The organism is Microbulbifer sediminum, from assembly GCF_021729035.1.
Taxonomy (GTDB): domain Bacteria; phylum Pseudomonadota; class Gammaproteobacteria; order Pseudomonadales; family Cellvibrionaceae; genus Microbulbifer; species Microbulbifer sediminum.
The window spans coordinates 1-57,671 of sequence record NZ_JAJSAP010000003.1 but is presented as its reverse complement, the minus strand read 5'-3'; the positions used below and the strand labels follow the sequence as shown (position 1 = coordinate 57,671).

46 protein-coding genes (1 of these 46 running past the window's edge) are annotated in these 57,671 nt (G+C 62.4%); 31 read left to right on the top strand and 15 right to left on the bottom strand.

The features are described 5' to 3' along the window. Positions 1-679: the end of an alpha-amylase family glycosyl hydrolase gene (locus LVD11_RS05405; protein ID WP_237057136.1), read on the top strand. 995 nt of this gene lie to the left of the window's left edge; only the last 679 of its 1,674 coding nucleotides appear in the window; the start codon falls outside the window, past its left edge; it ends in the stop codon at positions 677-679. Between the two features lie 69 nt (positions 680-748). On the opposite strand, the gene LVD11_RS05400 is transcribed toward LVD11_RS05405, so the two are convergent. Then, complete coding sequence (locus LVD11_RS05400; protein ID WP_237057135.1) at positions 749-1,636, bottom strand: universal stress protein; 888 nt, start codon at positions 1,634-1,636, stop codon at positions 749-751. A 355-nt stretch (positions 1,637-1,991) separates the two neighbouring features. Here LVD11_RS05400 and LVD11_RS05395 point away from each other — a divergent pair, with 355 nt between their 5' ends. From LVD11_RS05395 to LVD11_RS05355, 9 genes are read left to right on the top strand one after another with little or no spacing between them, the layout of a single operon-like run. Next, positions 1,992-4,160 carry a thermostable hemolysin gene (locus LVD11_RS05395; RefSeq protein WP_237057134.1) on the top strand — a complete coding sequence of 723 codons (2,169 nt, stop codon included), beginning with the start codon at positions 1,992-1,994 and terminating at the stop codon, positions 4,158-4,160. Next, complete coding sequence (locus LVD11_RS05390) at positions 4,157-4,834, top strand: iron-containing redox enzyme family protein (protein WP_237057133.1); 678 nt, start codon at positions 4,157-4,159, stop codon at positions 4,832-4,834. Before LVD11_RS05395 ends, LVD11_RS05390 begins: the two co-directional genes overlap by 4 nt. A gap of 1 nt (position 4,835) precedes the next feature. Beyond that, positions 4,836-5,660, top strand: coding sequence for an SDR family oxidoreductase (locus tag LVD11_RS05385; protein ID WP_237057132.1), 825 nt, complete (start codon positions 4,836-4,838; stop codon positions 5,658-5,660). Then, a complete protein-coding gene (locus LVD11_RS05380) occupies positions 5,657-6,310 on the top strand; it encodes a tetratricopeptide repeat protein (RefSeq protein WP_237057131.1) in 654 nt (217 codons plus the stop codon). Before LVD11_RS05385 ends, LVD11_RS05380 begins: the two co-directional genes overlap by 4 nt. Then, a complete protein-coding gene (locus LVD11_RS05375) occupies positions 6,310-6,972 on the top strand; it encodes a response regulator (RefSeq protein WP_237057130.1) in 663 nt (220 codons plus the stop codon). The genes LVD11_RS05380 and LVD11_RS05375 overlap by 1 nt, the downstream gene beginning before the upstream one ends. Continuing rightward, positions 6,969-8,321: an ATP-binding protein gene (locus LVD11_RS05370; RefSeq protein ID WP_237057129.1), complete on the top strand. Its 1,353-nt coding sequence runs from the start codon at positions 6,969-6,971 to the stop codon at positions 8,319-8,321. Before LVD11_RS05375 ends, LVD11_RS05370 begins: the two co-directional genes overlap by 4 nt. A 40-nt stretch (positions 8,322-8,361) precedes the next feature. Next, the gene (locus tag LVD11_RS05365; RefSeq protein ID WP_237057525.1) at positions 8,362-8,661 is read left to right on the top strand and encodes a cupredoxin domain-containing protein; all 300 of its coding nucleotides are present in this window, start codon (positions 8,362-8,364) and stop codon (positions 8,659-8,661) included. A gap of 18 nt (positions 8,662-8,679) precedes the next feature. Then, positions 8,680-9,501 (top strand): FTR1 family iron permease, encoded by an 822-nt coding sequence (locus LVD11_RS05360; RefSeq protein ID WP_237057128.1) that lies wholly within the window; start codon positions 8,680-8,682, stop codon positions 9,499-9,501. A gap of 19 nt (positions 9,502-9,520) precedes the next feature. Beyond that, entirely contained in the window at positions 9,521-10,219 is a 699-nt protein-coding gene (locus LVD11_RS05355; RefSeq protein ID WP_237057127.1) for a hypothetical protein, read from the top strand. A 43-nt stretch (positions 10,220-10,262) separates the two neighbouring features. On the opposite strand, the gene LVD11_RS05350 is transcribed toward LVD11_RS05355, so the two are convergent. From LVD11_RS05350 to LVD11_RS05340, 3 genes are all read right to left on the bottom strand, one after another. After that, complete coding sequence (locus LVD11_RS05350) at positions 10,263-12,143, bottom strand: alpha-amylase family glycosyl hydrolase (protein WP_237057126.1); 1,881 nt, start codon at positions 12,141-12,143, stop codon at positions 10,263-10,265. A gap of 104 nt (positions 12,144-12,247) precedes the next feature. Continuing rightward, positions 12,248-14,680: a glycoside hydrolase family 31 protein gene (locus LVD11_RS05345; RefSeq protein WP_237057125.1), complete on the bottom strand. Its 2,433-nt coding sequence runs from the start codon at positions 14,678-14,680 to the stop codon at positions 12,248-12,250. Positions 14,681-14,730: 50 nt separating this feature from the next. Continuing rightward, a complete protein-coding gene (locus tag LVD11_RS05340; RefSeq protein WP_237057124.1) occupies positions 14,731-16,590 on the bottom strand; it encodes a glycoside hydrolase family 13 protein in 1,860 nt (619 codons plus the stop codon). A gap of 428 nt (positions 16,591-17,018) precedes the next feature. Between LVD11_RS05340 and LVD11_RS05335 the strand changes: the two genes are divergently transcribed. After that, a complete protein-coding gene (locus tag LVD11_RS05335) occupies positions 17,019-18,503 on the top strand; it encodes an MFS transporter (RefSeq protein ID WP_439651272.1) in 1,485 nt (494 codons plus the stop codon). A gap of 145 nt (positions 18,504-18,648) precedes the next feature. Continuing rightward, positions 18,649-20,058, top strand: a complete 1,410-nt coding sequence (locus LVD11_RS05330) for an alanine/glycine:cation symporter family protein (RefSeq protein ID WP_237057122.1) — start codon at positions 18,649-18,651, stop codon at positions 20,056-20,058. A gap of 85 nt (positions 20,059-20,143) precedes the next feature. Here LVD11_RS05330 and LVD11_RS05325 read toward each other — a convergent pair whose 3' ends face one another. Further along, complete coding sequence (locus tag LVD11_RS05325) at positions 20,144-20,737, bottom strand: L,D-transpeptidase family protein (protein ID WP_237057121.1); 594 nt, start codon at positions 20,735-20,737, stop codon at positions 20,144-20,146. Positions 20,738-21,084: 347 nt separating this feature from the next. Between LVD11_RS05325 and LVD11_RS16885 the strand changes: the two genes are divergently transcribed. Both LVD11_RS16885 and LVD11_RS05320 read left to right on the top strand, forming a co-directional pair. Further along, positions 21,085-21,207, top strand: coding sequence for a hypothetical protein (locus tag LVD11_RS16885; RefSeq protein WP_255775385.1), 123 nt, complete (start codon positions 21,085-21,087; stop codon positions 21,205-21,207). Positions 21,208-21,390: 183 nt separating this feature from the next. Continuing rightward, positions 21,391-21,645 (top strand): hypothetical protein, encoded by a 255-nt coding sequence (locus tag LVD11_RS05320; RefSeq protein WP_237057120.1) that lies wholly within the window; start codon positions 21,391-21,393, stop codon positions 21,643-21,645. A gap of 239 nt (positions 21,646-21,884) precedes the next feature. Here the strand turns inward: LVD11_RS05320 and LVD11_RS05315 are convergent, their stop codons facing one another. Then, positions 21,885-23,537 carry an alpha-glucosidase gene (locus LVD11_RS05315; RefSeq protein WP_237057119.1) on the bottom strand — a complete coding sequence of 551 codons (1,653 nt, stop codon included), beginning with the start codon at positions 23,535-23,537 and terminating at the stop codon, positions 21,885-21,887. A gap of 100 nt (positions 23,538-23,637) precedes the next feature. Then, on the bottom strand, positions 23,638-26,370 hold the full coding sequence (gene malT / locus LVD11_RS05310) for an HTH-type transcriptional regulator MalT (RefSeq protein ID WP_237057118.1): 2,733 nt from the start codon (positions 26,368-26,370) through the stop codon (positions 23,638-23,640). A gap of 324 nt (positions 26,371-26,694) precedes the next feature. Between malT and LVD11_RS05305 the strand changes: the two genes are divergently transcribed. From LVD11_RS05305 to LVD11_RS05270, 8 genes are all read left to right on the top strand, one after another. Beyond that, positions 26,695-27,582 carry a hypothetical protein gene (locus LVD11_RS05305; protein ID WP_237057117.1) on the top strand — a complete coding sequence of 296 codons (888 nt, stop codon included), beginning with the start codon at positions 26,695-26,697 and terminating at the stop codon, positions 27,580-27,582. 79 nt (positions 27,583-27,661) lie between these two features. Continuing rightward, positions 27,662-28,312, top strand: coding sequence for an MBL fold metallo-hydrolase (locus LVD11_RS05300; RefSeq protein WP_305080661.1), 651 nt, complete (start codon positions 27,662-27,664; stop codon positions 28,310-28,312). 74 nt (positions 28,313-28,386) lie between these two features. After that, positions 28,387-28,959 (top strand): DUF2799 domain-containing protein, encoded by a 573-nt coding sequence (locus LVD11_RS05295; protein ID WP_237057116.1) that lies wholly within the window; start codon positions 28,387-28,389, stop codon positions 28,957-28,959. A gap of 10 nt (positions 28,960-28,969) precedes the next feature. Next, positions 28,970-29,401 carry a hotdog fold thioesterase gene (locus LVD11_RS05290; protein ID WP_237057115.1) on the top strand — a complete coding sequence of 144 codons (432 nt, stop codon included), beginning with the start codon at positions 28,970-28,972 and terminating at the stop codon, positions 29,399-29,401. Beyond that, complete coding sequence (locus LVD11_RS05285) at positions 29,398-30,105, top strand: M48 family metallopeptidase (RefSeq protein ID WP_237057114.1); 708 nt, start codon at positions 29,398-29,400, stop codon at positions 30,103-30,105. The genes LVD11_RS05290 and LVD11_RS05285 overlap by 4 nt, the downstream gene beginning before the upstream one ends. Before the next feature lie 98 nt (positions 30,106-30,203). Beyond that, positions 30,204-30,572, top strand: coding sequence for a DUF2750 domain-containing protein (locus LVD11_RS05280; protein WP_237057113.1), 369 nt, complete (start codon positions 30,204-30,206; stop codon positions 30,570-30,572). Positions 30,573-30,662: 90 nt separating this feature from the next. Further along, positions 30,663-31,058, top strand: a complete 396-nt coding sequence (locus tag LVD11_RS05275; protein ID WP_237057112.1) for a VOC family protein — start codon at positions 30,663-30,665, stop codon at positions 31,056-31,058. A 20-nt stretch (positions 31,059-31,078) separates the two neighbouring features. Continuing rightward, entirely contained in the window at positions 31,079-32,008 is a 930-nt protein-coding gene (locus LVD11_RS05270; RefSeq protein WP_237057111.1) for an SDR family oxidoreductase, read from the top strand. Positions 32,009-32,043: 35 nt separating this feature from the next. Here LVD11_RS05270 and mnmH read toward each other — a convergent pair whose 3' ends face one another. Next, the gene (mnmH, locus tag LVD11_RS05265) at positions 32,044-33,123 is read right to left on the bottom strand and encodes a tRNA 2-selenouridine(34) synthase MnmH (RefSeq protein WP_237057110.1); all 1,080 of its coding nucleotides are present in this window, start codon (positions 33,121-33,123) and stop codon (positions 32,044-32,046) included. Positions 33,124-33,206: 83 nt separating this feature from the next. Between mnmH and LVD11_RS05260 the strand changes: the two genes are divergently transcribed. Beyond that, entirely contained in the window at positions 33,207-35,075 is a 1,869-nt protein-coding gene (locus LVD11_RS05260) for an SLC13 family permease (protein WP_237057109.1), read from the top strand. 19 nt (positions 35,076-35,094) lie between these two features. Here LVD11_RS05260 and LVD11_RS05255 read toward each other — a convergent pair whose 3' ends face one another. Beyond that, positions 35,095-35,541: a CBS domain-containing protein gene (locus tag LVD11_RS05255; protein WP_237057108.1), complete on the bottom strand. Its 447-nt coding sequence runs from the start codon at positions 35,539-35,541 to the stop codon at positions 35,095-35,097. 606 nt (positions 35,542-36,147) lie between these two features. Here LVD11_RS05255 and LVD11_RS05250 point away from each other — a divergent pair. Then, on the top strand, positions 36,148-36,621 hold the full coding sequence (locus LVD11_RS05250) for a hypothetical protein (RefSeq protein WP_237057107.1): 474 nt from the start codon (positions 36,148-36,150) through the stop codon (positions 36,619-36,621). 119 nt (positions 36,622-36,740) lie between these two features. Here the strand turns inward: LVD11_RS05250 and LVD11_RS05245 are convergent, their stop codons facing one another. From LVD11_RS05245 to selD, 4 genes are all read right to left on the bottom strand, one after another. Beyond that, positions 36,741-38,801 carry a hypothetical protein gene (locus tag LVD11_RS05245; RefSeq protein WP_237057106.1) on the bottom strand — a complete coding sequence of 687 codons (2,061 nt, stop codon included), beginning with the start codon at positions 38,799-38,801 and terminating at the stop codon, positions 36,741-36,743. Positions 38,802-39,066: 265 nt separating this feature from the next. Further along, positions 39,067-39,780 carry a Sir2 family NAD+-dependent deacetylase gene (gene cobB, locus LVD11_RS05240; RefSeq protein ID WP_237057105.1) on the bottom strand — a complete coding sequence of 238 codons (714 nt, stop codon included), beginning with the start codon at positions 39,778-39,780 and terminating at the stop codon, positions 39,067-39,069. Between the two features lie 93 nt (positions 39,781-39,873). Then, positions 39,874-41,181 (bottom strand): NAD(P)/FAD-dependent oxidoreductase, encoded by a 1,308-nt coding sequence (locus tag LVD11_RS05235; protein WP_237057104.1) that lies wholly within the window; start codon positions 41,179-41,181, stop codon positions 39,874-39,876. A 136-nt stretch (positions 41,182-41,317) separates the two neighbouring features. Next, a complete protein-coding gene (selD, locus tag LVD11_RS05230; protein ID WP_237057103.1) occupies positions 41,318-43,621 on the bottom strand; it encodes a selenide, water dikinase SelD in 2,304 nt (767 codons plus the stop codon). 207 nt (positions 43,622-43,828) lie between these two features. Between selD and LVD11_RS05225 the strand changes: the two genes are divergently transcribed. The 3 genes from LVD11_RS05225 (at position 43,829) to LVD11_RS05215 (ending at position 51,754) form a co-directional block, all read left to right on the top strand. Further along, on the top strand, positions 43,829-49,075 hold the full coding sequence (locus LVD11_RS05225; protein ID WP_237057102.1) for a DUF748 domain-containing protein: 5,247 nt from the start codon (positions 43,829-43,831) through the stop codon (positions 49,073-49,075). Positions 49,076-49,295: 220 nt separating this feature from the next. Next, positions 49,296-51,242: an aconitate hydratase gene (locus tag LVD11_RS05220; protein ID WP_237057101.1), complete on the top strand. Its 1,947-nt coding sequence runs from the start codon at positions 49,296-49,298 to the stop codon at positions 51,240-51,242. Between the two features lie 26 nt (positions 51,243-51,268). Beyond that, positions 51,269-51,754: an MgtC/SapB family protein gene (locus LVD11_RS05215; RefSeq protein WP_237057100.1), complete on the top strand. Its 486-nt coding sequence runs from the start codon at positions 51,269-51,271 to the stop codon at positions 51,752-51,754. Here the strand turns inward: LVD11_RS05215 and LVD11_RS05210 are convergent. Then, on the bottom strand, positions 51,751-52,554 hold the full coding sequence (locus LVD11_RS05210) for an ABC transporter permease (protein ID WP_237057099.1): 804 nt from the start codon (positions 52,552-52,554) through the stop codon (positions 51,751-51,753). The genes LVD11_RS05215 and LVD11_RS05210 overlap by 4 nt on opposite strands. After that, positions 52,555-53,154 (bottom strand): ABC transporter ATP-binding protein, encoded by a 600-nt coding sequence (locus LVD11_RS05205; protein ID WP_237057098.1) that lies wholly within the window; start codon positions 53,152-53,154, stop codon positions 52,555-52,557. It lies immediately after the preceding gene. Positions 53,155-53,318: 164 nt separating this feature from the next. On the opposite strand from LVD11_RS05205, the gene LVD11_RS05200 reads away from it, so the two are divergent. The 4 genes from LVD11_RS05200 to LVD11_RS05185 all read left to right on the top strand — a co-directional run bounded on the left by LVD11_RS05200 (position 53,319) and on the right by LVD11_RS05185 (position 57,538). Further along, positions 53,319-53,930: a hypothetical protein gene (locus LVD11_RS05200; RefSeq protein WP_237057097.1), complete on the top strand. Its 612-nt coding sequence runs from the start codon at positions 53,319-53,321 to the stop codon at positions 53,928-53,930. Between the two features lie 156 nt (positions 53,931-54,086). Then, positions 54,087-56,333: a DNA topoisomerase IV subunit A gene (gene parC / locus LVD11_RS05195; RefSeq protein WP_237057096.1), complete on the top strand. Its 2,247-nt coding sequence runs from the start codon at positions 54,087-54,089 to the stop codon at positions 56,331-56,333. 152 nt (positions 56,334-56,485) lie between these two features. Further along, the gene (locus tag LVD11_RS05190; RefSeq protein ID WP_237057095.1) at positions 56,486-56,926 is read left to right on the top strand and encodes a hypothetical protein; all 441 of its coding nucleotides are present in this window, start codon (positions 56,486-56,488) and stop codon (positions 56,924-56,926) included. 147 nt (positions 56,927-57,073) lie between these two features. After that, the gene (locus tag LVD11_RS05185; RefSeq protein WP_237057094.1) at positions 57,074-57,538 is read left to right on the top strand and encodes a hypothetical protein; all 465 of its coding nucleotides are present in this window, start codon (positions 57,074-57,076) and stop codon (positions 57,536-57,538) included. Positions 57,539-57,671 lie beyond the last annotated feature (133 nt).

The following is a 57,671-nucleotide window of genomic DNA, read 5'->3' as shown; positions in this document are numbered from 1 at the left end:
CGATTTCGGCGATCGCCAGGTGGACTTTTTCAACTACGGTTTTGACAGCCTGATTAATTTCGACTTTTCCCAGCGCGCCGATGAGGACTGGGAGACCCTGTTTTCCACCTATTCAGGAAACCTGCATGGTGGCCCGCTCGACGGTGTAGGCGTGCTCAACTACCTGACTTCCCACGACGACATGAACTCCTTTGATCGCGGACGCCAGCGTACCCGGGAAGCGGCGACCAAACTGATGCTGGCACCGGGGGCGGTGCAGATCTATTACGGTGACGAGCTGGCGCGACCGCTGAATGCCTCGCAGGCCAATGGCGACGCCCAGTTGCGCAGTGCCATGAACTGGGAGGACCTGGAGCAGCAGGAGACCCGCGAGCTGCTCGCGCACTGGCAGAAGCTTGGGCAGTTTCGCCAGGCGTACCCGGCGGTGGGGGCAGGGAAGCACCACAAGCTGGCTGACCAGCCCTACACTTTTGCCCGTACCCTCGACGGGCAAGCGCCGGTAGTTGTTGCCCTGGACCTGGAGGCTGGCGAGAAACAGGTTTCGGTGGGTGATGTCTTTGCCGATGGCACTGCGCTGAAGGATTTCTACTCGGGCCAGGAAGTGACAGTGGAAAACGGCGCTGTCACTGTGGATAGCGATTTCGATATCCTGCTCCTGGGGCCAGCCCGGAAAGGATGAGATAAGTGCGGGCCCCTCCCCGGGCCCGCGCGCCGCAACCGCCGTCCCGGCGATAGCGGTCAAACCGGTTCAGCTGTCGGCTTCCGCAGGTTCTTCGCTGGGTGCGACCGCTCCTTCGCTGTCTGTCGTAGTGAACTCATTACACACCATCACATCGACATCCAGTGCGCCGATAACCCGCTCGGCAGTATTGCCGCGCAGCAGCGTACCCGTGGCGCCGTACTGGTTGAGGGTGCCCATTACCACCACGTCCGCATCAATTTCTTCAGCCACGCCGGCCACCACATCACTGGTATAGCCCCGGCGCACGTGGATACGGTTGGCAGGCACACCGGTTTTGGCGGCGAGCTTCGCCAGCGCCCCGCGGTCGGGGTAGAGCATGGAGTCGAGATAGGCGTTCACCAGGTGCAGTTCCGCCTCGTAGCAACCGGCAATATAGCGGGCCCGTTCGCTGACCTGGCGATTCAGCTGGCGCTGCCTGGCAGTCTTGGCCTGGTAATTGACCGTGGCCAGGACCACCTTGCGCCGGTCTTTGGCTCCGGGGCGGATCAGTACCACCGGACAGTGGGCCCCCTTTAGCACCTGCCACTTGGATTCGGCAAAGGTAAAGCGGCGGCTGGTCTTCGCGTGCACCGGCAGGTAGACCATTTCGGCATTGCAGCGCCTGGATTCCTGGATAATGGCCCCCTGCCAGTCACTGGACCAGCACACCTGTATCTCACACTCCAGTCCGGCGGTGGCTACCGGTTCACGGATGGTCTCGCGGAACCAGTGCTCGTCGCGGAACAGGTGGTCGTTGATCGCGCGTGTATCCACTGCCTGGCCATCCACCGCCACGAAAATCAGCAGGCGTGGTTGCGGGTTGCGCAACCCGGCGATGGTCAGGGCGCGTTCGAGCGCTACGTGGCGCTCGTCATTGGGGTCGACAACGACGAAGACTGTGGGTTGCGGTAGCATATTTCCTCCTGGTGACAACGGCTGTAGGTGTGAAGCAGGCAATTGTCCCGGTCGCGAACGAACAATTGCCCGGGCGAACAGGGTGCACGGCGACCATGACAAACAATGGGAAGATTGTTGCACCGGAAAAAGAAACAGCCTTGATGGAAATCAATCCTGCCTGATTACGCATCGAGGCGTTTGGGGTGGCGCGGTTTTATCCGTCTCTCCCCGGCCGGTGGCCGGCAGGATGCGGGGATGCAGGCCCCTTTATGTGTCTTTCCGTGCCGGTTTGCACGCCGGTGCCGGAATCTTAAGTTTGCCTTAATTTCCCCCCCGTAGACTGCCAGTACTTCCTTCCAGACGAGGTCGAGCCATGTCACTGGAATCCTGTCAGTACGCAGGGACGGTTCCCCGGGCTGCGCCAGCGGGGCCAATACTGGCTACCCCATCATTTGATTTGCTGGCACCGGCAGATACCGGTCGCTGCGAAGTCGAGGAGTATATCGCCGGCAAATTTGCACAGGTATACGGAGCCCGGATCCGGCACTTCCTGCCCGCCCTGCTCGCGCTGCGCGGGGCCAATGGAGTGCAGGCGGCCCTGGGCCTGCGCCGTGCCGACCAGGGGACCCTGTTCCTGGAGCAGTACCTGGACGAACCGATCGAGCATCAACTTGCCGGCGCTGCCCGGCAGCCGGTCGGACGTACGGGGGTGGTGGAAATCGGCAACCTGGTTGCCACCACCCGGGGCAGTAGCCTGTGCCTGTTCCTGATGCTGGCTGAGTTGTTCCATGCCGCCGGCCTGACCTGGGCAATATTCACCGCCACTCCCGAGGTACAACGCCTCCTGCGCAAGCTTACGCACAGGCCTCTGGTGCTTTGTGAGGCGGACGGGCGACGACTGGGCGCGTCGCAGGAGGACTGGGGAACTTACTACGACACCCGGCCGGTGGTGACCGCCATCGATGTCGCCACCGAAAGGGCGCGGCTGTTGCAGCTGCCGGCTGTGAAGCCTCTTCTCGAATCCTGCACGGCGGAGGCCCGGCTGCTGGCCGGGAGAACTGCCATGCAACTGACCCCGGTGATGCAACAACTGCGGGGCCAGCCCGAACACGAACTGGCACTGGAAGGCAGTGAGGTCGCGCTGACCTACGGCCAGTTGTGCCAGCGAGTAGGCGGCCTGGCGACACGGCTGCGGGCGCTGCAGTTGGCGGTTATCGGCCTGCATGCAGACAATGGCCCGCAGTGGTTGGTGGCGGATCTGGCCTGCCAGCAGGCGGGGGTTGTGCTGGTGCCCCTGCCGGGCTTTTTCTCCCCCGGCCAGGTCGCGCACACCATCGTCGCCAGTGGCATGCAGGCAATCCTCACCGATGACTGCGAACGTTTTACGCCCCTGCCGGAAACCGGCCAGGCTGTTGCCAGTATCGGCGGCCTGGCGCTGGTGGAAATTTCGCGGCCCCGTGTCGTGGCCTACCCGCCGCCGGTCACCAAGGTGACGTTCACCTCCGGTTCGACCGGAACCCCGCGCGGCGTCTGTCTCTCCAGTGAAACCCAGTGCGCCACCGCCGCAGCGCTGGCGCGGGCACTGCACTCCCTGGGCTGCCGGCGGCACCTGTGTGTGCTGCCGCTCGCCACATTACTGGAAAATGTCGCAGGCGCTTATACCAGCTGGCTGCTCGGGGGCACGGTGATTGTGCCCGGGCTGGAAAAGCTCGGCCTGGCCGGCAGCTCGCAGCTGGATGTAGGCCGGCTGTGTGCCTGTATCGAGGACAGTTGTCCCGAGAGCCTGATTCTGCTGCCACAGATGCTCAGGCTGCTCATTGCCGCCGTGGATAGCGGCTGGGTGCCGCCACCATCGCTGAAGTTTATTGCCGTGGGCGGCGGCAAGGTTGCCCCCGGCCTGTTACGCCAGGCACGCAATCACGGCCTGCCGGTGTTCGAGGGCTACGGACTCTCGGAGTGCGGCTCGGTGGTTGCCCTGAACCTGCCGGGTGCCGACCGTCCCGGTGCCGCTGGCCGGCCATTGCCGCACTGCGAAATCAAGGTGCAGGACGGCGAGGTGCTGGTGGGGGGGCCCCGGTACCTGGGCTACCTGGGGGAGCCCGCGGAAACCGGCGAGTGGCTTGCCACCGGCGACCTGGGCACTTTTGACACCGATGGCTTCCTGCATATTACCGGGCGCCGCAAGAATATCCTGATCAGTTCCTTCGGCCGCAATATCTCCCCCGAGTGGATTGAGAGCGAGTTGTTGCTGTCACCGCTGGTCGCCCAGTGTGTGGTGGTCGGCGATGACCGCCCCTACTGCGGTGCATTGATTTTCCCCCGACCCGGCACGGACGATGCCGAAATAGATCGCTGGCTGGCGCGCGTCAACGGCAACCTGCCCGATTATGCGCGGCTGCCAGAGTGGCGGCGACTCACCCGGCCGCTGGATTTCCAGTCGGGATTGCTGACCGCCAATGGTCGTCCACGCCGGCCCGAAATTGCCCGGGCCTATGCCAGCCTGATCGATTCCATGTATGAACCAGTGAGAGTGTCACCATGAAGTTTTTTGACCTGTTACAGGAACAGACCGCCGCCGCTCGCCAGCAGTTGTTGGATGTCCCCCTGATCAAGCGCGGTGCCCGCGGTGCCCTGACCCTGGACGAATACACCGCTTTCCTCAGCCAGGCCTACCACCATGTAAAGCACACGGTGCCGCTGATGATGGCCTGTGGCAGTCGCCTGGACGAAAGTAAGGAATGGCTGAGGGTGGCGCTTGCCGAGTATATCGAGGAGGAAACCGGTCACCAGGAATGGATCCTGAACGATATCACAGCCTGTGGTGGCGACGCCGAAACCGTGCGCCGAAGCCGCCCCCTGCTCTCCACCGAGCTGATGGTCGCCTATGCCTACGACACGATCGCGCGGGGCAACCCGCTGGGCTTCTTCGGGATGGTGCATGTGCTGGAGGGCACCAGTATCCAGTTGGCCGACAGCGCGGCCGGGGCGATTGCCGAGTCGCTGCAGCTGCCGGAAAGTGCGTTCAGCTACCTGCGTTCCCACGGCGCCCTGGACATTGACCATGTCGAGTTCTTCGAGGGACTGATGAACCGCATCGACGATCCCGGCGACCAGCAGGCCATCATTCACAGCGCCCGGGTCATCTACCGGCTTTACGGTGACATCTTCCGCGAGGTCGACAGCCAGGTGGCGCCGGCACAGGCAGAGGTGGCCTGAAATGCGTGCGCAGAAATTACCGAGGACCGTTTTGCTGACCGGTGCCAATGGCGGCATCGGTAGTGCCATTGCCCGGCAACTGGCGGAGCGGGGTGACAGGTTGTTGCTGCAGGGGCGCGATGCCGACCGACTGGAACAGTTGCGTCTCTCGCTCCCCAATCCGGACCGGCACCGGGTGCTGGTGGCAGACCTGCTCGACAGCGCCGGGCGACAGCGATTGTTGCAGTGGTGTGGGGAGGAGGAGCGGCTCGATGTGCTGGTCAATAACGCCGGGGTTTCGCGCTTCGCGCTGCTCGGCGATATGGGTGACGAGGAGCTGCTCCGGGTACTGCACACGAACCTGCTGGTGCCCATGGCCCTGGCCCGCGACCTGCTGCCGTTATTGCAGCGCAGTGCGATGCCGGCGGTGATCAATATCGGTTCCGCTTTCGGGCATATCGGGCACCCGGGTTTCACCGCCTACGGCGCCAGCAAGGCCGGGTTGTTCGGTTTTACCGAGGCGCTGCGACGCGAGTGTGCCGACAGTGGTGTCCGGGTTCACTACCTTGCCCCGAGGGCGGTGGACACGGAGTTGAACACTCCTGCGGTGCGCGCCCTGAACCGGGCGTTGCGCAATAAATCCGATTCGCCGGCATCGGTTGCGCAGCGTTGTGTCGAATTGCTCGGCGAGCGTGTCGGCCAGCGACGTTTTATCGGCTGGCCGGAGCGGCTGTTCATTAAAGTCAATGCACTGTTTCCCCGCGTGGTGGACAGCGCACTGTCGAAGAAAATGCCTGTCATTCGCCGTTATGCCAGGCAACCCGAACCAACTGGAGATGCCCTGTGAAAAATACCATTCCCGGCCGCCTGGCTGCCGCCATGCTGGCCCTGGCCCTGTCTCCCATGCTCTGGGCGGCGGATTCACCGCAAACCGTGCAGGAATTGCAGCGCGCCTGGGCACAGATCAAGTACCGCACACCGGCGAAGGAGCAGGCCGACCGGTTCCAGGAGCTGGCGCAGCAGGCGCGTGCCGCTACCCGCGAGTACAGCGACAGCGCGCCGGTCTGGGTATGGAGCGGTATCATCCGGGCATCCTATGCCGGGGCAAAAGGCGGCCTCGGTGCCCTGTCTGCCGTGAAGGAGGCGAAGGCTGACCTGGAGCACGCCATTGCCATCGATGGCAGCGTGCTCGATGGCGCCGCCTATACCAGCCTGGGTTCACTGTATTACCAGGTGCCCGGTTGGCCAATCGGCTTTGGGGATGATAAAAAAGCGGAGACGTACTTACAGAAAGGCCTGTCGTTTGGTGAAGACGATATCGATGCCAATTACTTCTACGCCGACTATCTTTTCCAGAACAGGGATTACGCGCGTGCCCTGCAATATATCAAGCGTGCCGAAATGGCACCGCGTGATGCCGGGCGACCACTGGCCAGCGAGGGCAGGCTGGGCGAGATCAAGGACCTGAAAGCAAGAATCGAAGGAAAGCTCCATTAGTGCGGATACTGCTGATCGAGGATGATGAATCGCTGGCTGACGGCATCACCACCGCGCTGCGCCACCAGGGGCACGCGGTGGATCATGCCGGCACCGGCCGTGAGGGGATTGCGCTGGCGCTGGCCGCCCGCCCGGACCTCATCATCCTCGATCTCGGTCTCCCGGACCAGGATGGCATCGAGACCCTCGGGGTCCTGCGCCACCGGGGTGTCGACAGCACGGTAATGATCCTTACCGCGCGGGACCAGCTGTCCGCCAAAGTCCAGGGGCTGGATGCCGGCGCCGATGACTACCTGACCAAGCCTTTTGCGGTGGATGAGCTGCTGGCCCGCTTGCGGGCCCTGGAGCGTCGCAGTGGTGCCAGCCGCAGCGCGGAAATCCAGGTCGGCAATGTAGTGATCAATACCGCCAGCCACGAAGTCCTGCTCAACGGCGAGGCGGTCAAACTTTCGCGGCGGGAGTTCTCGCTCCTGCGCGCCCTGGCCGAGCGTCCCGGGCACATCCTCAGCCGGGAGCAACTCGAAGACAAGCTCTACAGCTGGGGCGAGGAAGTGGCCAGTAACACTGTCGATGTGCACATCCACAACCTGCGCAAGAAAATTTACCCGGAATTTATCCAGACGATACGCGGTGTTGGCTATAAGCTGGGGCCGGGCCGGTGAGGTCGATACGCGTTTTCCTGCTGGTGGCCCTGCTGTCCACCATCACCCTGATCAATTTCCTGGCCGCGCTGCACGGCTATCGGGAAAGTATGGCGGCGGCACAAGAGTTATTTGACCGCCAGCTTGCAGCGACTGCCCAACTGGTAGGCAAGTTGCCCCTGGAGCGTGCCCGGGGAGAGCTGGCGGACCGCGGCGACATCGCGTTGCAGATCTGGGCCGAAGATGGGCGCAGCCTGCTGAGATCTGCCAATACGCCGGAGGAGCCCCTAGCCCGGCTCGAAGCCGGATACCGGGAGGTCAATTTCGGTGGCTACCGGTGGCGCGTGTACACATATTTTTCCCCGCCAGTGGGGCGCTGGATCCAGGTGGCAGAGCGAAGCGACTTGCGTTACCGACTGGCGGAAAAAGTGGTGCTGGAATCGGTACTGCCGACACTGATCGCGCTACCCGTGGCGGCGCTGCTAATCTGGCTGGTAGTGGGGCGCGGCCTCTCCAGCCTGCGCGACCTGGCGGAAGCCCTGCGATCCAAGCGCGCCGAGGACCTGGAGCCGCTGGAGTTGACCGGGCCCCCGGAAGAATTGCTGCCAGTCGTCCAGTCTACCAATGCGCTGCTGGCCAGGTTGCGTGCGTCCTTTGAGCGCGAGCGGCGTTTTTCCGCCGATGCCGCGCATGAACTGCGCACACCGATCAGTTCAATACAGGTGCACCTCTACAACCTGGAGCAGGAGCTGGAAGGGGCAGGCTGGAAGGACGGGAATGGGGCGCTGGCCAGGTTACGCGGCAGCATTCGCCGCATGGCCCATCTGGTGGAGCAGATGCTGGTCCTGTTCCGCACCAACCCGGAACATTATCCGGCGCGCTTCGAGCAGCTGGACTTGCACCAGGTGGCGCGGGAGGTGATTGCCGAGTGCTACCAGGACATTTCCGCAAAACAACAGAGCATCGAACTGCAGGGTGAGCGCGCAATGGTCGAGGGCGATCATTTTGCCGTGACCCTGTTAATGAATAACCTGCTCAACAACGCCAGCAAGTATACGCCGGAGGGCGGGGCAATTGTCATGACAACCGGCGTTTCGGAGGCCGGGCCATTTATCCAGGTGGAGGATTCCGGCCCAGGTATTGCCCCGGCGGAGCGGGAAAAAATTTTCGCACGATTTTACCGGGTCGGGGGCGACCGGCACCAGCACCGGGTTGAGGGCAGCGGGCTCGGCCTGTCGATTGTCGAACATATCGCCCAGCTTCACCGGGCGAGCCTGGAATTGGGCGAGTCGCGGTTTGCAAGCGGGCTGAAAGTCGGGGTGGTTTTTCCAAAGGGACATGGGGAAAGCCAGGGAGGAGTTCGTGATTGAAAAAATAAGGAAAAACTACCTGTCGTTTCTCCTGTGTTGCATGTCGATAGTCCCAGCAGCGGCTATCGCCGCAGGCGGGCCTGTTGTGGAGCTGGAAATCATCAATCACCTGTTTCATCCATCGGAGCTGATCGTGCCGGCGAATACCAAGGTCAAGCTGATCGTCTACAACCGGGACCAGACACCGGAGGAATTCGAGAGTTACGAGCTTAACCGTGAGAAAGTTATCATGGGCGGGCAGCGGGCCATCATCTTCATCGGGCCGCTGGCTCCCGGGGAATATCCTTTTTTTGGTGAGTTCAATCCCCGCACGGCCCAGGGCAAAGTTATCGCCCAGTGACGGGCCCCGGTAAAAAGCATGTTACTCAATACTGTCATTATCATATTGCGTGAGGTCCTCGAGGCGGCACTGCTGATCAGCATCCTGCTGGCGATGAGCCGCCTGCTCCGGCTCACTCCGCACTGGGTATCGGTATCTGTCATTGTGGGCGCCGCAGGGGCGGTTTTCGTGGGCACTCAGCTGGGTGATATTTCACAGTTGCTCGACGGCGTGGGCCAGGAAGTATTCGATGCATCGCTGCAGCTGCTGATCTGTACACTCATGCTCTGGATCGCGGTGTTGTTGACCCGGAGCTTTTACCTCGGGGCCGGCTCGGGCAGGGGCCTGCCCCAGTTGATGGCAGTTACTGTGGCGCTGGCGATTATTCGTGAGGGCTCGGAAATCTACCTCTACCTTTCCGCGTTTGTGGTCCAGGCCGATCTCCTCCCGGGGGTCCTTACAGGTACCCTGCTCGGTGCAGGTATCGGTTTCAGTGTCGGGGCCCTGTTCTATTACCTCCTGCTGGGGTTGCCGTGCCGCTATACCCTGGGGGTGGCCTGTGGCCTCCTGGCCCTGGTCGCGGCAGGCATGAGTCTCCAGGCGACCCAGCTGTTGATCCAGGCCGATTGGCTGCCCGCGCAGGCTCCGCTCTGGAACAGTGGCGATGTGCTTCCCGAGGCGTCCGTGGCCGGCCAGCTGCTGTACGCATTACTCGGCTACGAGGCAAGCCCTTCCCCTGTGGAAGTCACGGTTTACCTGTTGTCGGTGCTGCTGATGCTGGGGGTATTGTTCCTGGCACGGCAGCGTGCGCGCTCACGTGAGGTCGGGGAAAGGCAGACCGATGCTGCACCCATGGTTTAAATATGGATCGCAATCGGGGTTGCCCCTGGCGGCAATCCTGTTTCTCCCAGCGCTTGTCCTCGCCGATGGCGTCGTGGTCGATCGGGTTTATGACCCGTACGTTCAACCCTTGGAGAAGGAGCTCGAATGGCGCTCGCTGGTGGTCGGGGATGCGGAGGACCCGGCGCTCGACCGTTTGCAGGTGCATCGCCTGGGTGTCGGTTATGGTTTCAGCGATCGATGGTCTGGCGAGATTTACCTGATCGGTGCCGATGGCGGGGACAGCGAACTCGAGGTTGAGGCCGCTGAGCTGGAGGCAAAGTGGCAGCTGACTGAACAGGGGGAGTATGCCGCTGACTGGGGCCTGTTGTTCGAGCTGGAAAAGGAATTCGGCGAGAACCAGTGGGAGGGGGCAACTACCTTACTGGCGCTGCGGGAATGGGGGCGTTGGGTGGGCACCGCCAACCTGGCACTGGGCTATGAATGGGGTAGGGAGATTGAAAGTGAGTGGGAGACTGAACTGCGTCTCCAGGGCCGCTATCGCCTGCAGGAGTCATTTGAGCCGGCACTGGAATTCTATGTCGGCGAGGATTATCGCGGGGCCGGCCCGGTCATCCGCGGGAGCCACCGGTTCACCGGGGCCCGAAGCCTGACATGGGAGTTTGGGGTGATCCTTGGCCTGGATGGTGTGAGCCCGGAGCAGAGCTGGCGCCTGCTGGTGGAGTATGAGTTTTTCTGACAGGCTCCGGGGTGCGTTCCCGCACCCCGGAAAGGGGAGTGGATCAGCGCTGTAGCTGCAGGATATGCGCGGCAAACGGAGGCAGGGTAAGTTCTACCTCGCCATCGCCGTCACTGACGACCAGCTCTGCTTCTGCTGACTGTTCCAGCTGGTCTACCAGGGGATAGCTGCCGTCAGCCAGGTCCCATGCCTTCACCAGTTCTGCCGGTAGCCCCAGCGTCAGCTGCTTCTCTTTCCCGGAAAAATTCACAACGACTACCAGGCTCTCGTCACCTGACCAGCGTGCGAATGCATACTGCTGCTGGCCGTAGCCCTTGCCGTATTTACGGTTAAATTCGTGCAGGTCAGTAAAGCTACCTCGCAGCGCTTCACTGTTGGTGGAGAAATTCAGCAGGCGGCGATAGAAGGCCTGCAGTTCTTTTTCATAGCCCGCAAGGCGGCCCCCATCGAAGCTGCCGCCATCTACCCAGCGGCGCACGCTCGGTACCGACCAGTAATCGAAGATGGTGGTGCGGCTGGCCTTGCCGAAGCCGGCATCCTCGCTGGCGGGCTCGCCGAACTCCTGGCCGAAGTAGTGCAGGGTGGGTGCCGCGGAGACCGTGGCGGAGACCACCATGGCCGGCTTGCCCATGCGGGCGTCGCCGGCAAACTCGGTGCTGGCGATACGCTGCTCATCGTGGTTTTCCATAAAATGCAGCATATGCGGGGCGATATCCTGCAGTTCCGCCTGGACCTCGGCAATCCGGTCGGTGCTGCCTTCACCTTCCATTACCGCCCGGATTGCATCGTAGGTGCCCACCTTGTCGTACAGGTAATCCATCTTGCCCAGGTGAATATAGTCGCGGTAACGCTCCGGGGTGTAGATCTCGGCCAGCAGCAGGGTCTCCGGGGCCTTCACCTTGATCGATGAATTCAGGTAGCTCCAGAACTCCACGGGTACCATGCCGGCCATATCGTAACGAAAACCGTCCACGCCGAAGTCCAGCCAGTAGTGGGTGATATCCCGGAACTTCTCCCAGGAATCCGGTACGTCCTTGTCCGCCCAGTATTCCGCGTGGGCCCGGTAATCCTTTTCCGCGTAGTCTGCCGGTAATTCGGGGAAGTCCTTGCTGCCGTCCGGGCGTACACCGAAATTGATCTTGACGGTTTCGTACCAGTCATTGATATCCGGCTGTGCCGCGCTGGCACCGTTCCCGGTCCACTTGGCCGGACTTTCTGTAAATTCGCCATCTGCCAGGGGATGGGCCTCGCCGTTCAGTGGCTGGTAGTCATCGGACTGCGGGACTTCGAAATCCTCGCCGATGACATAGTAAAAATTGTTGTCGCGGGCGTAGGTCACCGAAGTGTCGTCTTCGCTGCCGAAATCCCTCACCCCTTCCGGCTTGTCGAGGGATTCATAAGCACGCGCTACGTGGTTGGGCACGATATCGATAATCACCTTGAGGCCGGCGTCGTGACTGCGTTCGACCAGCTGGTGGAATTCCTGCAGGCGCCGGGCCGGGTCCTCTGCCAGGTCCGGGTTCACACTGTAGTAGTCCTTGATGGCATAGGGTGAGCCTGCACGTCCCTTGACCACGTCCGGATCGTCGTTGCTGATCCCGTATTCACTATGGTCGCCTACCAGGGCATGGTGCAGGGAGCCGGTGTACCAGATATGGGTGGCGCCCAGCTCGCGGATTTTGTCCAGGGCCTTGGGGGTGAAGTCGTTAAACTTGCCGACCCCGTTTTCCGCGATGGTGCCCCAGGGCTTGTTGGTCTCGGTGGTGTTGCCGAACAGGCGCGGCAGTGTCTGGTAAATCACCGCCTTCTGTGGGTGGCCGGTCCCCGCCGCGGACTCTTCGGCTGGCGCAGCCTGTTTCTCGCCGGCACAGCCGGCGGTGGCAGCGAGCAGCGCGGTGGCGATCAGTCTGTTGAGTGTTTTCATTGAATCCCGTCTTCCCTAATTGTCGCCGTGATTCCCGGTCTTCGGTGAAACCAGGATTTTTGGGGCCTGCAGGGCAGGCTCCTGTGGATGCCTGTGGTATTTGTTCAGTGCTCGACGGTGAGTCGCAGGGGCTCCCGGCCCCAGTTGAATTTCACCCGCAGCACGCTGGCGCGCTGGTCCAGCCACGCCCCTTCGTCGGCCTGCTCGAGGTCGCGCTCACTGTCCAGTACGGGGATCGCCGTTCCGGCTGCACGCAGTTGTGACGGCTGCAGGTCCCAGTTATGGATGTTGAGGCTCACACTGCGGTGCTGTGGTTCCCCCCGGTAACCGCCACCGTCCCGGCGGAAACCAAAACGAATGCCGTCGGCACTGCGCTCGGCGTGGAAATGCAGCCTGGCGTAGCGATCGCGCGCAAAGGCGTCGACAGTGTTGCCATCATCCTCGTAGATGTAGCCGCTGGACTCCAGGGATGTCGGGTGGGCGTAGTAGTCCAGTGTCAGGTTTTCACTGGAATAGTCCCGGGTGGTGTCCATGTCTTCTACAGTGGGTATAAACGCACCGGCGCGTACCAGCACCGGGATGGTCTCCAGGTCAACCTCGACAGTGGCTCTTTCACCACTGTACTGCGCGTCAGTCCAGTAATCGAACCAGACGCCACCGGGCAGGCGCAGCTCCACCTCGTCGACACCGGCTTCGGTTACCGGGGCCACCAGGAAGTCATTGCCCCACAGGTAGGCATCCTTGTAATCCATCAGGGCCGGGTCGCTGTCGTCGGTGAAGAACAGTGGCCGCATCAGAGGCATGCCGCTCTGGCTGTTCTCGAATGCCAGGGTGTAGTTGTACGGCAACAGGCGGTAGCGCAGCTTGATATATTCGCGGGTGATATCGCGGGTGGTGCGGTCGTGGAATACCGGCTCCGAGGCGATATGCTCCTGCGCATGGGGCCGGTAGACCGGCTGGAACACGCCGTACTGCAGCCAGCGAATATAGAGCTCGCGGTCAAATTCCTCGCCGCCGGCAAATCCGCCCAGGTCGGAGTGGGTGTAGCCGAAGCCCAGCAGGCTCATGGACAGGGCCAGCTCCACCTGCGGCTTGAGACCGCCCCATTCGCGGGCCACGTCGCCGGTCCAGGGAATCATGCCGTAGCGCTGCGACCCGGGGAAACCGGCGCGCATCATGATAAACGGACGGCGTTCCGGGTATGCGGCGGTCTGCTTTTCAAACAGGGTCTGCGCCCAGCGGTGGCCGTAGGCGTTGTGCACCTCGTCTGCCATGCCGATGGCATGGACGGTATCGGACGGGTGCACTTCCGGTTCGCCCAGGTCGCCCCACCAGCCACTGACCCCCTGTTGCAGCAGGCGATCGTAGATATTCCAGAACCAGTCGCGCCCGCTCTCGTCGAACACGTCGATGAGCCCGGTGTTGCCGAAGTAGAAATCGAAGCGCCTGGGTTCCCCGGCGAGGTTCTTCGCCAGTGCGTCTGCGGCCACCGCCTGGTCCCAGCGCTCGGAGCTGGTGAGCACAAACGGCTCGGTGACCAGGATGGTCTCGATACCGCGCTCGCTGAAGTCAGCCATCATTTTTTCCGGCTGCGGGAAAGCTTCGCGATCCCAGGCCAGGTTGCCCATATGCCCCTTGATGTCGGGACCAAACCAGAACAGGTCCAGTACCACGGCATCCAGCGGGAAGTCCTCCTCGGCGAATCTATGCACGATCGCGCGGACTTCTTCCTCGGTGTGGTAGCCGAAGCGGGAGGCAAAGTTGCCCAGCGCCCAGCGCGGCGGCAGCGGCTGGCGACCGGTGACATCGACATAGTTCCCGATCAGTTCCGGATAGCTGTCACCGCTGGCGACGACATAGGCGGTACGGCCACCGACCGCCTCGAACTGCAGTACATCCTCTTCACTGGCGCCCAGGTCCAGGGTGCCGGTGGCGGAATTGTCGAACATCAGGATGTACTTGTTGCTGGACATCACTGCCGGCAGGCTGAAGTACATCTGCTCGGACTCGGTGGTGTAGCCGTAGTGCGCGCGGTTGTAGAGCGGCAGGCGCTTGCCGCGCCTGTCCATACCCAGTACACGTTCTCCGCCGCCGAGCAGCTTCTCCCCGTCTTCCAGCGCAAAGCGGAAGCCGCGCATGGTCTCGGTGGCAAAGAACCCGGTTTCCTCGCTTAGCAGTGTTTGCCCGTTGCGCTGGTAGCTGATGGCGAATGGCGATTTGCTGATTACCGCGTGCAGGTCACCGAGGTCGTAGGTCAGCTGGTCTTCACGTTCCTCGAGACGGGCTTCCACCGCCGGGCGTTGCGTGTCGGCGAGTGCGAAGGAAGGTAATTGTTTCACTCCCTCGCGCCGGTAATGCACGGCAATCGCATCGTCATTGATCGGCGTCAGAGTGACCTCACCATCGCTGGTCTCGATGGTGAGTGCGCCCCCGTCCAGGTGGTGGTCCACATACTGGCGTGACTCCAGTGCAGCGGCGCTGTGACTGGCGATGGCGCCGGCGAGGGCGCACAGTTGCAGGGTCTGTCTAAACTTCATCATCATCTCTGTCTGGGCCCGGGGCCGTTGGGCCGCCGTATTGCCGATCGTTATTGTATTTCCATCACCAGGACGTCGCGGGGCGGGATTTCCAGGCCGTCCAGCGGGTACTGGCGGCCGCTGACGACGTCCACTGCACGCCTGCGATCGCCGAGTACCTCTGCGAAGCGCGCCCGGTTGAAGGGTACTGCGTCCTCCCCCTTGTTGATTGCCACCATCACGATGTCATCGGTGTCGTGGCGAAAGTAAACATAGGTCCCGTCGATCGGGGCGAAGTGGGTGAGTTTGCCGCGATGAATTACCGGCTGGTTGCGGCGCCAGCGAAACAGCGCCCGCACGTAGGTCTGGGCCGCGCTCTGCTGTGCGGTCAGGCCCGTACCGTTGAAGCCATTGGCTTTATCGCCGGCCCAGCCGCCGGGGAAGTCGCTGCGCACGATGCCGTCGGCGCGGTGCCGGGGGCTGGTCATCAGCAGTTCGTCGCCATAGAAAAACTGCGGGATACCGCGCATGGTGGCGAGGTAGGCCACCGCCATGCGAAACCGGGCCGGGTCGTCGTTCAGCTGGCTGAACAGCCGGCTGGTGTCATGGTTGCCACCAAAGATCACCAGTCGCTCCGGGTTCGGGTACTGGAAATCGTTGGCCAGTCCCTCGTAGAGCTGGATCAGTCCGCTGCTCCAGCTCTCTTCCGCGGTCAGGGCTTCCCGCAGTGAATAATGCAGGGGGAAGTCCATCATACTTTTCAGGCGTCCGCCGGTGGCTGGCTCACTTTCGCCGCGCTGCCAGTGGGCCACCAGCGCTGCGTTGCGGGTCCACTCCTCGCCGACAATATTGAAGTCCGGGTACTCCCGGCGGATGCGCTCGGCCCACTGCTCCAGGAAGCGCGGGTCAGAGTAGGAGTAGGTGTCGGCACGGATGCCGCTCAGGCCGGCGTACTCGATCCACCACAGGGTATTCTGGATCAGGTAGTTGGCCAGCAGTGGATGGCGCTGGTTCATGTCCGGCATGGAATCCACAAACCAGCCCTCGAGGAACTGGCGCCGGTCGGCGTCACTCGCGTGGGGGTCGACGGGGGTGAACCGACTGTGGTTGGTGATCGCAAACTCGCCCTTGCGAGTGCCGGCGCCGTTCAGCCAGTCGCTGTCGGGCAGGTCGTCCAGCCACCAGTGGCCGTCGCCAATATGGTTCAGCACCACATCCTGGATAACGCCGATACCCCGTTCGCCAGCGGCGGCGACAAAAGCGCGGAACTCATCATTGCTGCCAAAGCGCGGGTCGATGCGATAGTGGTCGGTGGCGGAGTAGCCATGGTAGGAGTAACCGGGCTGGTCGTTCTCCAGCAGTGGGTTGGGCCAGATCGCGGTGAAGCCGAGCCCGTCGATATAGTCCAGCGCCGCCCGCATGCCGGCGATATCCCCACCGTGGCGCCCTCCGGGCGCGTCGCGGTCCGGGCCCTCCTGCACATCCGGTGCAGTATCGTTGCCCGGCTTGCCATTGGCAAAGCGGTCCGGGGTGATCAGGTAAATGGCGTCGCTGCTGTCGAAGCCGCGCCTGCCGCGGGGGGGCGCGGTGCGGGGAAGCAGTTCGTAATCGAAGGCACTGTGTGGGGCGCCGTCGCCCTGAAGCCGGATGGTAAAAGTGCCGGGCCCGGCGTCCGCTTCCAGGCGCAGGTTGATAAACAGGTAATTGGGGTTGTCGGTGGACTCGGTACCGAGGACGGCGACCCCCGGGTGGTCCACAGAGGCGGTGAGATCACCGATGTCTTCCCCGTGGAGCATCAGCTGGAGGCTCGGCTCCTGCATGCCGGCCCACCAGAAGGGGGGCTCCACGCGATCCGGCCCGGTGCCGGCGGCCATGGCGTACTGCCCCGCAGCAAGGGCCAGTACCTGCACCAGTGTAAGTAAGCGCTTCATCACCGTTTCCTCCCGCCGAAAATGAAACTTAACGCGTTATTGTGCGGTATCGGGTGGCGGCAAAGATCCCCCTCCCCGGCAGGGGGAGAGCGCTACAGTGCGTGCGCTCTTGCGAAGGTAACAGTATCCCGGCGACTGAAAGGTCATTTTCCCGGCTCCCGCCGTGATGCAGGCCGGCCGCCTACTCCCCCGGCGGGGGAGGATGGAGGGCCACCCTGCCCGTGCCATGATCCGGCAAAACCTATAAAGGGAAGCTCCGGACCGGGGGCTCCCGCGCAGTCAGCGATGAGTCTTTGCCTCTCCGGCACTGCCCGGCCTGGGGAGCCCTGCACGGTTTCGCGTGCCGGTGCCTCGCTGTCTGCTGGATCCGGTCCGTTGTGCGAACCGAGGTTCGCGCCACAACGATAACGAAACTCGCAGAGATGAAGATGAAACAGCCCAAGTTACCTTTCTGGCAGGTCTGGAATGTCAGCCTCGGCTTTCTCGGTGTGCAGTTCGGCTTTGCCCTGCAGAATGCCAACGCCAGCCGGATCCTCTCCGATCTGGGTGCGGACCTGCACTCACTGTCCCTGTTCTGGATTGTCGCGCCCCTGATGGGCCTGATTGTGCAGCCGATCGTGGGCTCCGCCTCCGACCGTACCTGGAGCCGCTTCGGTCGCCGCAACCCTTATATTCTGTTCGGTGCCATCGCCGCGGCGGTGGGAATGGCCTTTATGCCCAATGCCGGGATCGTGGTGGCATTCGTGGCCCCGATCCTGTTTGGCGGCGTGATGCTGGCGCTGATGGATGCGGCCTTCAATGTCACCATGCAACCGTTCCGGGCGCTGGTATCGGATATGGTGCCCTCCGAGCAGCGCACCCTGGGCTACTCGGTGCAGTCGCTGCTGATCAACATCGGGGCGGTGCTGGGATCCATGCTGCCGTTTATCCTTACCAATGTGATCGGCCTGGAAAACACCTCCAGGGGCGGCGAGGTGGCGCCCTCGGTGATCTGGGCCTTCTACATCGGTGCCTCGGTACTGCTGGGCAGTGTGCTGTGGACGGTGTTCCGCACCAAAGAATATGCCCCGAAAGAGTACAACGCCTACAAGGGCATCGATGAGCAAGCGCTGGCCCGCGAGCTGGCGGAGCGCAAGTCGCTGCTGCAGCGCCTCGGCGGATTCACCAGGTTGCTGTTCAACATGCCCCGCACCATGCGCCAGCTGGCGGTGGTGCAGTTCTTCTCCTGGTTCGCCCTGTTTATCATGTGGGTGTATACCACCCCGGCCATTACCCAGCATGTCTGGGGCGTGGACGCCAAGTGGTTCGACCACGATTACCTGGCCACCGTGGGCCAGATCCCCGACCACATTGCCGCTGCCAAGGGCGCCGCGGGCGACTGGGTGGGGATCATCTTCGCCGCCTACTCCCTGTTTGCTGCGATTTTTTCCATCGCGCTGACCCGCATCGCCGGGGCATTGGGCCGCAAGCCCACCTATGCGCTGTCGCTGCTGCTGGGCGGGCTGGGCTATATCGGTTTCCTGTTCTTCCAGGGCGGGGCGCCGACCCAGGTGGACCTGCTGATCACCGAGGTCACCGTGCCCAGTGGCGCACTGGGCCTGTTGTTGCCGATGGTGGGCGTGGGTATCGCCTGGGCGGCGATCCTGGCCATGCCCTACTCGATCCTGTCCGACTCGCTGCCGGCGAGCAAGACCGGCGTCTACATGGGAATTTTCAACTTCACCATCGCCGCGCCGCAGATCCTCTCGGCGCTGGTGGCGGGCCCGATCCTGCACAGCGTGTTCGACAACCAGGCCATCTACATCATCGTGCTGGCGGGAGTGTTTATGATCCTGGGCGCCCTGTCGGTGTTCTTTGTCCGTGAGCCGGAAGTGGCCCCGACCGCGCTGGAGCCCGAGCCGGTCGTTGCCTGACGGACCCGCTGTCAGCGTATGTGGAAAAGCCCCTCGACGAGGGGCTTTTCTGTATCCGGCCCGCGCATCTGCCGGGCGCTGCTTTGACAAGCGGGCGCGCCGCTACATAGACTCCGGGATCTACCAATAATTGACTGAAAACCGCATGTCATTCCTCCAATCCATAGATGCGGCGCTTGCCGCGTTTGCCACTTTTGTCTGGGGTACTCCGCTGCTGGTGCTACTGGTGGGCGGCGGCCTTTACCTGCTGATCGTTTCCCGCGGCCGGCCGTACCGCCACCTGGGCCACAGTGTCGACCTGCTGCGGGGCAAGTACGACAACCCCGATGATCCCGGCCAGGTACCGCACCGGCAGGCCCTGTCCACGGCTTTGTCCGGAACCCTGGGGCTGGGCAATATTGCCGGCGTGGCAATTGCCATCAGTACCGGCGGGCCGGGTGCGATCTTCTGGATGTGGGTGACTGCCCTGGTGGGGGTGGCGACCAAGTTCTACACCGCCAGCCTGTCGGTGATGTATCGCGGTCGCGATGCCGCAGGCGAGCTGCAGGGCGGACCGATGTACGTGATTCGCGAGGGGCTGGGCAGGCGCTGGATGCCGCTGGCACTGTTGTTCGCCGTGGCCGGCCTGTGCGGCATGCTGCCGGTGTTCCAGTCCAACCAGACGGTGCAGTTGCTGCGGGAATCCTTTGCCGTGCCGCTGGGCGTGGTGGGCGAGGATGGCTCATTGTGGTTCGATTTTGCCATCGGCCTGGTGCTGGCGGTTGCCGCAGCCGTGGTCATTGCCGGGCGCATCCAGCGTATCGGTAAGTTCGCGGTACGCGTAGTGCCGGGCATGGTGCTTTTTTACCTGGCGCTGACGTTTATCGTGATCGGCTATTTCTGGCAGCAGGTGCCCGCCGCCCTGGGCCTGATCCTCACCGATGCCTTCTCCGGGCAGGCCGTGGCTGGCGGGGCACTGGGAACGGTGATTGCCACCGGTATCAGCCGCGGGGCCTTCTCCAATGAGGCTGGTATCGGTACCGAGTCCCTGGCCCACGGTGCGGCCAAGACCACCGAGCCGATCCGCGAGGGCGTGGTGGCCATGGTGGGGCCGATCATCGACACACTGGTGGTATGTACCTGTACCGCGCTGGTGATCTTGCTGACCGGGGTGTGGCAACACGGGGAGGGCATCGAGGGTGTATCGCTGACTGCGGAGGCGTTCTCGCAGGTGTTCGGCCACTGGGGGCCGGTGTTGTTGCTGATGATGGTCCTGCCCCTGGCGTTCAGTACCATCGTTACCTTCTGGTATTACGGCGTTAAGTGCTTTGTATTCCTGTTTGGTGCCCGTTACCAGGCCTTTTACACCGCCGCCTATATTGCCCTGATCGTGATCGGTGCGGTGGCCTCACTGAACGCAGTCAACAGTATCATCATCGGTATGTATGCGGTGATGGCGGTGCCCACTATGGTCTCTACCCTGGCGCTGGCAAAAAGGGTCAACAGGGCTGCCCACGACTACTTCACCGCGCACGACCTGGAGGTGGCCGCAGTAAGCAAGGGCTCACATTCCTGAATCCGGTCAGCTTTGATAGCGCAAACGAAAGGCCCCTCTCCCGTCGGGAAAGGGGCCTTTTTTTGCCCGGTCGCACGGCATCGCATTAGTGCACGATGCTGACCTTGGTGCCTACCGGAGTATGGGCGAAGAAGATCTTTGCCATATGCCAGGGCAAGCGGATGCAGCCGTGGGAGTCGGGCCAGCCCGGCACCCGGCCGGCGTGCATGGTAATGGCGCCATTCACCCGCATCATGAAATCCATCGACGCGCCGCGGAACACGGCTCCGGGAGGCCGGCGATCACGGCGCACATCCACGTTGCTGCGCATCACGTAACCACGGGGGCTGACGTAATGGCCGTACAGGTTGGAGCGGTGGTTTACCTTTTTCTCGGAGATGCGGAAAGTGCCGGTGGGCGTGCGGTGGCCCGGCTTGCCGGTGGAAACCGGGGACATGCCGACCAGCTGGCCGCCCCGGTAGTAGTAGGCCATCTGGTCGCTCAGGTCGATGCGGATATGCGCCGCCCCGCCACCGGCATCGGGCCGGAACCAGGCAGAGCCGTTGTACATGGACGGATGCCGCTGGTAGGGGTGAGGGTAATCGCGGGCCTGGGCAACCGGCGCCAGCAGCGTGCCGCTACCGAGCAGCAGGACTGCGGTGATGGAAAGAATCTTGGTTAGCGAACGACGGTTCTGCATTGCACACCTCTCTTGCATACAGCTGCATCTGCGAGATGAACCCGCCGCGCGCACCTTCGCGAGGCAAAAGAAACCTACACGTCCGGCAGACGCGACAACAGGTTGTTGACTTCCCCAAAGCGGCGACCGTTGTTTCCTGGCCTCTGCCGCAGACTGGGCCCGGGCGATAAAAATCGCGCACGAGTGGTGAAGATCTTAGGGTTGGCGGTGGCGCGCTATTACACAAAAAACGCATTAAGCAGGAGCGGCATAGATACAAGGGGTATAGGTGGCAGTCGTGGTGGGGCTGTCGGAAGTCCAGAAATACAGCAAGGGTTCCGCCAGGTCCCATACAGCGGGGTGTGGATGTGGAGGATGTGAATGGTAATCCCGTGCCCGGCGGCAATGGCCTTTACCGGGTGAACGGTGAGCACTACACCGAGTATCGGTTCAATACCGAGTGGCGCATCGTAAACTGTGCGCCTTTTTAATGCCTACTCACTACCCGGGGGTGACCTTACCATTCGGTCCCAATCGCCGTGCGCGTGATCGGGCGGGCGCCGTGTTCCCGGCCCCGGGGCTGGGGACATTGATCCTGTCTATGCGCTATGCGCGTCGTGAGCATTGTGCCCCGGGACGTCCCCCGGTTGAGTCCCCTGAGTGAGGAAATATCGATGAAACGAGTATTCCTGCCCCTGCTCGCCTGGCTTGTCCTGGCGCCACCCACATTGGCGGCTGACCGAAAGCCAACGGAAGAGGAGAAGGCGAAAATTGAGGCGGCTCTCAGGACGGTCAGTTGTGAACTGGGTGTCATTGAGGTAAAGGAGTACGGCTTCCGGGTTATCGATGCAAGTTGTGAGGGCCGCGGCAGCTGGGTGGTCAAGCTCGATCAGTCTTACCAGGTGATCAGCCGCAAGCGCGACGACTGAGGAGCTGCCGCCTGGTTTGCGTTCGGTGAGGGGCCGCCTTAGGCGGGAACACAGAGCAGAAAAAAGCCGGCTCGGGGCCGGCGAAGAGAGATGTCAAAAGTGCCATCCGTTGCGGTACAAGTGACGAGAGAAATAGGGTGAGGCGCCCAGGGGTGACGAATGGCGGTTCAGGGCCCGGGGGCGCCTCGTAAACTGACTGATCTGGCTTGTGCGCCAATCCCCCCTTTTAAATCCTTGAGTTACTGGCCGGAACCGGTTTTTTTCCGGTACAGCACCCGGGCGCCCGCCACCGGGAGCGCGGCAGTGCCGCCGGTAACCTTGCCGGCGAAGCCCGCCGGAGTGATGTCCCGTGCCTCTGCGAACCCTGCGGGCAGCTCCAGTGTATCGGCCTGGTGCCCGAAGTTCGCGGCCACAAGAAATTCCTCGGTTTCAGTGCGGCGGTAGAACACCAGCAGGTCGTTGCCGGTGTCGACGATTTCCTGCTCCGCAGTGGCCAGGCCCGGCCATTCGCGGTGCCACTGCAACAGCGCGCGGAAACGGTTCAGCATGGATGCGGAGTCGTCCTCCTGCAGGCTCGCCGCCTTGTGGTAGTGCTCATCTGGCACCGGCAGCCAGGGCTTGACCGGGGAGAAGCCGGCGTTTGCCTCGCCACCATTGACCCAGGGCATGGGAGTGCGGCAGCCATCGCGGCCCTTGAACTCGGGCCACAGGTTGATGCCATAGGGGTCCACCAGGTCCTCGAAGGCGATATCCGCTTCCTCCAGGCCCAGCTCCTCGCCCTGGTACAGGCATACGCTGCCGCGCAGGGTCAGCTGGGTCAGCAGGAACATGGGCACGCGGGCGGCGGCCTGTTCCGGGTCGAAGCCCTTGTTCCAGCGGGTCATGGGGCGAGGCACATCGTGGTTGCTGATGGACCAGCAGGGCCAGCCCTCCTCGATCACCTGCTGGTTTTTGCCAAGCGTTTCGCGCAGGAATTCGGCGCTGCACTCCTCAGACAGCAGGTCAAAGGAATAGGCCATGTGCAGGCGGTTCTCGGTGGTGTAGTCGGCCATCACCTTGTGGGTGTTGTCATCGCCCACTTCGCCCACGGTGACAGTGTCCGGATACTGGTCCAGGAGCTGGCGCACGCGCTGCAGGAACACCAGGTTTTCCGGCTGGGACTTGTCGTGAATATGCCACTGGTACTGGTAAGTGTTCACCGGTGGCAGGCCATTTTCGTCCAGTTCCAGCGGCCGGGCCGGGTTGTCCTGCAGTGAGCGGTTGTGGAAAGCGTGGTTGATGGCATCCAGACGGAATCCATCCACGCCGCGTTCGAGCCAGAATTTCAGGTCCGCCAGCAACTGCTCCTGGACTTCCGGGTTATGCAGGTTCAGGTCCGGTTGTTCCTTGAGGAAATTGGTCAGGTAGTACTGGCGGCGACGGGTACACCAGCGCCAGGCACTGCCGCCGAAATTCGACATCCAGTTATTGGGCACGCTGCCGTCCGGCCTGGGATCGGCCCACACATACCAGTCGGCCCTGGGGTTGTCGCGACTGGAGCGGCTCTCCTCGAACCAGGGGTGCTGGTCGGACGAGTGACTGAGAATCTGGTCGATAATGACCTTCAGTCCGCGCTGGTGGGCCGCCTCGATCAGGTTGTCGAAGTCCTGCAGGTTACCGAAGATCGGGTCCACATCGCGGTAGTCTGCGACGTCATAGCCGAAGTCCGCCATTGGCGACTTGAAAAATGGCGAAATCCAGATGGCGTCCACGCCCAGGGACTTCACGTAGTCGAGTTTGCTGGTAATGCCTGCCAGGTCACCGATACCGTCGCCATTGGCGTCGCAGAAGCTGCGCGGATAGATCTGGTAAATAACGCTGTTGCGCCACCACTCGGTGTTGTTGCCACTCATAACTACGTCCCATCGGCAGTCGTCTTTCAGGATAGGGTCAGTATGGCGTTGGGGGGCAAGTGATGCCTCCTCCCCGTGTGGGGAGGAGGTCGAAGGAAAGTCAGGAGTGACCCTGGTCGGAGGGCTGGTCCTGCACCGAGCGCAGCATCTGCTCTGCCAGGGCGATGGCTTCCTGGCGGTCCTTCACGTCGAGTTTCTGGTACAGGCTGCGGATGTGGGTCTTGATGGTACTCGGGGCCACCTTGAAATGCCGGGCAATGCGCTCGTTCGATAGCCCGGAGTGAATGGCATTGAGTACCTGCCATTCCCGGGGCGTCAGCGGTGAGTGGCGCAGGAAGTCGGGCACCGCGTCGCTGTCGAGAATCTCGCGGATAATGGTCTCGTCCAGTTCGATCCGGATACCGCCGTCCAGCTCCGGTTGCTGCTGGGCCAGGCGGATCAGTTCCTGGGCCTTGTCCCGCTCGGCCTCCCCCAGGCCGCTGTCAATGGCGGCCTTGAGAATCACGATCAGGGGTTTGCCGATCTGCAGGAAGCTGGCCTTGAAGTCCCGTTCCACCGCGATACTCAGGGCTTCGCTGATGGCGTGTACCGCAGCCTCGCGCTGTTCGCGCAGCCACAGCAGGTGCGACTCGAGCACCAGGTTGCGCAGGCAGTCTGTCACCAGGCCACACTCGCGTGCTACCTGTTGCAGGCGGCTCAGCAGCCGGTTGGCATCGGACCAGCGGTGTACCTCGACCAGGGCGCGCACATGGTTGCGCCCGTGGCACTGCTCAAAGTGGTTGCTGGGGCGATCAGCCACCGGCTGGGCCTGTTCCAGCCAGGCGGCGATGGCCTGTTGGTCGTTCAGCGCACGCCAGGCGCGCAGCCGTGCCGCGTCGGCGTTGGCGACCCAGTCCCGGTGGTAGCGTTCGCCGGCCAGCAGGCGGTCGATCCGGGACAGCCATTCCAGTGATTCATCCCGCTCGCCGCGGGCCTGGGCCACCTTCAGTAGCAGGCTGTACTCCTGCAGTAACCAGCGCTCACCGGCCTTGCGGTTGATCTGCATACCGCGCCGGGCCGAGGCGGCCGCGTCTTCCAGCCGGCAGTCTTCCCATTCCAGCTGGCCGCCCAGCCGGCAGATGAATTCAGAAATGGGCAGGCCCACCAGGTGGTGTTCCTCCACCAGCCGCTGGGCCCGTTCCTGCAGGGCCGCGGCCTTTTTCAGCAGGCCCTGGGCAATGGCGATCTCGGTCTGCTGGCAGATTGCCCAGGCGGCACTGGGGTGATCCTGCTCGGCCAGTGCCAGGGCTTCCACTTCGCGCATATGGTCGATGGCATCGTCCAGGGCACCCAGGCAGAAGCTGGTTTCACCCACCACCAGGAGCGCAGCGATACGCTCACCCAGCTGATCCGGTCGCAGCAGCTCCAGCGCCTCCTCGGCATATTCCTTGGCCACCAGTGTCTGGCCGCGGGCCACGGCAGCCTGGGCGCGGACAGTGGCAAAGGCGCCCTCGAAATCGCGCCATTGCTCCGGGTCCTCCCGTTGGAGCCAGCTCTCCGCTGCGGTCAGTACCTTTTCGCAGTGGTCGTATTCAAAGTTGTCCCGCGCCAGCTTGGCGGCGATCAGGGTAAAGCGGGCGTTGTGTTGCAGTTTTTCGGTGCCGAGCCAGGAGAGGCAGTCGTTGAGAACGCGGATCTGGCCCTCGCGCAGGAACTGTTCGCCCTGGGCGTACAGCAGTTGCTGCAGGCGCTCGGTGTCCTCAGCTGCCAGTGCATGGCGAAGGGCTTCCAGCGGCTGGTCCAGTTCCTGCCAGGTATCGCTGGCAAGCCGGTGCAGCTCCTGCAGGCGGGTCTTCTCGGTCAGCTGGCGCTGCAGGAAGCGGGCGAATACCGGGTGGTAGCGGAACCACTGGCGGCTCGAGTCCTGCGCCTGCAGGAACAGCCCCCGGCGCGCCGCCTGCTCCAGCAGTTGCTGCCCGTCCTCGAGCCCGCTCAGGCGTTCTGCCAGGGTGGCGTTGACGCGGGTGAGGATCGAGGTACAGGCGAGCAGTTCCCGCAACTGCGGCTCGAGCCGCTCCAGTACCTCTTCCGCCAGGTAGTCGAGGATATGCGAGTGGCCCTGTTCCAGCTCTCCCAGGTAGCGGTCCACCTCCTCGGCGTTGCGCACCGACAGGGCGAACAGCTGCACTGCCGGTGGCCAGCCCTCGCTGAGCTGGTGCAGTTGCTCGACGCGATCGCTGTCGAGGCTGAAAGGCAGCCTCTGTTGCAGTAGCTGGGCGGTCTCCCCGGCATTCAGGGCCAGCCTGTCGCTGCCCAGTTCCAGCAGGCGGCCCTGTACCCGCAAGGTGGCCAGTCCCAGTGGTGGCTGGCTGCGACTGGTGAGCACCACGCCGATACCGGCCGGGGCATGCCGCAGCAGGAAGCGGGTGATGTCGTGCACTGCCTCGCTGTCGATCTGGTGGTAGTCGTCGAGCACAATGCGCAGCTCGCTGGGCAGGCCGCGCAGCTCCGCCAGTAGCTGGCTCACCACCAGTGAGGGATCGGGTCTCTGCTGGGCGCTGACCAGGGCGTGGGTCTCGGGTACGCCGTTACCGGTGGCGCGATGCACGCTTTCTACCAGGTAGCGGCAGAACTGGCCCGGCTCGTTGTCGCCACTGTCCAGCGAGAACCAGGCCACCGGGCTGTCCTGGCTGGCCGCCCAGGAGGAGACCAGGGTGGTCTTGCCATAGCCGGCCGGCGCAGTCACCAGCATGACCTGGTCGATGTCGCTCTCTTCCAGCAGGGAGAGCAGGCGCGGGCGCACCAGGGTGTTCTCCGGGCAGTCCGGCAGGCTGTATTTGGAGGCTAGTAGCATCGCTGAGAATCGGCCCGTTGATTGGTTTTTGTACAGGCGTAATTATGCACGATGAGCATCCCATGGCTACCGCTGCGTGACATCCTCCCCCGGGGGGGGAGGGCCGCTCGTCCCGCCACATCGGCTGTCAGTGCAGCGACCGGGCTCCCGGGCGCTTGCAAAACCGTGACCAGATGGTACTTTCGTGTTCAACCTGCGATCAGGTTCCGGTTTTTCAGCGGTGCCATTACTCAAAATACGACAATAAACAAGCCGCGCAGATGTCCAGGCGCAGCCATAACAACAAACACAACAACAAAGAAGAACAACCAATCAGGGGCATTCATGACCGATATAGTCATTCTGGCGGCGCCGGGAATGGGGGCGGCGGACGACAGTTTCGCCGAGCCGCTGTTCCGCGCCCTGCGCCAGGGGCTGGGGGACGACTGGGGGCGACTGCACTGCGACACCATTCCCTGCCACGAACACCTGCACACCAACGTCGAGCGCGTCTTCGAGGGGATGAAGAAGCGCGATATGGATTTCCTGCGCGCACGCCGTTTTATGTTGTTTGGTATGGCCGAGAGCGCCGCCCAGTTTTCCTCGTCACAGCAGCGCGACGGCAACTACGACAAGACCCAGCAGGCCATTTATCGCACCCTGGAGAAGGCCGCCGCCGCGGCCGGGGACACGGCGCCGGTGCTGCTGCTCAGTCACTCTGCCAGTTGCACAACACTGTCCAACTACCTCTGGGATGCCCAGCGACCCACCATCGGCCATGGCATCTGGCGCGATGGCGGGCCGCGCGGGGTACACAAGGGCTCGGCGCGCGACCTGTTCCTGCGCCTGAAGACCCTCAGCCACTGGTACACGATGGGGCCCACCATGCCACTGTGGAGCGCCGCCCTGCCGCGAGAGCAGATCCAGGCAGTGACCGCCGACACCCGCGGTTACAGCTTTCGCTGGAAGAATTTCTACCATCCCGACGACCTGTTCGGCTGGCCGTTGAAGCCCCTTAGCCCCTCCTACAACCAGGCGGTGTACCGGGATTACGAGACCTGTTCGCTGGCGGAAACCGGTGCGGCCCAATGGGGGCCCCAGCTGGTGGCGCACCAGGGATACTGGGAAAGTGAGCTGGTGCAGGAGCAGTTGCTGCAGGACCTGCGGGCACTGCTGCAGCGTACCGGGGGACGTCCGGTAACAGCCCGCAGCCACACCGCCGCAACTGCCTAGGTTGCAGGGACGGGGGCGCTGAATCGTGTGTTGGCCTCTGTATAATGGTGGCTGAATTCAACGTTGGTGGTTTACTCCTATGTCCCTGCAGTTTCATACCGTCCCGGTCACGCCATTCCAGCAGAACTGCACGCTGCTCTGGTGCGAAAACAGCAAGCGCGCCGCGGTGGTCGACCCCGGTGGCGATATTGAGCGCATCCTGGCAGCGGTGGAAGAGCGTGACCTGAAGCTGGAGAAAATCCTGCTCACCCACGGCCACCTGGACCATGTCGGCGGCACCGCCGCACTGGCGGCGCAGCTGCAGCTGCCCATCGAGGGCCCGCAGCGCGAAGATGCGTTCTGGATCGAGCAGCTGGCGGTGCAGACGCAGATGTTCGGCTTCCCGCCGGTGGAGAGCTTTACCCCGGATCGCTGGCTGGAGCAGGGCGATACTGTCACCGTGGGCGAGGAGACGCTGGAGGTGCACCATTGCCCCGGCCATACCCCGGGCCATGTGATCTTCTTCCATCCCGGCAGCCGACTGGCCCTGGTGGGGGATGTCCTGTTTGCGGGCTCCATCGGCCGCACCGACTTCCCCCGCGGCGACCACGATACCCTGGTCCGCTCGATCCGGGAGAAGCTCTGGCCGCTGGGGGATGATGTGCGCTTTATCCCGGGGCACGGCCCGATGTCGACCCTCGGCCAGGAGCGGGAGACCAACCCCTTTGTCGCCGACAAGCGTTTCGGCTGACGTGCCCGCGCGTGGGGCGCGGGGAGAGACCAGATAACGAGATTGCCCGCATAACGGCAATCCGGGGGCCAGTGATGATAAGAGTTAAGCACGTGTTGATGCCCGCCATGGCGCTATTGCCGGTGCTGCTGCCCGGTTGCGCGGTGATTTCAGAGGAACAGTGTCGTGCCGGAAACTGGTACGAGCTGGGGGTGCAGGACGGCAGCCGCGGGGTCGGGCAGGCGAAGGTGTACGAAATGGCGCAGGAGTGCCAGCAGTACGGCGCGCGGGTGGACAGCGATGCCTGGTTGCGGGGACACGAGGAAGGGGTGGAGGAATACTGCACCGCGGAGAACGGTTACGTCGAGGGGCGTCGCGGGCGCGATTACCAGGGCGTGTGCACTGGCCCCACTGCCGATCTGTTTTTGAGGGAATACCAGCGCGGCCTGGCGCTCTACCGGGTAGAGCAGCAGTACCGCCAGCTGGTGAGCCGCCACGAATACCTGCGGGACGAACTGTTCGCGGTCCGCGCCGCCCTGAACGCGGCGGAGTCCGAGGAAGAGCGCCAGGCCCTGCAATTGCGTCGCCGTTCACTGCGGCAGGAGCTGCGTCTGCTGGACCTGGAACTGCATCGATTCGGCGCCCCGGGCGTCAGTTTCTGGTACTGAGGAAATTTGTATGGGTATCTGGCACCACGAGGCCTCCCTGGATGAGCTGAATGAGATGTGCAACGGCTGTATGCCGGCGCATGTGGGGATTGAAGTCACCGAGCTGGGGGAGGATTACCTGACCGCCACCATGCCGGTGGACCGGCGTACACGCCAGCCATTCGGCATCCTGCACGGCGGCGCCAGCGTGGTGCTGGCGGAAACGCTGGGCTCGATCGCCGCCAACCTGGTGGTGGACGGGAAGAAGTTTTACTGCGTGGGCCAGGAAATCAACGCCAACCACCTGCGCCCGGTGGCGGAGGGTGTTGTCACCGGTACCACGCGCCCGGTGCACATCGGTCGCAGCAGCCAGGTGTGGGAAATCCGTATCACCGATCCCAGTGGCAAGCTCAACTGCATCTCCCGCATCACCATGGCGGTAGTGCCTCACGGCGACCGATGATCGACGTGGGGCAGTACGTATTCGAGGAGGTGCCGTACCGGCTGGTGCGCTCGCCCCGGCGCAAGCGCCTGGGGCTGGTGCTGGCGGGTACCGGAGTGGAGGTGCGGATACCGCAGCGTTGTGCGGCGCGCCACGGGCACCGGTTCCTGCAGGAAAACATCCACTGGGTGCGTACCCAGTTACTGCAGGCTCGCCAGCGTGCAGCCGAGGTGCCGCAGCACCGGTTTGCGTTCGGTGAGTCATTCCCCTGGCTGGGACGCCGGTTGCCGCTGCTGCGCGCCAACCGACCGGCGGATGCCGGAATGCGCGATGACGCCATCCACCTGTATACCCGCGCGCGAGATCCCGATGCACAGCAAGTGCAGGCCGCCCTGCGGCGGCTTTACCAGCGCGAGGCGCTGGCGCTGTTTCGCGAGCGTTCCACGGAAGTGGCCGGGCGACTGGGGTTGCGTTTCAGTGCGGTGCGGGTGCGGCGTACCCGCAGCAAGTGGGGTCACTGCACCCTGCGGGGTGAATTGCAGTACAACTGGCTGGTGAGCCTTGCCCCGGTGGCGGTGGTGGATTACCTGGTGGCGCACGAGGTCTGTCACCTGCAGCACCACAATCACAGTCCCGCCTTCTGGCAGCTGGTGGCCAGCGTTTGCCCGGATTACCGGGAACTGCGGCGCTGGCTGCGCGATAACGGCCACCGGCTGGTACTGTGATCCCGGTCTGCGTCGATCGATCGCGCAGCCGCAGGTTGCCTTTGGTGCCTCTCGCGAAACTGGCGTAAACTGCCATCGAATTCCAAGGTGCTGCTGCCATGCAAGTCGAACCCCTGAGCAATGATTTCGAGGACAACTGCGCGCGATTCCTGCCGGAAGCGGCGGCGCAGGGGTGTGTCTGGGCCCTCGAGGGGGAAGAGGGCTTTGCGCTGTGCGCGTCGGAAAAATACCCGGAAACGGATGTGATGCCTTTCTGGTCACAGCGGGAGTTTGCCGAGGGGCATATCTCCGGCGACTGGGCCGGTTACCGGGTGGTGGCGATTGACCTGGAAGAGTTTATGGACGACTGGCTGACCGGCATGCACGACGACGTGCTGCTGGTGGGCATCAACTGGAACAGCGAGCTGGAAGGCATCGAGCTGGAGCCCCTGGACCTGCTGGAGCAGCTCGAGCACGAGCTGCAGTAGGGTACGCGGCGTGCCAACAGGCGAAATAGTGGCGGCTGCTGTCAGAGCCCGGGGCCAGCAGAGCAGATAACGATAAAAAGAGGTCTCCGGATGGGGCGGTTTCTCGGTTTGCGCACCGTCGTTTACGGTGTCCCGGACCTCGCGGAGGCGCGAGGCTGGTACATCGCGGCGCTGGAGCTCGAACCCTATTTCGACAGCGAATGCTATGTAGGCTTTGACGTGGGCGGGTTTGAACTGGGCCTGAACCCTGATGCCCGCAGTGTCACCAGCCGGGCCGATGGTGTGGTTGCCTACTGGGGCGTTGCCAATATCGCCGCGGAGGTGGAGCGGTTGAATGCCCTGGGTGCGCGTCAGCACAGCGAGACGGTGGATGTGGGAGATGGCATATTGATGGCCAGCTTCCTCGATCCGTTCGGCAATATTTTCGGCCTGATCGAGAACCCCCATTTTCGTGAGCAATCGCCGGCACCGGCCGGTGCAACGTAAGGATCGTGGAGCCGCGACCAGTGAGTAGACCGCCCGCCTCGAATTATCGCCCTTCCGACGCCGGCTTTGCCGCCGAGAGCTTGGTACAGATCGGCCGCGGGTACATAGTGCCCGACCGGGTGGCGCTGATCACCGGGTGTTCCAGTGGCATCGGCCGGGAGCTGGCCCTGGCCCTGCATCGCCGCGGCACTATCGTTATTGCCACTGCCCGGCGCCCGGAAAGCCTGCAGGAGCTGGCCGACATGGGGATTGCCACCGAGGCGCTGGACGTCAACTCCCAGGCTGATATCAATCGTGTCGTGCACGCCCTCAAGGCCGCATACGGCCGCCTGGATATCCTGATCAACAATGCCGGCTATGGCCAGATGGGCCCGCTGATCGAGCTCGATACGCGGGCGCTGGAGAACCAGTTCCGTACCAATGTCTTTGCCCCCATGGCGCTGATCCGCGCCTGTGCGCCACTGATGCGGTCTGCGCGACGCGGGCTGATCTGCAATATTGGCTCGGTATCCGGGATACTGCCGACCCCTTTCTCCGGCGCCTATTGCGCCTCCAAGGCGGCGTTGCACACGTTATCGGATGTATTGCGGCTGGAGCTGAAACCATTCGGCATTCGCGTGATGACGGTGCAGCCGGGAGCCATTGCATCCGAGTTCGGTCGCCACGCCGAGGTTTCACTGCGCGGCCTGCTGGCCCCGGATTCCTGGTACAAGCGGCAGGAGGATGCTGTGCGGGCGCGAGCCCAGGAGTCGCAGCATAATGCGACCCTGGCCAGTGAGATGGCACGGCAGCTGGTGAGGGAGTTGCTGCGCAAGCGGCCCCGGCGCCTGGTGCGGATCGGCAACCGCAGCACCCTGTTGCCGTGGATGGCGCGCTGGCTGCCCCGGCGCCTGCGCGACCGGCTGTTGGCGCGCCGTTTCCAGCTGACCCGAACTTCTCCCACTTCCTGAGCAGCCTTTCCGGTGGCTATCGCCACTTCAGCTGGCTAGCGGGATTGCAGCCACTCCGCCACCTCTGCATAAGTGCCACGGAAAAGCACAGTGCCCGCGTGCTTCTGCATCGTGTGGTCGTAGGCGCGGTCGTAGTAATCGCGCAGCAGGGAAATGACAACAGGGATATAGCCCTCGCTGTCACCGCAGCGGGCAAGCTCGGCGTTGGCACTGGCGAGCTGTTCGTCCAGCTGTTGGTGCCGCAGGCCACCCAGGCGCTTGCGCAGACGGGCGAGGCTGGCGCGAAGCTCTTCTCCCAGAGCTGCATGGGGGCCCTCATCCGCGTCGGCAAAGCGAGTCAGTGCCGTGCTGACATAGTCACGCACAATGCGGCGGGCGCGATTCTCCACCGGCTCGTCCACGAGCACCCGCGGCGCCACATGCATCCCCTGGCGCATGATGACCGGCAGGGCGCAACGCCCGATCAGGCGACTCTCGTCCTCCAGGAAGACTTCCCCTGATTCCTCGCCCAGTTTCAGGAGTTCGGTAGCGAGCCTGTTCTCGAAATCGATCTGAGAGGGCTGCGGCAGCCCGGTGCGCCCAAAGGAGGAGCCGCGGTGCCGTGCGATGCCTTCCAGGTCTACCGCGCGCCGGGCGTAGTGCAGCAGCTCGGTTTTGCCGGAACCGGTATGGCCGCTCAGCACCACAAATGACAGGTGCGCGCATTGTCGTGTCAGCTCTTCGATCAGGAAGTTGCGCATGGCCTTGTAGCCGCCCTCGACGAGCGGATAGTCGATGCCGGCCTCACGCAGGAGCTGCTGGGTGGTGCGGGACCGCAGCCCGCCGCGGAAACAGTACAGGTATCCATTCGGGTGGCGCCCGACGAACGCGCGCCAGGCGGCCAGGCGGTCGGCCCGCACCTCGTCGGTGGCCAGGGTCCAGCCAAGCTCAATGGCGGCATCCTGCCCGGCCTGCTTGTACTCGATACCTACAGCCTCCCGCTGGTGGTCGTCCAGCAGGGGCAGGTTCTCGCTGGTGGGGAAGGCGCCGCGGGCGAATTCCACCGGGGCGCGCACATCCATCAGTGGGACGTCGTCCAGGAACAGCTGGCGGTAGTTGTCGGTGTTGTGGCGCAAATCAAGACTCCTCAGATGGCGGCGTGAGTGTAACCTGAAAAGAGTTTTTCCACAGGACCAGGTTGCCACGGACGCGGCTCCCAATGACGCTCGAACAGCTGACGCTATTCATTATCCTCACCATCACCATCGCCATGTTCATCTGGGGCAACTGGCGCCACGACATGGTGGCCCTGGGATCCCTGCTGGCCTGTGTGGTGACCGGGCTGGTCCAGCCGGAGGATGCCTTTGACGGGTTTGGCCACCCGGCGGTGGTGACCGTGGCCTGTGTACTGATCCTGAGCCGCGGGCTTCAGAGCACCGGTGCCATGGGTGCCCTTGCGCAGCGCCTGATTCCCAGGACCGGCAGTGTCACCGCCATCATCGCCGCGTTGACGGCGGTGGGGGCCCTGATGTCGGGCTTCATGAACAACGTTGGGGCCATGGCCCTGCTGATGCCGGTGGCGGCAGACGTTGCCGAGCGGAACAAGCTGCCACCTGGCAAGGTGCTGATGCCGCTGTCCTTCGGCACCATCCTCGGCGGCATGACCACCCTGATTGGCACTCCGCCCAACCTGATCGTATCCGGTTTCCGCGACTCCGCCGGGGCCGGCAGTTACGGCATGTTCGACTTTACCCCGGTCGGGCTGGTGGTAGCCCTGGTGGGGGTGGCTTTCGTGTCACTGGTGGGCTGGCGTCTCGTTCCCTTCCGCACCCAGGCCGGGGCCGCCACGTTTGATACCGGTACTTACCTGACCGAGGCCCTGGTGGAAGAGAAAAGCGCCGCCGATGGCAAAACCCTGTGGGAAATATCCCAGATGCTGGAGGAGGAGGATGCGCAGGTGGTGGGTGTGGTGCACAACGACATCCGGGTCTCACCGGCCACCCCGGCACAGCGTATCCGTAGCGGCGATATCCTGATCATGGAGGCAGAGCCCGAGGCGTTGACCTCGTCGGTGGCGAAACTGGGCCTGCGCCTGACGGCAGACCCGGAAGAACACAGTGCGACAGATAAAAAGGAAAAAAAACAGGAAAAACGCGGGGAGCAAACGGAGAAAAAGTCCCGTGGCCCGAATGGCGATAACGGAGAAAAAGACAAGGAGCGCTCGACGGAGGACGATATCCAGTTGCGGGAGCTGGTGGTAATGCCGGATTCACCGCTCACCGGTCGTACCTCCCGTATGCTGCGGTTGCCGGCACGCTACGAAATTAACCTGCTGGCGCTTTCGCGCCAGGGGCGCCGCTCTGTCCGGCGGCTGCGCTCCACACCGCTGCGCCCGGGGGATGCCCTGTTGATGATGGGCACCGACTACAGCCTGAACACCTTTGCCGCAGAGCAGGGCTGTGTGCCACTGGCGACGCGGGATATCAGTATCCCCAATACTGAAAAAGCAGTGGTGGCCCTGGTGGCCATGGCGCTGGCCGTTGCCGGTGCCGCGTTCGGGTTGCTGCCGGCAGCGATCTCGTTCGCCGCCTGTGTACTGGCTTATATGGCGCTTAAAGTGATGCCGCTGCGCAATGTCTATGAGTCTGTGGACGGGGCCGTGATAGTGCTGCTGGGCGCATTGATCACGGTGGCAGAGGCGATGGAGCAGATCGGTGCCGCGGACCTGGTGGCGCAGGTGTTGCTCGATAATGTCGCCCAGGGCAACGCGGTGATCACCCTGGTTATCCTTTTGGTGGTGACGATGACCCTGTCGGATTTTATGAACAATGCCGCGACGGCAGCGGTCATGTGCTCGATTGCCGTCAGCGCCGCGGCCCAGCTGCAGGTGAACCCGGACAGCTTCCTGATGGCTGTGGCCATCGGCTCGTCCTGTGCCTTCCTGACCCCGGTTGGGCACCAGAACAATACCCTAATCCTGGGGCCGGGGGGCTTCAAGTTCAGCGATTACTGGCAGATGGGGCTTCCCATGGAAATCCTGGTGATCATCGTCAGCGTGCCCATGCTGCTTTGGGTGTGGCCATTATGAGCTGGTCCACATCGGCCAGTCAGGCAATGGAATCGTCCACCGGTTGTGCCAGTTCGGCGAGCAGCTTGCCGCAGAAGCGCAATACGTCCGTCACTGTGACGATGCCGGCCAGCTCCCCCTCACGCATCACCAGTACCGAGCCTATGCCGGTATCCGCCATGGCCAACAGGATCCGGTCGAGAGGGTCGTGGATGTCGGCAATGTAGGGCCGCCTGGCACAGAGGTCATGGACATACAGCTGCTGCTCTTCCAGCCGGTGTCCCGGCGCGTTGGCGCGTTCGATATCGCCCCGCGAGATAATGGTCTCCAGATCGCCATCCCGTGTCACCGGCAGGTGGTGGACACCGTGCTCCTCCATCATTTCCAGTGCTGCCTCTACGGGCGCATTGATATCGATATGCAATGGGAAAGGCGTCATTACGGCGGCGAGTGTGGGCATCTGGTGGATATCGTGCGATTTGGACATGTCGGCCCCCGGAGTTTTTCAGCCCAAGTAGCATAGGTCATGCCCGGTTGGACACCAAGCGAATGAACTTCGCGCCAGCGCGGGAGTAGAACAATTTTGTGGTTCGGCCGGCCGAAATGGAACAAGTGTTCTGCTTGGCCTGGGGCGTCGTTGAATACATTTGATATGAGTTGATATTTGGGGGGGAGGGCTTATTATTCGGATCCCGCCCGCCATTACCCCTGCGAGCGGCTGCATTAGTCATGTAATAAATGATTTATACTTACCGGGATTTTGAATAAGGTCGTTTGTCTGGCTTTCTGCAAACCGGGACAGGAAGTTATGTTCAGGAAGTTGTCATTTATATTACGGTTCAGTAATAACCGGTTTGGCCCGGCTGGAAACCTTTGCAAACCGGGCAGTCCCAGAGCCCGGTTAATGAAGCGTGATTGCGCTTCAGTTTATCCAGGGCAATAAATAACAATCATCAATTTCTTTTTTCGGGATATAAGTTATCGACTGCTTGAAGCCTGCTGGCGAAATATTCCTGAGCGGGAATTCAAGCGGAAAAATAGCGCTGCCTGAAAAACTAACACTATCAATACCATATAAGTCGAGGTGGAGTGAATGTTCCAGGAGTTCGATCAGATTGAACAGAAGATCGCCGAGCACCAGGCCAAAATAGAAGAGCTGCAAGAGCAGATGGCTCAAGCTGAGCGCAAGAAAGACGGAGTCATTGCATTTGACAAGGCCCTGGTCAATCTGGCGGCGGAATACCAGATGGACGAGGAGGAGTTCTTTGTCGCCCGCGGTGAAGCGATTGTCAACTGGCTCGTGGCCCAGCTCGACGATGAAGATGCACCGGAATATGTGCAGACCCTGAAGGCGCGCGTGGCCCGTTCACTGAAGCGCAACGGCGAGGGACCCAAGCGTGCCCGCAAGACCGGTAACGGCAAACCCAGTGAGCCCAAACTGGAAGTGGGCCATTATCGCAACCCGTATACAGGTGGCACTGTAGAGAAGAAGAAGCGTAACCCGAAACAGCTCAATCAGTGGATTGAGGAGCATGGGCTGGAAACCGTCAAGGAGTGGAAAATCTGAGCCCAGTGTGCGTCAGGATTCTCCGGCTGACTTCAGTGGGGCCGAGCTTATGACCAAAAGCCCCGGGAGGAAAAATCCCCCGGGGTTTTTCTTTGGGGCGCGGTCAACGCCCGAAAGTTTTAGTAAGTACGTAAAAACAGCAGGTCCAGGTTGCTGGGGCGGGTGACAATGATATTTCCATCCGCGGATACTTCCGTGTTGAGCATGTTGGCATTCCAGGATCTTTCCGAGGAGATTTTACCGCTACCGTTAACGTTTCCTGTCTGATCAAGGATCCAGAAATCATTGGCGCCGACGTCGTTACTGAATGATGCCAGTGTGTAAAGCAGGTCCTCAGGTCCCATCTGCAGGCAGCAGAGCCCTCGATCATTATCGAAGAGCTGGTTGCTTGAGCCACTGTCCGTGCTTATCTGGTAGATGGCTGACCCCGGGTCGGCTGCATGGTAGACAATACTGCCGTCGAAATTGACGGCAATGTCGATGCCGTTCCCACCATAGGCGGCCGAGCGCCACTCAGTCGAAGCCTCGTTGTCCAGGCTGGAATAGGTGGCGTCAAGGCACGTGAGGTCACTGCTGTAAGAAGAGGAATCGGTGACGCAGTAAACCCTGCTGTCCCCACTTACCTCCAGGGCACCGGAGTAGATGGTGTCAGGTTCTCCATTGTAGCTGATCTCGGCAAGGCTCTGGGCATCTGCCATCAGCAGCTTGGTGTCAGCGCCATAGCTGTTGACGAAATAGGAGGAGACGAGCATCCCTTTTCCATTCGTGCGTGCGTACTGAAGGGTTCTCAGAAGGCTGGGCACATTGTCGTAACTGACCGAATTGGTTTCGAGGCTCTCCAGGCTGAGGGACGCAATGCTCTTTAAGTTGTCATCCCGAAGCATATATAAGGTCTTACCATCGCTGGAAATTACAGGAGACTTGACTCTTTCAAATGGCAAGGTGTGAGAGGTTACAAGCTCGCCTGTATAAAGATGGTAAACATCTACTGTATTGTCTTTGACGGCATAGAGCAGGGGCTTTACCGGGTCTGCCACGGTACCGTGGGGTAGTGTCGGTATCTCAACCTGGGCGGGGGGGTCTGTATCACCGACCCACAATCCCACATAAATGGTCTCTGTGTTTTCTATAGCAGCATCTGGCGACGTTAAAATAATTTCTGCGATGTGAGTTTCATTGGTGGCGAGGCCTGCAGGATTGGCGCTAATAGTCAATTTCTCGCCGGTAATACCGCTATTTTTCACGGTGAGCCAGGCAGCATCAGTCTGCGCGCTCCAGTCAATGCCGCCTTGCCAGTAACTGTCGTCAATCAGGACTGATTTTTCCAGTACCTGCTTGCCGGGTAGGCTGGAAAGGGCGATTCCATTATCGTGCGCGATCAAGCGATGCTGTGAAGCCCTGACGACAATATCAAAGCTTGCTTCAATGGACTCCCCATCGATCATGGCTGTTAAGGTCACAGTGCCGCTGTATTCGCCCTCTGAGAATGCAGAAGGGATAAGCTCCAGGGGAACCGCTTGATAGCGGTTGTCAATATCTACTGAGTTCTCTTTCCAGCTACCTGTGATGGGGATGTCGGCGGTAATAGTGGTGGTATAGGCATTGGTGCCGGTGTTCAGGTAAGCAGTGTTCTCCAGGATTGCGTCATTCCATCCATGGCTTGCATCAAACTCTACGGTGTCATTCACGAAGGAGAATTCGGGCAGCTGAAAGTCGAAGGTGAAGTTTGCGAAGACCTCCTCAGCGGTATCTGTGTTTTTGATTGTAAAGCGCTGGGTGGAGAGATCCCGAGGGACTTTGGTGAGATCCATAGTGAGAACAATCTTACCGCTTCCCTGACCGCTGGTGACATCTGCGGTTATTCCCGGAATGTTGAACTCTTCTAATTCCCAGTTAGCATCCCCGGTAATGTTGATAGCGTAGAGGCGCTGGCTATAGGAGTGGCCGCGCACATGGGAGACAGTGTATTCAGTGTTTGCCAGGGCGAGCGAGGTACCACCGACTGAACTGCTTCCATCCCCGCTTCCCGAAGTGCTGTCATTGCCGCCACTGGCGCTATCTGTTTCTCCTGCACCGGGATCGCCGGCGTTATCACCTCCCCCGCTACCACCACCGCCGCAGGCGCTAAGCGCGATCGCGAGTGTGCACAGGCAAACCCCCTTGAAAACAAGACGCCACATAATTCCCCCTCGTATTTTGTCGATAAAAAGTTTCAGTCCACTAACGGCTTTCTTTAGTGAATAGCGTTTTCGCTCTTGTTGCTTTGTGTGGTTATAATTGGCGCTTTAAGTATTTTTGTTGGAACAATATTCCTGCGCCAGCTTAAATTATCGAGGTGGGGGCTTGGCGTCAATCTATACTTGGCGGTCGCGCCAGCAATGTGAGACCCAGTTCCTGCTGCGCGGTGTTGCTACCTGAATATGCTCCGCTGCATGGGCTGCCAGATCAGGAAAGAATTGCCGATAGTGTTCGCACGTAGTCAGTAACAACTGAAGTGGCCGGTCCGTACCGGTGCTCGTGAAAGGCGCCGCCGATGCAGCTGGTTTCAAGGTTCAGCTCCACGGTATGGGCGCCGGCGAGGTTTGCGCACTCAACGAAGCCGGCTGCCGGGTAGACATTGCCGGAGGTGCCAATGCTGATAAACAGGTCGCAGCGGGACAGGGCATCGTAAATACGATCCATCTGCAACGGCATTTCGCCGAACCAGACCACATGCGGGCGCAGGGTGCCGGTGCGATTGCAGCACTGGCAGGGATCGTCGATGGTAAGGTCGCCGCGTATGCTGAAAAGCTGCCCGGAGACACTACAGCGCATCTTTAGCAATTCCCCATGCATATGCACCAGGGCGCGGCTGCCGGCACGTTCGTGCAGGTCGTCAATATTCTGTGTTACCAGCAGGAAATCCCCGGCAAACTGCTGTTCCAGTCTCGCAAGCGCCAGGTGTGCGGGGTTGGGCGCGACTGTGGGCGAGAGCAGCTGTCGGCGCCGGGCGTTGTAGAAAGCCTGCACCAGTTGAGGGTCCCGGGCGAAGGCTTCCGGCGTAGCCACCTCTTCCAGTCGATGGTTTTCCCATAATCCGTCATTGCCGCGAAACGTCTGCAGGCCCGACTCGACAGAAATGCCCGCTCCGGTAAGTACGACGATATTGTGGTAATGCATCGGCGATCCCCGGTTTGGTGGGTATTGTCAAAGCAGGCTGCGCCTGGCTGGCGACCCGGTACGCCCCCGGCGGGACGCACCGGACTCGTGGCCTCAGTGCAGCTTCATTCGTGGTTTCACGAAGCGGTTTGCCTGCCCTACCAGGTAGATCAGCATGGCCTTGGCCCAGCCGTGGATCGCGGCCAGGTGCATGCGGTACAGGGAGCGATAGGCCAGGCCGGCAATGCGACCCTCGATGGTCAGGCTGCCTTTCACCAGTGCCCCCATCAGGTTGCCCACTGCCGTGTGTTTGCTGAGGGAAACCAGCGAACCGCGGTCGTGGTAGCGGAATGCCTTCAGGGATTTTCCCTCGACCTTGGCGATCAGGTTGTGCTCCGCCACTCTTGCCATCTGCTGAGCAGCCTGCGCCCGCGGTGGCACGCGGAAATCATTGGCGTCCAGGCAGCCGGCACAGTCGCCGATCGCGAAAATATCCTCGTCGCTGACCGACACCAGCTTTGGCGATACTTCAATCTGGTTGAGCTTGTTGGTGGACAGGCCGTCGAGCCGGGATAGGAAGTCCGGTGCCTTGACGCCCGCAGCCCACACGCGGATTGTCGCCGGGATCTCTTCCCCGTCCGCAGTGGTCAGGCCATCCGCCGATGCCTCGGAAACAGCGCATTCGGTAATCACGCGCACGCCCAGGCCCTGAAGTTCCCGTTGTGCGTTATTGCCGAGGCGGGCGGGCAGGGCGGGTAACAGGTGCTCTCCGGCTTCAATCAGGGTGACTTCCAGTGAACCGCTCCCGATCTTGCCGTAATGGCCCATCTGCTGTGCTGCATCCACCAATTCTGCCGCCAGCTCCACCCCGGTGGCACCGCCACCGACGATGGCAATCTGCAGGCGCTCGGCCATCTTTGTTTCCAGCTGCAGGAACCGGTCCAGCAACAGGCGGTGAAAACGGCGGGCCTGTTCACTGCTGTCGAGAAATACGCAGTGCTCCCGCACCCCCGGGGTATGGAAGTCATTGCTCTGGCTGCCCAGCGCCAGCACCAGGTAATCGTATTCCAGCTCCCGTGCGGGCACCAGCTCGCGGCCGTCCTCGTCCATCACCGGTCCCAGGGTGATTACCTTGCGTTCGCGGTCGAGGGATTCGAGGCTGCCCAGCTCGAAGTTGAACTGGTTCCGGCGGGCGTGCACCTGGTAATTGAGGGCATCGAGGCTGGAATCAATCGAGCCGGTCGCCACCTGGTGCAGGAGGGGTTTCCAGATATGGGTGCGACTGCGGTCGACCAGGGTCACCTGGGCGGCGGGATCCTTGCGGGTATGGCCGGCCAGCCGGGAGCGGTTGAAATAGTGCCCCAGGCGGGTGGCTAGTTGTAGCCCCCCGGCGCCGCCGCCGACGATAACGATCTGCTTCATGGATGGTCTTCCTGTGTCGTTTTGAATTCGACTCCCCAACTGTGAAGACCTTGTTGTGAGTAGTTATGCGCGCAGTATCTCGCGCCGGCAGCGGCTTGGCAATGCCGCTACCGGCGCACCGACGTGCATAGGCGGCTCAGGCGCGTACTGGCACGGGGTCTTCTGCGCGGGTCTCCGGGCGGCGCAGATCCCGGGCCCGTTGCAGGGTGACAGGCTGGTTGCCGGTTAATTCCGTCACACTGCCGATCACCGCCGCGTCGGTGTAGCCGGCCCGATGCAGCTCGCGCAGGCAATCGCCCGCGCGGTCGGCCGGAACAGCGCCGAGCAGACCGCCGCAGGTCTGCGGGTCCGCCAGCAGGGCCCACTGCGCCAGCGGCTGCCACGCGCGGGGGTTCGTTACCCGGTCGTAAAAGCGGGCATTCTGCGGATGCAGGCTGGACAGCCAGCCCGCTTCGGCACAGTCGGCGGCGCCCTCAATCAGCGGCAGCTGTTCTGCCACCAGTGACGCACCGCGTGCCGGTGGGCCTGCCAGCATTTCCAGCAGGTGGCCCAGCAGGCCGAAGCCGGTTACATCGGTCAGCGCATGGGTGCCGTAGCGACCGAACACCTCAGCCGCACCGGCATTGCTCAACAGCATGGTTTCCAGCGCATGCTCCACCCAGCGCGGGTGGGCGGCACCCGCCCCCTCGGCCGCCAGCACGGCCCCCACACCCAGTGGCTTGGTGAGGATCAGCTGGTCTCCGGTCTGTGCGCCGGTCTTTTCCAGTAATTGCCCGGCATCGGCGAGCCCGTTCACCGTCAGGCCCAGTTGCATCTCCGCACCTTCGGCCGTGTGGCCGCCGCTGAGTGCACAGTCATGGCGATTGAGCTCGTAGATGGCGCCGTCGAGCAGTTGTTTCAGGTCGCGCTGCACCAGTTCCGGCGCCGCCACCGGCAGGGTGGCCAGCAGCTGCGCGGTAACCGGGCGCGCGTGCATGGCAAACAGGTCGGACAGGGCATGCAGGGTTGCGAGGCGGCCGAAAATCCATGGATCGTCGATCGGCGCCCGCAACTGGTCCGAACTCTGTACCAGCAGTTGTCCGGGCGGGAGTTCCATAACGGCGGCGTCGTCGCCGGCGCCGCGCAGGAGATATTGCGACTGCTGTTGCGGCAGTTGTTGCAGGGCGTGCTGCAGGATTTCCGCACCCACCTTGGCACCGCAGCCGTTGCAGCGCATCTGCGACAGGGCGGCGCCGCCGCGCTCGCGCACCGCCGGCGGGCGCCGCCGGAATCGTTGGCGCCCGATGTCGTTGCCGCTCTCCATGTCCACCGGCAACTCGGCGAAGCGCCGCATGAATGTGCGGTCGATATGGTCTTTCCAGCGCCAGAGAAAGCCGCCCGCCAGGGCCAGCCCGTTGCGGGATGCCACCGCACGCCGGTCGCCGCAGGACAGCAGGCTGAGAAAGTGCCGCTGGGGCCGGAAGACCCGCAGCGGTTGCTCGGTAATCGTTGCGCGCAGGTTATGGAACAACACCGGGCCCTGGCGCACGGCGTAGACGCCGGCCTTGGGCAGCGGCGTGGGCCCGAAACTGGCGGTATCGCCGGCGGCAAAAACGTTGCCGAAGCCCTCGGCCCGCAGGTTTTCGTCGACACGGATAAAGCCCCGCTGGTCCAGGGCCAGGCCACAGTCGGCCAGCCACGGGTGGGCACCGGCGTTGGTGCAAAGGGCAATTTCATCCAGGGCCAGGCTGCGGCCGTCCTCACTATCGAGGCCCTCGTCAGTGATTGCCTGTACCCGCCAGTTCCGGTGCACGGTCACGCCGAGCCGGCGCAGCTCGCGCGTTGCCATGCGGCGGGCAACGGCTGGATAGCCCTCGGGTATGTGTGCGCCACCGTGGACCAGGTGCACCTCCACGCGTCGGGAATAAACCTGTTCTTCCAGCGACCAGGCAATGGCCATGGCCAGCTCGCAACCTCCGGCACCGCCACCGACAACGCCGATGCGGATATGCTCACGGCTCTTCTGCACCCGCTGCTGCAATTGTTGCCAGAAAGAGTGGAAGCGATTGATGGGCTTGACCGGCACAGCACGTTCAGCGCCGGGCAGGTCGCGCGCCGGGCCGGCGCCGATATCCAGGGATACCAGGTCGTACTCCAGCTCCGGTCGCCCATCCAGGGCAATGCGCTGGTTTACCGGGTCGATGCGGCGCGCACTGGCGCGAATGAAGCGGGCGCCAGCGGCCCGGCACAGGCGCACCAGGTCGATATGGGTTTCATCCAGTTGGTAGTGACCTGCCACCAGCCCCGGCAGCATGCCGGAATAGGCGGTCTGTACATCCGGTGACACCAGGGTCAGGCGCACACCGGGCAGGGGGTTCATTGCCCACATCTGTAAAACAATGGCGTGGGAGTGCCCGCCGCCGACAAGGACGATGTCCTGGTAATCTGGGTTCTGTTGCATGATCGCTCGCCGGGGGATCCGCGTGAGTGGTTGGTTGAGATAGACAGTCTATCCGCTGGATCCGAGTTCGCATGGAAGTCGGCCGCATTATGGCGAAAGCCGGCGACAGCCGCCAAAAAAAATCGTGGCGCTGGTCTTTAATTAGCGGGCACAAGTGCGGTTTGCGCTTGCGCCAAATTCATTGCTCCCGCGCCAGCGTCATCAATAATGCCAGAGCCGTCTACCCAGCCCCGTCCCGATCGTGCCGCGCGCCTGCTGTGGGTGGTGGTCGGGATTGTCGTGGTGACGAGCCTGCTGCAACTGGTGCTGGCCATGGTGCTGGAAGACCGGCTCGAGCGCTGGCTGGAACAGCGGGGTTATCGCGCCAATATCGGTTACCTGCACCTGTCGATCCCTGACCTGCGCCTTGAAGCCTATAACATGGAGTTGCGCAACGCCGAGGGACGCGGGTTACGTGCCCGCGAGTTGATGATCGATTACAGCTGGTGGCAGTTGCTGCGCCGGCGCATGCATTTCCAGCGAGCCTGGCTGGACGGGGTGGAATTTGACCTGGAATCGCGGCCGGGGGACAAGGCAAGGCGCGTGTGGGAGGTGGCCGGCTGGGATCTCGGTAAAGGTGGGCAAAAGCGCGACCGCGACCTGCAGGTATGGATCGACCGGCTGCATATTCGCGACAGCACTCTCTGCTACCGTGCCCGCCGCGCCTGGGATAGCCCCAGCTGCCTGGATTTCAGGCGCCTGTCGGCAGAAGACTGGCGGTTGTCGTTACACCGTGAGGGGGATACCCCGCTGGCGGTACAGGTGGCTGCCGGCGAGCTGCAGGCGCGGGACCTGCTGGTTCGCGAGCGGGGCTCGCCGTCTGTCCACACGGTGTTGCTGGGACTGGACCTCACGGAGGCGCAGTTTGAGCGCCCCGGCACCCGCATTACCGCCGCCGCACTGGTGGCGGACCGCTTCGGTAGCTGCCTGCCGCAAAAGTGGGCGGATGCCTTCCCGGCCTTCGGTCGCATCGTGGGGCGGTGTGGCATCGCCCGGCGCCTGCAGCTGGAGGGTGACCTGGCTTTCAGCTTCGGGGCCGGTGCGGAGGTCCGCTGGCACCGCGGCAATGGCCGGGGTGTCATCCTGCGCCGCAGTGACCGGCGCTGGCCGGACTGGCGAGCGGAATCCCTGGCCATTGACAAAATGGCGTACTCCCGCGACTCGAGCACGCTTGCCTGGCAGCAGGGCGCTGCCAGTGTATTTGACTGGTGTCCGCCGGCCTGGCGCCGGCCGGGCATGCACTTCTGCGTGCGCGCCGGCAGCATGAACCTTCCTGACCCCACGACCTTTGACTGGCAGCGCAAACTGGTGGTGCACGGCGGTCCCGTGGACCTGCGCCGCGTGCAACTGCTGGATGTTGCGGGTGCCAACAGCAACCCTCTGACGGTCCCCAGTGCCTTTGCCACCTCAGTGGAGTACCGCGGCACTGCCCGCACCCTGTCCCTGGCTTCTTTCAAGCTGGAAAGTGCCAGCGGCTGCCTGCCCGGGGGCTTGTGGGGTATCGCGGATTATTGTGGGCGCCTGGTGGGGCTGAATTTTCCGGAGCTCCTCGCGTTTCGCTTTCCCTCTGGCGCTCGCGACATTCCCATGGGCGCCAGCAGCGGCCCCCTGCGACTGGGACAGTTGCAGATATGGGACGGCGATGAGCGCGGCCGGGCACTGGTCGAAATGGCGGCGTTGCGCTGGCAGCGGGTGAACCTGCTGGGTGGCGACACACCCTACCTGGTGCAGGATTTTTCCCTGCAGCGGCTGTCCGGTTGCGTACCCGATGCCGCACTGCCGGTGCGGTTGCGCCCCCTGTGCGCCCGGGCAGAGCAGGTGCGCGGGCGTGGCAGTTTCGCCTGGCAGGGCGGGGAGGCGGGCTACCTGGTGGCCGGAGAGCTGCTGCTGGAGCGACTGTTATTGGCCGACGGCCTGCACCAGCCAACCGGCCTGCTGTTGACCGGTCTGCACACTGGACCGGCGATGTTGCGCCTGTCGGGCGTTGACCGGGCTGCCGGCCTGGCCGCTGGCGGTGACCGGGGCCCCGCTGAAGCCGGCACTGCCGGCGCACATGGTGCTGGTGAATATGACCCGGGGCAGGAGAAAGGACTGTTGCCCGCAGAGCTGGCCAGGGCCCGGCGGCAACAGGCTGGCCGCCCCCCCGGGAGCGAGCCGGCCAGCGGCAGCCTGGAGAATCCCAACCTGAAGCTGGAGACGCTGTCACTTATGGGGCTGCAGGGCTGCCTGCCACAGGCCTGGGCGAACCTTCTCTACCGCGATACCACTGCCATGCCCACGTGCTTCGAGCTGGACCAGCTGCAACAGCAGGAAGAGCTGCGCCTGGCCTGGGGCGCTGGCCTGTTGCTGCAGGCGGGTGATATCCGCGCAGACCGCGCTGTGGCCACAACACGGGCAGGGCGTGAGCTCCTGTTCCTGGCCGGGCTGCAGGTGCCGGCGGCAAAGGTCTTGTGGCCCGTCGCCGGGCCGCGCCGGGTCGAGCTGCCGGGCCTGGTCCTGGAACAGGCCCGCGGTTGTCGCCCGCGGGCGGCGAATCCCGGTGCCGCGGGCATGCCGGAATGCGCCGGGCTCAGGGAGCTGGCTCTGGGTGAGGGGTTCAGCATCCTGGCCGATGCAGAGCAGCTGGCCATGGATCTGGGGCGTTCCAGCCTGGCGCAGGCGCGGTTGCTCGGCCCGGGTGAGGAATACCTGGCGGGAATTGAGTCCGCCCATGCCGGCCAGCTGACGCTGGACTGGTCGCGGCGAGACAACGGACCGGACCGGATGCACGCGCGTGATGTCACGGTGGAGAAAATCCACGGCTGCCTGCCGGACAGTGTCTCCACTCGCGCGGGCTTGCCGCGCTGTTTCTCTGTCGACGACTTGCAGCTCGAGGGCAGTGGTGACGCGGCTGAACTGCGACTGGGCGCAACCGTCCTGAAGCCATCACCGGTGGCGCAGCCGCTGTGGCAATTCCAGGCTGCGCGGGTGGCGCAGCTGGGGCTGGATAAAGAGGCGCTGCGGCTGCGGAACCTGACGCTGGACAACGTATTGGCCTGTGGTATGCACGAGCTGCTGCCGGAGGCGGCCCGGGAGCGTGATATCGGCGACTGTATTGTGGCGCCGCGGTTGGAATTGACCGGCGTCACCCGGATTGGCCTGGCAGGGGCGGCACCGCTTGTGGAGCTGGCGGCATTGCGGTCCGAACCGATTCGCTTCTGGCAGGAGAGCGGGGATTTTTCCCGGCTGGGGGTGGAGCGGCTGGGCTGGCAGCGCCTGCGCTGGAGCGGTGGCGCGCAGCTGTCGGTCACGGACCTGGAACTGGACGGTTTTGTCGGCTGCCGTTCCGGCCTGGTGACGGGGGCGGTGCAGGAAATCGCGGAAGCGCTGGAACCGCCCGCTGCGGAGCCCTGTATCACCCTGCGAAAATTCTCCATGACGGGACAGCAGCAACTGTCGCTGGCGGCTCCGTTTGGCAGCGACGGCGTGATCGAGATGAGCGGGCTGATCATCGGGGGCCGCGCCGGAAGGCCGCTGGAAATCCCGCAGCTGCAGCTGGACCAGCTGAATTACGGCGGGGAATCGCCGCTCCTGAGCCTGGCCGGGGCCAACGGTTGTCTTTCCGATGACTGGCTGCCGGGTACCGGGCTGGCGCCCTGTTACAAGCTCGGTGCCATCCAGTTGCAGCGGCGGGAAACCGATCCCGCCACCGGCGCCAATGTGCTCTACGGCCTGGCAGTGAAAGGGGGTAAATTCACCCAGGCGGGCTTCCCTGCTGGCCTGCCCTCCGAGCTGTTGTTGTTCCAGTCACTGGGGGCGGCCCGCATCTCTCTTGGTGAGGGGTTGTTTACGGCCGATGACCTGCAGCTGGAGGCGGTATCCGGGTGCCTGCCGAGGGGGTATGCGCCATCGATCGACCACTGTTTCAGTCTCGAACGGCTGGAGGTGAGCGGCAGCTATCGCGCGGGGGAACAGTATCTGGAGCTGGCGCCCTTTGATGCGGGCGGGCTGCTGGTGTTTGGCACTGACGGCCGGCGGCTGGTACGGGCCGCTGAAATCAGCAGTACCCGGGCAACAGTGAGCGGTGGGGATATCCGCTTGCCGTGGCTGGAGGCCACGGAACTGGCATTCCTGGGGCGCGATGAGCATGCCCCGGAATTTGAGCGGCACGGCTGGGATGGCGAGGTGCACCAGCTGCGGGTGCAGCAGCTCGCCTATTCCACCGTCGGCAACGCACTGGAAATTAACAGGCTGGAAATCGAGCGGCCCAGCCTGATCCTGTTTCGCGACAAGGGCGGCAAATTCCCGGCAGAAGAGCGGCTGGAGACCCTGTTGGGTAACGGCGGTAAAGACGTGCCGGCAAGGTCTGGGAAAAACCCGTTCCGCTATCGACTGCACCACGCCACCCTGCAGGGGGGAAGGTTTACCTGGCTCGACCGGCTGGGGCAATTCCGTGCCCGGCTGCCGATACGCCAGATTTACGTCAAACTCAGGAATGCGAGCAATTATCCCGAGGATGACCCGGCCATTATTGTCCTCAAGGGCCGGCCCGGCGGCTATGGCGAAATGCAGTTGGCCGGCAATATCGATTACCTGGCAACACAAAAATGGAATGCAAGCCTTTCGGGCACCATCGCCAACGCCAACCTGATCCCCGCCACACCGTATATGGCCAACCTGCTGGGTTACAAGATCCTGCAGGGGCAGCTGGATGCTGTGGTCGATATCTTGATCCATGAAAACAAGGTGGATGCGAAGGCGGACATGCGCCTGAACAAAGTCCGTGTGCGCCGGGTTCGGGACAGGGACCAGTTGCCGGTGGAGGAATCGATGATTCCCCTGAACGTGGCCATGTACCTGTTGCGGGACGGCCAGGGTGACGTGCGCTTTAACATGCCGGTGACCGGTAATCTCTACGACCCGAATTTCTCCTTCAGTTTTATTTTCAGCGACCTGCTGCAGCGCGCCATCCTCGAGGCGCTGTTCAGCTATTTTACTCCGGTGGGCTTTTACAGCCTGGCGCGGCTGGCCTGGCAGCGCCTGATGGCGGTGCATTTTGACCCGATAGAATTTGCGCCGGGCAGCGCGGAACTGGATGAGGCTGCCCGCAGACAACTGGCGGAGGTGGTGGAGACACTGCAGGAAAGGCCGGAGGCTCGCCCGGGTATCTGCGGCATCGCGAATGCCCGCGACTGGCACGCGCTGGATCCGGACACCACCCCCGAAATGTGGCACAGCCGCCGCACACGGGAGACACTGTACCGATACCCGCCGCTGGAAAAACAGGATGAGCTGGAGCGCCTGGCGAAGCGCCGCAGCCGCGCCGTGGCGCGTTACCTGATCGAGGCGGGCATTTCCGCCGACGAGTTTATCCAGTGCGCGCCGGATTACAACGGACGGGATTTTGATGAGCCGCGGGTGGAATTCTCACGCTGACAGGCGCGCTGGTTCTTCTGGTGGCGACGGAATTAGTGCGTGTGGAATTGTGCGCGCCAATCAACGGTATTGGGAAACGCAATTGCGACTAAGGTTGAAATGCCATCCACGTGAACACATGGTCTCAGGAGATGTCGCCGGTTTTCCCGAGTAAGGCAATGCCTGCCAACTGGTCACAAGAAATCCGGAGCGGAAGCGCTCAGCAAAAGGAGATGCCAACATGCCGAAGAACCTGGCCCAGAAACTGATCGAGCCGCACCTGGAAAGCGGCACCCTGGAACCCGGCAGCCCGATCGAGCTGAAGATCGACCAGACCCTGACCCAGGATGCCACGGGCACCATGGTGATGCTGGAGTTCGAAGCGCTGGGCCTGCCGCGGGTGAAGACCGAGGTGTCGGCGCAGTATGTCGACCACAACCTGTTGCAGACAGACTTCAAGAACGCCGACGATCACCTGTTCCTGCAGAGTGCCTGTCGCAAATTCGGCGCATGGTATTCGCGGCCGGGCAATGGTGTCAGCCACCCGGTGCATATGTCCTGTTTCGGGGTCCCCGGCAAGACCCTGCTGGGGTCCGACAGCCATACCTGCGCCGCCGGTTCCATGGGCATGCTGGCGATCGGTGCCGGCGGACTGCAGGTGGCGCTCGCCATGGCCGGGATGCCCTTTTCCGTGACCATGCCCAAGATCATGGGAGTGAAGCTGGAAGGGGAGCTGCCGCCCTGGGTCAGTGCCAAGGACATCATTCTGGAAATGCTGCGCCGGCATTCGGTCAAGGGCGGGGTCAACAAGATCATCGAGTATTACGGGCCCGGCCTGAAAAACCTCACTGCGATGGATCGGCATGTGATCGCCAATATGGGCCAGGAGCTGGGGGCAACTTCCAGCGTATTCCCCGCGGATGAAGCGGTGCGTGCGTTCCTGCGCCAGCAGCAGCGCGAGGAGGATTTTGTCGAGCTGAAAGCAGATGAGGGGGCCACCTACGACGAGGAGGAAACCATCGACCTTTCCTCCCTGGAGCCGCTGATTGCCTGCCCGTCCAGCCCGGACAACGTGGTGCCGGTGAGCGAGGTGGCCGGCAAGCCCATCTACCAGAGTTATATCGGTTCCTCGGCCAACCCGGGGCTGCGGGATTTCGTGATACCGGCGCGGATGGTGGAAGGCAAGCATGTGGACGAGAGCGTCTCGTTCGACATCAACCCCACTTCCCGCCAGTTGCTGGAGGAGATCAGCCGTACGGGTGACCTGGCGCGTTTGCTGGAGGCGGGCGCGCGCCTGCACCAGACCGGTTGCGGTGGCTGTATTGGTATGGGGCAGGCTCCGGCCAGCGGCCAGATCAGCCTGCGCACTGTGCCGCGCAATTTCCCCGGTCGCTCCGGCACCAAGGAGGACCAGGTTTACCTGTGCAGCCCGGAAACTGCTACCGCCAGTGCGCTGCGGGGTGAGATCACTGATCCCCGGGATATGGATATGGACTACCCGCAATTCAGTGAGCCGGACGAGTTGCCGGATATGCGCCCGCTGCTGCAACCGCCTCAAGAGATTCCGGTAGAGGTGGAACTGGTCAAGGGCCCCAATATCCAGCCACTGCCGGATTTCGACCCGCTGCCGGAAACATTGAAGGGCCCGATCTCGCTGAAGGCCGGCGACAATGTCTCCACCGACGAGATCCTGCCCGCGGGTGCCGAGATATTACCCCTGCGCTCCAATATCCCGGAGATCAGCCGTTACACCTTCTCGCGCATTGACGAGCAGTTTTACGACCGCGCCATGGAGCTGGACGGCGACAGCTTCGTCATCGGTGGTGAGAATTACGGCCAGGGCTCCAGCCGCGAGCACGCCGCCATCACCCCGCGGTACCTGGGCGTGCGCTGCGTGATTGCCAAGAGTATGGCGCGCATCCACCGGCGTAACCTGATCAATTTCGGTGTCCTGCCGCTGCTGTTCGACAAGCCCGAGGACTACGACCGCCTGGAGCAGGATGCGGAACTGGAAATCGACAACCCCGCCGACCAACTGAAGGACGGGGAGCCGGTCACGATCAAGGATGGCAAGAGCGGCAAAACCTTCACCGTGATACACGACCTGTCCGCTGAGGAAATCGATACCCTCCGGGAGGGGGGGCTGATCAACAAGACCCGCAAGGACCATCCGGATATCGATGCCTGACTGTATACCCGGCCGGCGGCACCCGCATGGACGCGCTACAGCAATTCGTGGATATCGACTGGCAGCTGGTGCTACACCATGTGGTCGATATGGCCTGTGCTTATGTGCTGGCGTTGCCCATTGGCTGGGACCGGGAAAAGCATGAGCGCACGGCCGGCCTGCGGACTTTTCCCCTGGTGGCCGTGGCGGCCTGTGGTTATACGCTGGTGGGGTTTGCGGTGCTGGATTCCAGCAGCGCCGAGGGCCGGGTGATCGAGGGGATCATCACCGGCATGGGCTTTATTGGCGGCGGCGCGATTCTCAAGAGCGTGTCCGAGGGTGAGGGGCGTGTGCAGGGCACGGCGACAGCGGCCAGCCTGTGGGCCACCGGTGCCATAGGGCTTGCGGTGGCCGTCGGCCGCCTGGAAATCGCCATTGTGCTCAGTGCACTCACCTTTATCACCCTGCGGATCGTGACTTCAGCCAAGGAGCACCTGCCGGGGGTGAAAAGGACAAACGACCCCGGTGGCTAGCCGCTGCTGGTGGTGAGCCGGTCCAGGCGCAGGCGTTCGCGGCGGTCGAACAGCCGGCGCGAGGCCACGGTGACGGCAACAAAGGTGCCGAAGCCGGTGCCGGCGGCAATGGTGAACATGATCAGGATCTGGTATTTCACCGCCAGGGCCGGCGCCGTGCCCGCCAGTATCTGGCCTGTCATCATTCCCGGTAAGGACACGATGCCGGCCGCCGCCATGGAGTTGATGATCGGCATCAGTCCCGAGCGCATGGCCTCGCGGCGGATGCTGCCGCAGGCGCTGGACCAGCTTTCCCCCAGCATCAGGCGGTTCTCCACCAGCTGGCGCTGCCGCCACAGGCTCTCGGTTAGCCGGTCGAGTCCCAGCGCCACGCCGGTCATGGTATTGCCCAGCATCATGCCCAGTAACGGGATCGCATACTGCGGCTCATACCAGGGCGTGGGCCCGATCACCGCCACCAGGGTGAGCACGGTGACGCTGAAGGCCGATACAAACATGGCGGCGGTGCCGATGGTGAAACTCCAGCCGCCGCGCAGCCGTCGCTGTTGGCGGGCCATTACCTCGCGGCCGGCCAGCAGCAACATGCCGAGCCCCATCAGTGCGACCCAGCCCAGGCTGCCTACCGAAAAGAGCGCCTCCAGTACCAGGCCCACCAGTGTGAGCTGTACGGTGGTGCGTACCGCTGCCAGCAGCAGGGATCCCGCCAGCCCCAGGCGCGCCAGGTAAATACAGGCGGCCAGCACCACCACCAGGCCCGCCGCCAGTGCCAGTTGCCACCAGGAGAGATCGATGACTTCCATTCAGGACTCCTCCAGCCGGCCGCCGGCGATGTGGTAGTGGCGATCGGCGACGCGCCTGATCTGCTCCTGGTCGTGCGCGACCCACAGTGCCGGTATCCGGTGTTCGCGAATGTAGCGGACCAGCCACTGCTCGGTGGCGCGGGTGGTGTCGGGATCCAGGTTGGCGGTGGGCTCGTCCAGCAGCAACGCCGCCGGGGAAAAGGACACCGCACGCGCCAGGGCAAGGCGCTGCTTTTCACCGGAAGACAGCCGGTCCACCGACCATTCCCCGACTTCGTCACCGAATCCCAGTGCCGCCAGTGCTTCCGGTTGCGGCTCCTGCAGGTGCTCACCCACAGTCTCGCACCACCAGGCGCTTTCCGCCGGCACCAGCATCACCTTCCGGCGCCAGTCGTGGGCACGCATATCCTCCTGGGCCCGTTCACCCAGCCGTGCGGTGCCCCTGTGGGGTTCCAGGTCGGCAATGGCGCGCAGCAGGCGGGTCTTGCCGCTGCCACTGGCGCCGGAAAGGCAGGTTACTGTTCCCGGCGGCAGTTCCAGGGAGACTGGCTCGAGCAGCTCCGTCGCCAGGCTGTCGAGTAAGAGGGAGGGGGGATTCAAGGGGATTTGCTCCGTCGCTGGGTCGTGAGCCTGACGGAGCCGGGGGCATCGGCCCGGGCGTCTGGATAACCCTCTTGCCTGTTAATTTGTTCCATTTTTTGTCTTTTATTAAAACCTTTGTTCTAATCGTGGCGCATTTTGCATTTTCTTGGGGATTTAATCACATGAACGTGAATAAGAAACTGATTCCGGCCCTCCTGTGCCTGGGCTGCGCCGGTCCTCTGGCCGCTCAGCCGGCGGCCGACGCCCCGGCTGCCTACCAGGGCAGCTGGGGCTTTCACGGAGAGACCATCAGCATCGATGCCGACGCGGCGCTGCTGAACGGTATTGCCGATAGCGGCTTCGGCATCGGTGCCAGCTATGCCGGTCGCAAGGGGCTGTTCAATTTCTCTGTCGGCGGAACCATTTTCTTTATCGATGACAAGGATGAGTTCTCCCAAGACGTGGAGAATATCGTAACCGGCGACCAGAGGACGCAAGATTCGAGCATCGATGCCGGCTCGCTGTATATCGACGGCGGCCTGGTGCACTCCTTCAGCGACCGTTTCGAGGCTGGCGTCAACGTCGGTTACCGATACTTTGATATCGACCGCACCATCACCAGCTGTACCGACTGCTACAGCGAGGATATCAGCATCGAGAGCGATAGCTACATCAAGCCATTCGCAAGGTTCCTGTTCACCGACCGGGTACTGGGCTCCCTGGCCTACTACAGCTACAACGGTGACAAGGGTGTGGAAAGCACGCTGCAGTTCTCCGCCGAAGTCCGTATGTAAGCGGTCGCCATGGGCTTTCCCGGGGGCAGTGATCGCTGTCCCCGCAAGTGCCAAAAACGGGTTGCCCAGGCCCACAGTTACTCCCGGCCTTTGAACCCTTCCCGATTCCTCGCCATAATCCGCCTCTCCCAGACAGAATAACGAGATTCACGCTGTATGACTGAACCCTCCGTCTACGAGGCGACCGAGCGCCTGCCGCTGAAGGAATATACCGAGAAGGCGTACCTGGACTACTCCATGTACGTGATTCTCGACCGCGCCCTGCCCAATATCGGCGACGGCCTGAAGCCGGTGCAGCGCCGTATCGTCTACGCGATGAGCGAGCTGGGCCTCAAGAACACGGCCAAGTACAAGAAGTCCGCCCGCACCGTGGGCGACGTGATCGGTAAGTATCACCCGCACGGCGACAGCGCCGTGTACGAGGCCATGGTGCTGATGGCGCAGTCATTCAGCTACCGCTACCCGCTGATCGACGGCCAGGGCAACTGGGGTTCGCCGGATGACCCCAAGTCCTTCGCCGCCATGCGTTACACCGAATCGCGTATGGGCAAATACTCCGAGGTGCTGCTGTCGGAGCTGGGGCAGGGCACCGTGGACTGGCAGCCCAACTTCGACGGCACCATGGACGAGCCATCGGTGCTGCCGGCGCGGGTGCCGAATATCCTGCTGAACGGCACCACCGGTATCGCCGTGGGCATGGCCACCGATATCCCGCCGCACAACCTGCGCGAGGTGGTGAACGCCACCGTGGCACTGCTGGAGAACCCCAAGGCCACCGTGGCCGAGTTGTGTGAATATATCCAGGGCCCGGACATGCCCACCGAGGCCGAGATCATCACGCCCCGTGCGGATATCCACAAGGTCTACGAGACCGGCCGTGGCTCGGTGAAGATGCGTGCGATCTGGAACCGGGAAGATGGCGATATCGTCATCACCGCATTGCCGTACCAGGCCAGTGGCGCCAAGGTGCTGGAGCAGATCGCCCAGCAGATGCAGGCCAAGAAACTGCCCATGGTCACCGACCTGCGGGACGAGTCGGACCACGAGAACCCCACCCGCCTGGTGATCGTGCCCAAGTCCAATCGTGTGGATGCCGAGCAGGTGATGAACCACCTGTTCGCCACCACCGACCTGGAAAAAAGCTACCGCATCAACATGAACATGATCGGTATCGACGGGCGCCCACAGGTGAAGAGCCTCGACAAGATCCTGGGTGAGTGGCTCAGCTTCCGTACCGTCACCACCCGCCGCCGCCTGCAATTCCGCCTCGACAAGGTCGAGAAGCGCCTGCACCTGTTGCAGGGCCTGTTGGTGGCCTTCCTGAATATCGATGAGGTGATCGAGATCATCCGCACCCACGATGAGCCGAAGCGGGAACTGATGGACCGCTTCGAACTCACCGACGTGCAGGCGGAATATATCCTCGACACCAAGCTGCGCCAGCTGGCGCGCCTCGAGGAAATGAAGATCCGTGGCGAGCAGGCGGAGCTGGAAAAGGAGCGTGACACGCTCACCAAGACCCTGGACAGCGCCCGTCGCCTGAAAACCCTGATCAAGAAGGAACTGCTGGCCGCCGCCGACGAGTTCGGTGATGACCGTCGCTCACCGATCGTGGAGCGCGAGGAAGCCAAGGCCTTCAACGAGGCGGACCTGCTGACCTCCGACCCCATTACCGTGGTGCTGTCCGAGAAAGGCTGGATCCGCTCCGCCAAGGGCCACGAGATCGACCCGGTGGCCCTCAACTACAAGGCCGGCGACGGCTTCAAGTTCGCCGCCCGCGGCAAGAGCAACCAGCCGGCGCTGCTGCTGGACAGCACCGGCCGCAGTTACGCCATCGCCTCCCATACCCTGCCGTCTGCGCGGGGCCAGGGGGAACCACTGAGTGGCCGCATCAACCCGCCCTCCGGCGCCACCTTCGAGGGCCTGCTGATGGGGGCAGAGGACCGGCGCGTGCTGCTGGCCTCCGACGCCGGCTACGGTTTCGTGGCCAAGCTCGGGGACCTGCAGTCCCGCAACAAGGCGGGCAAGGCCATGCTGACCCTGCCCAAGAATGCCCGGGTGCTGCCGCCGTGCCAGATCGAAAACCCGGGCGAGGCGCTGCTGGCGGCCGTCACCAGCGAGGGCCGCATGCTGGTGTTCCCGGTTTCCGAGCTGCCGGAGCTGTCGAAAGGCAAGGGCAACAAGATCGTCAATATCCCCTCCGCCCGTGCGGCCAGCCGCGATGAGATCGTGGTGGGCGTGGCCGTGCTCGAGGGCAAGGCCCAGCTGGTCATCCACGCCGGCAAACGGCACACCAAGATCAAGATCTCCGAACTGGATCATTACCGCGGCGAACGTGGCCGGCGCGGCAACAAACTGCCGCGCGGATTCCAGAAAGTGGACAAGGTCGAGGTGGTGGATTGAGCCTGCCGACCCGGCCGGCACTTCGACAGCAAAAATAGGCGCCAATTGGCGCCTATTTTTTTGCATGCCGGTATACCAGCGTGGTTATATCTGGGTAAATGGCTAGATATGGACATTCATGGCCAGATTTAACCATATGCACGGATATGACCATGCCTATTAAAAAGCTGGTAAGGGGCAGCATGAACAAAATAATTGTCAATACATTCATGTTGGGAGTGGTGCTATTGGCTTGTGTAGTCTCATGGACATGGGTTGAGCTAAGTAAAAGTGGCGAAATTATTGCTACCGCTAGAGATCCGTTAATATCTGCGGAAAGAGGCTTCGCTGATGCCGTCCGTGATTTCAATGATGGGAAGATTGTTTTCGCAGAAATATATGATGCCAAAGATGGATTATTCGTTCCTGGCATAAAAGCCAACATTGTCGAAGGGTATTCCAAAGAATATAGACATCAACCACTCTTTGAATGTGCTATCGGAGAAGATCCAGTTACGGTCGCGCTAAATGTGGCAGGGTATGAATACAATAAATTCTATGCGCAAGCATACAATTCAAAGTTATTGGAGCTTATTTCCAGCAGCAACCCTTAACAAGGTGAGGCAGTGCTTTGCGGCCCTGCGGGCCTCCACTGGCTAGGTTACTTTGTGTGCTTTATGCGCAGACCGCTTTGCTCCTTTTTGCGCACAAAGTGGTCAAGGCAAGGTGCTGATCCCAGGCGTTATGCAAAAGAAAAAATAATGAAAAATTTACGTTTCTTGGTTCTCGTTTTTTTATCAGTAGTTAGTTTTTCAGCTTGCTGCGAAGAATTGCGTATCGAATCGAACAAAATTGATGTAAAACTCGTGAGTGATCCGGATAGTTGGACTTATGAGATATTTCTGAATGGTGAATCCGCGTTAAAAGCAGATGGTCAAATGTTGGCCTTTATGTTTAACGAGCGTGATGATTCATACTTTTGGGGAAATAAGGAGTACCTGGTTGTTCAGGTAACTACAGGCGGTAGTGGCTGTCCTGCATTTTTCAGAATTTTAGACCCTGATAAAGAGCAGAATAGGCTTACAGAAGAGTTTGGGACCTGTAGTGATGCTCCAAGTGTTTCAGAAAGCGGAAATAGTCTAATTTTCACTTTCCCTACTCATGAACCAAGTGTCAATCGAACGTGGAAGTATGAAAATGGAGTGTTGAGTGAGGATTCTGCATAACAATCGCAGGCAGCTTGCTCCGGTCCCTGGTGAGGCCTCCATGGGGCGTTATATGTAAGACTTACCCACGTTTAGTAGACACCCTGTATAGTTAGGTTTCGGCCTAACACGGAGGTGTACCATGGGTAAGAAA

What these genes read in the sequence shown, in the direction of transcription:
- LVD11_RS05400 (WP_237057135.1), bottom strand. Translation starts at nt 1,636, where the DNA reads ATGCTACCGCAACCCACAGTCTTCGTCGTTGTCGACCCCAATGACGAG.
- LVD11_RS05395 (WP_237057134.1), top strand. Translation starts at nt 1,992, where the DNA reads ATGTCACTGGAATCCTGTCAGTACGCAGGGACGGTTCCCCGGGCTGCG.
- LVD11_RS05390 (WP_237057133.1), top strand. Translation starts at nt 4,157, where the DNA reads ATGAAGTTTTTTGACCTGTTACAGGAACAGACCGCCGCCGCTCGCCAG.
- LVD11_RS05385 (WP_237057132.1), top strand. Translation starts at nt 4,836, where the DNA reads ATGCGTGCGCAGAAATTACCGAGGACCGTTTTGCTGACCGGTGCCAAT.
- LVD11_RS05365 (WP_237057525.1), top strand. Translation starts at nt 8,362, where the DNA reads ATGTCGATAGTCCCAGCAGCGGCTATCGCCGCAGGCGGGCCTGTTGTG.
- LVD11_RS05360 (WP_237057128.1), top strand. Translation starts at nt 8,680, where the DNA reads ATGTTACTCAATACTGTCATTATCATATTGCGTGAGGTCCTCGAGGCG.
- LVD11_RS05350 (WP_237057126.1), bottom strand. Translation starts at nt 12,143, where the DNA reads ATGAAAACACTCAACAGACTGATCGCCACCGCGCTGCTCGCTGCCACC.
- LVD11_RS05345 (WP_237057125.1), bottom strand. Translation starts at nt 14,680, where the DNA reads ATGAAGTTTAGACAGACCCTGCAACTGTGCGCCCTCGCCGGCGCCATC.
- LVD11_RS05340 (WP_237057124.1), bottom strand. Translation starts at nt 16,590, where the DNA reads ATGAAGCGCTTACTTACACTGGTGCAGGTACTGGCCCTTGCTGCGGGG.
- LVD11_RS05335 (WP_439651272.1), top strand. Translation starts at nt 17,019, where the DNA reads ATGAAACAGCCCAAGTTACCTTTCTGGCAGGTCTGGAATGTCAGCCTC.
- LVD11_RS05330 (WP_237057122.1), top strand. Translation starts at nt 18,649, where the DNA reads ATGTCATTCCTCCAATCCATAGATGCGGCGCTTGCCGCGTTTGCCACT.
- LVD11_RS05325 (WP_237057121.1), bottom strand. Translation starts at nt 20,737, where the DNA reads ATGCAGAACCGTCGTTCGCTAACCAAGATTCTTTCCATCACCGCAGTC.
- LVD11_RS05320 (WP_237057120.1), top strand. Translation starts at nt 21,391, where the DNA reads ATGAAACGAGTATTCCTGCCCCTGCTCGCCTGGCTTGTCCTGGCGCCA.
- LVD11_RS05315 (WP_237057119.1), bottom strand. Translation starts at nt 23,537, where the DNA reads ATGAGTGGCAACAACACCGAGTGGTGGCGCAACAGCGTTATTTACCAG.
- malT (WP_237057118.1), bottom strand. Translation starts at nt 26,370, where the DNA reads ATGCTACTAGCCTCCAAATACAGCCTGCCGGACTGCCCGGAGAACACC.
- LVD11_RS05305 (WP_237057117.1), top strand. Translation starts at nt 26,695, where the DNA reads ATGACCGATATAGTCATTCTGGCGGCGCCGGGAATGGGGGCGGCGGAC.
- LVD11_RS05300 (WP_305080661.1), top strand. Translation starts at nt 27,662, where the DNA reads ATGTCCCTGCAGTTTCATACCGTCCCGGTCACGCCATTCCAGCAGAAC.
- LVD11_RS05295 (WP_237057116.1), top strand. Translation starts at nt 28,387, where the DNA reads ATGATAAGAGTTAAGCACGTGTTGATGCCCGCCATGGCGCTATTGCCG.
- LVD11_RS05290 (WP_237057115.1), top strand. Translation starts at nt 28,970, where the DNA reads ATGGGTATCTGGCACCACGAGGCCTCCCTGGATGAGCTGAATGAGATG.
- LVD11_RS05285 (WP_237057114.1), top strand. Translation starts at nt 29,398, where the DNA reads ATGATCGACGTGGGGCAGTACGTATTCGAGGAGGTGCCGTACCGGCTG.
- LVD11_RS05280 (WP_237057113.1), top strand. Translation starts at nt 30,204, where the DNA reads ATGCAAGTCGAACCCCTGAGCAATGATTTCGAGGACAACTGCGCGCGA.
- LVD11_RS05275 (WP_237057112.1), top strand. Translation starts at nt 30,663, where the DNA reads ATGGGGCGGTTTCTCGGTTTGCGCACCGTCGTTTACGGTGTCCCGGAC.
- LVD11_RS05260 (WP_237057109.1), top strand. Translation starts at nt 33,207, where the DNA reads ATGACGCTCGAACAGCTGACGCTATTCATTATCCTCACCATCACCATC.
- LVD11_RS05255 (WP_237057108.1), bottom strand. Translation starts at nt 35,541, where the DNA reads ATGTCCAAATCGCACGATATCCACCAGATGCCCACACTCGCCGCCGTA.
- LVD11_RS05250 (WP_237057107.1), top strand. Translation starts at nt 36,148, where the DNA reads ATGTTCCAGGAGTTCGATCAGATTGAACAGAAGATCGCCGAGCACCAG.
- LVD11_RS05245 (WP_237057106.1), bottom strand. Translation starts at nt 38,801, where the DNA reads ATGTGGCGTCTTGTTTTCAAGGGGGTTTGCCTGTGCACACTCGCGATC.
- cobB (WP_237057105.1), bottom strand. Translation starts at nt 39,780, where the DNA reads ATGCATTACCACAATATCGTCGTACTTACCGGAGCGGGCATTTCTGTC.
- LVD11_RS05235 (WP_237057104.1), bottom strand. Translation starts at nt 41,181, where the DNA reads ATGAAGCAGATCGTTATCGTCGGCGGCGGCGCCGGGGGGCTACAACTA.
- selD (WP_237057103.1), bottom strand. Translation starts at nt 43,621, where the DNA reads ATGCAACAGAACCCAGATTACCAGGACATCGTCCTTGTCGGCGGCGGG.
- LVD11_RS05225 (WP_237057102.1), top strand. Translation starts at nt 43,829, where the DNA reads ATGCCAGAGCCGTCTACCCAGCCCCGTCCCGATCGTGCCGCGCGCCTG.
- LVD11_RS05220 (WP_237057101.1), top strand. Translation starts at nt 49,296, where the DNA reads ATGCCGAAGAACCTGGCCCAGAAACTGATCGAGCCGCACCTGGAAAGC.
- LVD11_RS05215 (WP_237057100.1), top strand. Translation starts at nt 51,269, where the DNA reads ATGGACGCGCTACAGCAATTCGTGGATATCGACTGGCAGCTGGTGCTA.
- LVD11_RS05210 (WP_237057099.1), bottom strand. Translation starts at nt 52,554, where the DNA reads ATGGAAGTCATCGATCTCTCCTGGTGGCAACTGGCACTGGCGGCGGGC.
- LVD11_RS05200 (WP_237057097.1), top strand. Translation starts at nt 53,319, where the DNA reads ATGAACGTGAATAAGAAACTGATTCCGGCCCTCCTGTGCCTGGGCTGC.
- parC (WP_237057096.1), top strand. Translation starts at nt 54,087, where the DNA reads ATGACTGAACCCTCCGTCTACGAGGCGACCGAGCGCCTGCCGCTGAAG.
- LVD11_RS05190 (WP_237057095.1), top strand. Translation starts at nt 56,486, where the DNA reads ATGCCTATTAAAAAGCTGGTAAGGGGCAGCATGAACAAAATAATTGTC.
- LVD11_RS05185 (WP_237057094.1), top strand. Translation starts at nt 57,074, where the DNA reads ATGAAAAATTTACGTTTCTTGGTTCTCGTTTTTTTATCAGTAGTTAGT.